The sequence below is a fragment of the Streptomyces sp. NPDC031111 genome (assembly GCF_055570675.1).
The window spans coordinates 1-55,738 of the sequence record NZ_JBVIGS010000003.1 but is presented as its reverse complement, the minus strand read 5'-3'; the positions used below and the strand labels follow the sequence as shown (position 1 = coordinate 55,738).

Here is a 55,738-nt window from a genome sequence, read left to right as displayed (position 1 = left end):
CGCCAGTGCTTCACGGTGTCCCCCTCGTCACAGCAGGTCCAGCTCGCGGGCGCGCCGCACGGCCTCGTTGCGGCGGTTGACGGACAGCTTCCGGTAGACGCTCTTCAGATGGGTCTTGACCGTGTTCACCGACACGTACAGGTCGGCCGCGATCTCCTCGGTGGACATGGTCAGCGCCAGCCGTCGCAGCACGTCGCGCTCGCGTCCGCTCAGCTCCTCGACGACGGCGGGCGGCGGCTCGTGCCGTCGCGGGGGCGGACCGGACGCCGTCGCGGCCGGTGCGAGCCAGTCGGTCGTCAGCCAGCTCAGGGAGGGCGTGCCCAGATACGGCCGGATCCACGGCCCCGCCTCGACGAAGGGGCGCCGCAGCCGCTCCCGGCGCGCCTCCACCAGCGCCCGCACCACGAGCCTGCGCGCGGCCACGGCATCTCCCGCCTGGTCCGCGGCCTGCGCCCGCACCAGCGCGGCCCGGACGGTCACCGCGGGCCCGGCGCGCCCCTCCGGGCGCACCCGGTCCAGCAGCCGTACGGCCTCGGCGGCCCGGCCGGTGGCGGCCCGGACCCGCGCGGCCCCCACCGCGCAGGCCACCTCCTCGTCGGGCACCTCCCGCAGCAGAGCGGCCGCCGCGTCCGCGCGCCCCTCGGCGAGATGGGCGTTGGCCGCGACGAGCGCCGTCTGCCCGCGCGCCCACGGCGAGAAGCCGTCGGCGGGCACGTCCGGTTCCACCGCCTTGAGCGCGGCCCTCGGATCCCCGCGCGCCAGATGCAGACGCGCGGCCGTCAGGGCCCGTCCCGCCTCCAGTACGGGGTCCCGCATCGCGGGGTGCGCCTCGGCCGACGTGTCGAGCAGGGCCTGCGCCTGCCCCAGCTCGTCGCGGTCCACGGCGACGGCGGCCAGGACGAGCCGTTCGACACCGGAGCCGGACGGCCGGGGCAGCCCGAACCGCTCCGTCTCCGCGAGGGCCTCACGGGCCCTGCGTTCCGCCCTGCCGAGCCAGCCGTCCAGATAGTCGATCAGGGCGAGCCGCCCCAGCGAGTCCTCGCGCGGGAGCGCCGTGGCCGCCTCCGGGGCGGAGTCGGCGACGGCGGACAGGGCGTCCCGCGCCTCCTCGAAGCGCCCGGCCCACAGCCGCGCGGAACCCAGATGGTCCAGCAGCAGCGCGGTCAGTTCGGGATGCCGGTCCAGCAGCTCGGCGGGGACCGCCTCCCGCAGCCTCCCGGCCGCCCGCGCCGCGTCCTCCGCCCGCTCCGGCGCCCCGGCCAGCCGGGCGGCGAGGGCCTCCAGCAGGGCGCAGCTCAGCCGGGCCGCCGCCGTGCCGTCGTCCTCCCTCAGCCCGTGCCGCGCGCGGCGCAGATGGGCCAGCCCGCCGTCGACCTCGCACCGGGCCAGACGCCCGGCCGCCCGCACCAGCTCCGGGGCCGGGCCCGTGCTCTCCCACCCCATACGGGAGAACAGCTCGGCCACCGCGTCGGAGCGCGGCCCGGTGAAGAACTGGCCGATGGCGAGGTCGTCGACGAGAGCACGGGCGGTGAACTCCCAGTCGTCGGCGGCGGCACCGTGCCCCAGCGCCTCCGCCAGGGCCCCGGACCGCCGCAGCCACTCGGCGGCCCGCCGGTGCAGCTCGGGTTCCCGACCGGGCCGTCGCATCCGCATATGCGCGCGGAGAATCTCCCCGAACAGCGGGTGCAGCCGGTACAGGCCGTGCCCGAGGTGTTCGACGAACGCGTTGTCCCTGCTCAGCCGGGCCAGAATGGCCTCGGCGTCCTCGCGCCCGGTGAGCGCGTCCGCCAGGCCGGGGGAGAAACGGTCGAGCACGCTGACCCGCAGCAGCAGCTCCTGCGTCGCGGCGTCCTGCCGCTTGAGGACCTCCGCCAGCAGGAAGTCGGCGATCGTGCTGCGGTCCGCCTCGAACTCCTCCAGATACGCCTCGGGGTCCGGGCTCTCCCCCGCCGCCAGGGCGCTCAGCCGCAGCCCGGCGGCCCACCCCCCGGTGCGCTCCACCAGGGCGCGCACGGCGGCCGGGGGCAGCCGCAGCCCGTGCAGCTCCATCAGCTCGGCCGCCTCCTGCGGGGTGAAGGCCAGCTCCGCGCCCCTGATCTCCGTCATCTCGCCCGCGGCCCGGTAGCGGTACAGGGGCAGCAGCGGTTCGGTACGGGTGACGAGGACCAGCCGCAGCCCCGGCCCGGCGTGGCGCAGCACGAACTCCAGCTGCTCGGCGATCTCCGGGGAGGTGACCCGGTCGAACTCGTCGAGCACCAGCACCACGGGCCGCTCGCGCACGCTCAGCTCGGCGGCGAGCCGGGCCTGGAGGGTGGGGCTCACCCTGCTCGGGTCGGCCGGGAAACCGATGTCGGCGGGCAGTTGGACGCCGGCGCCGCGCAGGGCGCGCAGCAGGTACGCCCAGAACACGCCTGGCCCGTCCCCGCCCGTGTCGGTGGTGAGCCAGGCGACCGGCAACCGCCTGTCCCGACGGGCCACCCAGTCCGCGACCAGCAGGGTCTTCCCCGCACCCGCCGCGCCGTTGACCATGGTCAGCGGAGTGCGCAGCCCCTGGTCGAGGTGCCTGATCAGCCGCTCCCGCCGCAGAAACGTCACCGGACGCGCGGGCACGGCGAACCGGGTCCGCAGGAACGGGTCCCCGTGCGGGTCGGCGGCGCGGGCGTCCGCCGCGGGCGGACTGTCCTCTTCGAGCTCCGTCATGGCACTCACCGCCCTGTTCGGCCGTGCTCCCTCTCAGCATCCCAGCAGAGTGCGGCCGTGGCGCGCTGTGAGCCGGTGACCTCGACTAACGTCACCGGCATGAGCACCAATCGCGCCCTCGCTGACGCCCTCGCGGACGGCACGGTCGCACTGGACGGCGGCATGTCCAACCAGCTTGCGGCGGCCGGCCACGACCTGAGCGACGAGCTGTGGTCGGCCCGGCTGCTCGCCGAGGACCCCGAGGCGGTGACGGCGGCCCACCTCGCGTACTTCGAGGCGGGCGCGGACGTGGCGATCACCGCGAGCTACCAGGCGACGTTCGAGGGCTTCGCGCGCCGCGGGATCGGCCGGGAGGACGCGGCGGGCCTGCTGGCCCTGAGCGTGGAGTGCGCCCGTACGGCGGCCCGGCGGGCCCGGACGTCCAGGCCCCTGTGGGTGGCGGCCTCGGTCGGCCCGTACGGCGCCATGCTCGCGGACGGTTCGGAGTACCGGGGCCGGTACGGGCTGAGCGTGGCGGAGCTGGAACGCTTCCACCGCCCGCGCATGGAGGTCCTGGCGGCGGCGGCCCCGGACGCACTGGCCCTGGAGACGATCCCCGACACGGACGAGGCGGAAGCCCTGCTCCGAGCCCTGCGCGGCCTGGGCGTCCCGGCCTGGCTGTCGTACTCGGCGTCCGGCGACCGCACCCGCGCCGGCCAGCCGCTGGAGGACGCCTTCGCGCTGGCGGCGCGGGCGGACGAGGTGATCGCGGTCGGTGTGAACTGCTGCACGCCCGAGGACGCGGACCACGCCGTCGCCGTCGCCGCCCGCGTCACCGGCAAACCGGTGGTGGTCTACCCCAACAGCGGCGAGACGTGGGACGCCGGGGCGCGGGCGTGGACGGGCCGGTCGACGTTCAGTGCCGGGCAGGTGAGGGGCTGGCGTGAGTCGGGGGCTCGACTGATCGGGGGGTGCTGCCGGGTGGGCCCGGAGACGATCGCGTCGGTGGCGTCGGCGCTGCGGGCTGCGTAGCGAACTCGCACCAGACCACCTTCCCGGGGTCCCGCTCCCCCACGCCCCACTTGTCCGCCAGCCCGGCGACGAGCAACAGCCCCCGCCCGCTCTCGTCGGGCGCCTCATCCGGTACGTGCGGCACACCGCCCCCGCTGTCATGCACCTCGACACGAAGACCGTCGGCATACGGCAGGAGGCGCAGCAGAAATCCACGGCCGGGCGGCACGCCATGAAGCAGCGCATTGGTCGCCAATTCACTGACGCACAACAGCACATCGTCCGTGCGCCCGCGCACACCCCAGTCCTCCAGCACCCGACGGGCGAACGCCCGAGCACCGGGTACGGAGCGACGCTCACGACGAAAGAAGCGCTCACGCGGGGAGGGTGATGTTTCATCATTCACGGGACGAGAGTGACGCTCCGTGCTCACCATGGAACAGTCCGCGCACCCGTACGGCTCGACCGTACGCGTAGGCGACGGGGAACGTACGCGCACGGGTGGGGAGTTCGACCTCATGGGCACCACGACACGGCGGAACGCCTCAGCGATGAAGATGGTGGGCGCGCTGCTGTCCCTGTACCGCCAAGCGGCCGGGCACACCCAGCGGTCGCTCGGCGAACGGTTCGTCATCAGCGAGCAGCAGATCGCGTCGATCGAACAGGGCAGACGCCCGCTGAAGCCGGACCTCGCCGAGCAACTCGACGAGTTGTTGTGCACCAAGGGCGCGTTGTCGGTCGCACTGAGCCGGATGCCGGAAATTGATCTGGTTCCGTTGTGGGCGGAGGAGTTCCTGGACAGGGAGCGGGAAGCGATCGCGATCTCGTCCTACGAGAACCAGGTGCTGCCCGGCCTGCTCCAGACGGAGGCGTACGCGTGGGCGGTGTTCCGCAGTCGCGTGCCGTTCTATGACGAGGACACCATCGCCCGAATGGCAACGGCGCGCATCGAGCGCCAGGGGATCCTGCATGGCAGGGACGCGCCCATCACCTGCTTCGTGGTCTGGGAACCGGTGGTGCGTGCGCCGATCGGCGGGCAGGAAGTCTGGGCCGAGCAACTCCGTCAGCTGCGAGCCTGCTCCGAACTGCCGGGCCTCATGCTCCAGGTCTTGCCCCTTGACCGTGCAAGTCACGCTTCGCTGGACGGCCCGTTCGTGCTGCTGGAGACTCCTGAACACCAGCGGCTCGCCTACACGGAGAACCAGCGCGGCAGCCAACTGATCGCCGATCCCGATGAGGTGGCGATCCTCACGCAGAAGTGTGCGATGCTGCGGTCACAGGCCCTCACGCCTGAGGACACGAGGGAATTGCTGGACCGTCTCCTGGGAGAGCAATGAGCAGCACCGCACTTCGGTGGTTCAAGTCGAGCTACAGCGGCAGCGAAGGCGGCAACTGCCTCGAAGTCGCCATCACCCGGACCACCATCCACATCCGCGACTCGAAGACCCCGGACGCCTCCCACCTCACCGTCACCCCGAAGGCCTGGACCGCCTTCCTGTCCGTACCGTCGGAGGACACGAGCACCGCACCGGCGTAGCAGGCACCCGCCGTCCGCCGGGATCAACCACCCGCAACCTCGGGCCCGCGCTGAAGCCAGACGTAGTCGACCGGCTGAGCCGCGTTCCAACTCTCGGCAAGGCCGACCTCGACCGGCACGAATCCGGCACCGCGATAGCACCGCAGCGCGGTCTCGTTGTCGGGGTGCACGCGCATGAAGACGTCGGAGTAGCCCGCCCGGAGAGCCTGCGCGAGCAGCCCTCGCACCAGCACACGGCCGAGCCCCTTCCCACGGACGTCGGGTGCCAGGATGATCCGGGCGAGCTCGACCTCGTCCTCCTCGGCGTCGAACCACAACTCGCCATACCCGACGACCCTCTCCCCCTCGACAAGAACGTGAGCCCGCACGTCGTCATCCCGCTGCCACTCAGCAATCGTCCGCGCGGACACGGGAAACTCCTGCCGCCCACACCACATGACGACCTCACCAACGGAAGCCGGCCACCCCGCCACCGTGACGGCATGAGCAGCGACATAAGGAAGAAGCTCCATACGCGTCGATCAATCCTCAGATCAGGGCGACCCTTCAGCACTGGCCCAATCGAACCCCATGCAGGAGGAGCGTCAAACCTTCCTCGCGGATGTGGAAGGCGTATTCGACAAGGCCCCCGGTGAGAGTTCCGGGCTGGCCCGGTTTGACGGGCGGGGGCTGGAAACGGAGCCTTCCCAGGCCCCCGTGCAAGTCCCCGACCCTACTCAAGCCAGCGCGGCCGAGGCGATGTCGGAGTAATCGGCCCACGCCGCGAATCGTTGGCGGTGGATGGCGCTCACGTTCTGCATGACCTCGCGCCGCAACGCCGTGACCAGCTTCGACTCCAGCTCCGCGTTCACGCGGCCCATCGCTCGGAGCGTATGTGCCATGGAGACCGCCTGATACGGCAGCAGCGGTGGCAACGTGCTGCCCGGATCACGCGCGTACGCGTACAGCATGCCCTCGAAGTGCGGAGTTGCCAGGTCCACCGCGCTCGCGCTGTACCAGTCGCGGACGATGGTCGCGCACAGCTTCGGCACGGTTTCCTTCGCCCCGGGCTCGGCCCCGCCGAGTCCTCTCGCGATGGCCAGCGCGCGCCCCGCACTCGCCCCAAGCAACGAACGCTGGATCGACGGCGTGAGCACGGCGTCCGTGGAGGAGAGCAGCGCGCCCCAGAACGCCCTTTCGTCCGCTGGATGGGTACCGACCATCCGGATCGCGCCGACCAGCGCGACGTGACGCTCATACCGGGGCAGCCCCGCGAACGCGGCGAGCGCCTCCGACCGGTCGGCGAAGGCTGGACGTGAGGCGAGGACGAGGTACCGCCCGATGACGGCTGGGGCGGTGAGGCCGACCGGTGACAGGGCGGCCCGACATTCCTCGCTGCCGGCGAAACCGTGTAGCTCGAAGAGGGCGTCCGAGGTGCGGCAGGCCAAGCCGATGTCCTTGCGCGAGATCGCCCGTTGGTCGGCGGAGGCCGCGGCGAGCTCTTCTCCCTGGAGGATTTCCTCCGGGGCAGAGGGCTCGAGCGCGGTCCACTTGCGGACGGACTCAACCACGTGCACGGGCGCGCGCCGCTCCTGCGCCACGGCAAGCTCACGGAGCTCGGCGCTCAGCAGCTGACGACGGAAGTCCGACGCCAGCTCTGCCGCATGACGGGCAAGGACGTCGGACAGATGCACGTACTGCCCCAACCCGCGCGCGAGGGTGGCCCGAGCCAGAATGTCCAGGTGCTCGCCCAGACACTGGCGCAACGCCGGGAGCGCTCCGCTGAGCGTCCGGGAGTTGCCGGCCGCCGAGAAGATGGCGGCGAAGTCGTCGGCGGTGAGCAGTGGCAGATCCCAAGCGAGCGTGTCGCCTCGCAGGCGGTCGCCGATGACCTCCTCGAGGTGCCTGCTCAGATCGGCCTGCCCGTGGGTGTCCGCCCACGCCAACAGGTGCACCAGGAGCCCGACGTGTCTGCTGGCGAGCGCGTCGCTGAGTTCGGGCCAGGTTTCAGCGCTCGCAAGCCGGTCCCGGAACGCCGTCGCCAGCTCCGGACGTCTCCGCTGCAGGAAGGCGTGGTAGTGGATCACCTCACCAGGTCCCCGGCGTATGCAGTGGCGCACCACCTCGGGGATCGACGCGCCGACCCGCTCCGACATGACGGCGACGAACTCGGCGTTCCGCTCCGCGATCTCGCTGGCCCGAAAGCAGCTACCCAGCTCGGACGAGCTGGCCTTGCTCAATTTCTCCGCCACGTCGGCGGCCCGCACGTTGAAGAGGATGGCGAACAGCTTCCTGCTCAACTCGTCGTCGAACCGGCGGGCGGCCAACCCGACGTTCAGCAAGGACCAGACCGGCGCGTCGTAGGACCAGGCTATGAACTCCTGCCGTACCGCCGGCTGCTTGAGCAGCGTGCTGAACAAGGCGGTGGTTCGTGGTAGCAGCTTGAGGAACTGCAAGAAGTGCATGACGTCCGGCGGTGAGGACTGCTGGACCTTGGTGGCGAGGAGCTCCTGCTCCAATGAAAGCTGGTGGTCGATGTCCGAGAGCTGCGCGACACCGAGGGAGACGAGCTGGCGTGTCGTCCGCGACAGGTTGGACAGATTGGACTCCGCGAGGATGTCCTTGCGGATGATGCCGTTCTCGACCAGGTGCGCGAGTAGCCGCGCGGCGTCGGTGCGGCGTCCGGCCTGGACGAGTCGCGAGGCGATCCCGCAGGCGACATAAGGCTCGGTGACCGCGATCTGCTTCAGCTCCGCGGAGTCGGTCGATACGCCTAGCGCGCGCAGCAGCAGCCGCGCCACAGCCGGATGCCCCAGGGTGTAGTAGCGCTCGCGGGAGTGGATGAGACCTTCCATGACGAGCTTCGACAGGCCGTCGGAGACAAGCGAGCCGGAGCTCAGACCGAACTCGTATCGTCCGGCCGTGGCCAGGCGGCGCAGGTTCTCTTCCTCGTCGGCGCTGCGGCCCGTGAGATACCGCGACCGGATGAAGGCGACGGCGTCCTGCTGGGAAAGCGTGGTCGCGCCGGCCGCCAGCCGACCGATGCTTCCGCGCATCGCGAGTGCGAACGTCACCAGGTCGGGGAACGTCTCCTTCCATCTCATGAGAGCGCCGTCCGACGGCAGGGCCAGGGCAGCATGGGCGAAGGCATCTGTCCGACGCCACACGGCAAGCAGCGACCTGTCGCTGACGGTGAGCCTTACGGTCGGCACGCGGTTGTCGTGCTCGTCGCGCCGGGAGAGCAGCAGCATGAAACCGCGACCGCAGGTGGCCAGCCAGTGATTGACGATGGTCCGTTCCAGACGTCCATCGAGGTGTGTGTTGTCGACGATGAGCAGTCTGCCTGGCTCGTCGAGGGTGGTGAGGCGCTCGAGCAGCAGAGCTGTGTCGGTGACGCTGAACGGCGCGTTGAGGCTCGCCAGGTCGACGTAGAAGGCCGCGTCGACCCGCGCGGCGTCACGTCCGATCATGGCCGCCATCGTGGTCTTTCCCGTGCCCGACTCCCCGGAGACGCGGGCGATGCGGCGCGTGCTCAGATGATCGATGACCTCGTGGAACTCGGGCAGCGGGGCGGTTGTGGCGGCGTCGTACTCGTCACGCTGCAAGGCGATGGTCGCCGGGTCGCCGTCGCCGTAGATATCGGCATCGTCGATCCGGGCGAAGGGTGCGATCGACGGGACCTGGCCACTGCTGTCCGCTTCGGCGGTGGGCAGCAACTGGGCAAGCAAGGCGTACAACACCTCGGCCGAGGCGCGGGCCGCAAACCCCTTGTGCCGATCATCATTGTTGCCGTCGGCGTGGTCCATGACGCCCTTGGCGATCAGGCAGTACGGCACCCGATGCTGGTGCGCCACCGTGGCGACAGTAGCGGCCTCCATCTCCACCGCAGCGATCTTTCGCACCCCCATGCCCTGCAACCGGACCCACAGCCCGGGATCGGCGACCACCGCGCTCCCCGACGCCATCGGGGCCGCCACCACCTCGAAAGGCAGACGCCATGGCCCGTCCACGTCGTCGTACAACCACCCCTGCACCAACTCGGCACCTTGGTCGGTCAACTCCAACCCGGTTCGGGCACGGCCGATCAATCCTCCTTGTTCCCATTGCTGCAGCCGCACCCTCCACGTGCCTTCCGGGAAATACCGGCGACGCGCGGGATGGCTCCGTGGATCCTGGTCCCGGTACAACCGTTCCAACAGCCACAGCAGCGCGTCCTCATCGTCGGCCGAGCGGTAACTGGGCAGCCCTTCGGGAGTGAAGTCCTGCACCGCGTGCAGCCAACGGTGGTCCAGCCGGAACTGCCGATTGTCACCTTTCAGCCCCGCCGGGGATTGCTTGCCCTCGTCCCATTCGTAGACCGGGTCGGCTACCACGACATCCCCGAGAGCCATGTCGTCAGGGTTACCCGCGCACACCCCGCACATAGCCAGGCATCTGGGCTGCAACAGATGGGTCAACGTGGTCACGATTGGCGCCGTTTCCCGGCTGCCCATGTGCGTCGATCGTGCCAACGCCACCGACAAGCGTCGGCCGTCCTCTCGACAGTACTCACCCCACCAGTACGGGGCCGATCCCCCCGCGCCGCGCTCCTCCCACCGCGCCACCCCAGGGTCGCCAGATACCCCGGCGAGGCCCGCGGCCTTCGCCTCTGCTAACTCCTCCTGCAACGTGGCGATGACCAAAACGTCAACCCGGTCCACCGACACCTAGAGGCCACACCTCTCCAAACAATGCGGCCCGGTACCAGGCCCGCCGAATCAGACGAGGGTGTCCCGAGTTTCGCGGAACTTCGGTGACGACCCATTCGTAACTCTATGCCGCGGTGCCAACGGGCTCCAGGGATCTGTCGATTAGTGAGGGTTTTCAGGGTGGCCTCGGATGGGTGACGACCGGACCGTAGGCAACGGACAGGGCTCCCGTGCCGTTGAAAGAGGTGTATAGGTCTCAACTCGCCAGGAGCCCTGTTGGTCCCGTACTCATGGAGTGGGTGACGATGCTCCGACCGTATGCGCGGGCGGTGCTCGCTCTGGCATACCTGCGCCGACATGACCCCCTGGCTCAACTGGCTGCGGGTTTCCGCATTTCTGTCGGCTCCGCCCACACCTACGTCACCGCTGAATGGGCTCACCGGTCCCGATGCGAGATCCTTCTGCCAGGACCGAGCACCGCCGTCACCAACCAGCAGAACAGGACGGACCACCATGGCCAGTGTTGTCGAGCTGACGTACTACCCGGTCAAGGGATGCGCCGGGACCTCCACGGACACCGCCTCGCTGACGCCCGCCGGGCTCGCGCACGATCGGAGTTTCATGGTTGTCAGTGCGGAGGGGGTGGGGCGGACGCAGCGCAGAGATCCTCGGCTGGCCCTGGTCCGGCCCAGGATCAGCGGCGACGGCGAGCGACTCACCCTCCAGGCACCGGAGTTCGAGGCTCTGGACCTGCGTGTGGACACGGCCTCCGCCCGCCGGAAAGTGGAGCTGTTCGGAACCGTGTACCAGGGCATCGACCAGGGGGACGCGGCAGCCGACTGGTTCTCGGAGGTGCTCCGCGCGCCGAGCCGGCTCGTACGCGTGCCGCCGGAGCACGACCGAGTGACCGACGGCAGGACGCCCGGCACCTCCGCCTACGCCGACAGCTGCGCCCTGCACGTCGTCTCGCGCGCCACACTCGACCTGCTCAACTGCAAACTGGCCGAACGCGGCCTCCCGCCCCTGCCGATAAACCGCTTCCGGCCCAACATCGTGGTCGACGGCTGGGACGAACCGCACACCGAGGACCGCGCGCACCGCATCCGCATCGGCGACACGGAGCTCGGATACGCCAAGCTCGCCATCCGCTGCGCGGTCACCATGGTGGAACAGGGCACGGGAGCGAAGGCGGGACCGGAGCCGCTCCGTACCCTCGCCGGCTACCGCCGCGCCACCGAGGGAGGCATCGCCTACGGGACCAAGTACGCCGTCGTCCGCACCGGCAAGCTGTCCGTCGGCGACGCCGTGAACGTGACCGTGTGGGGCGAGTCCGAGCTCTGAGAGTGGGCTACCTCGTGCCCATGTCCAGCGTCCAGTAGTGGCCCCACGGTCCGCCCTCGTGGTGGCCCAGGCCCGCCTCCTGTGTCTCGGGCCTGAGGATCGCGTTGCGGTGGCCCCAGCCGAAGCGTTCGTCGTCCTGCATCCAGAAGCGGACCGCCTCCTCCGCGGTGGGGAAGCCCACGGCCACGTTCTCCGCCCGCCAGGAGTGGTAGCCGGCCTGGTCCATGGGCTCCCCGGCCTCCCAGACCAGCCTCCCGCTGGGGCCGCGGTGCATGTTGTCGCCGGTGACGGCCCAGTCCCTCGACTGGTCCTTCAGGAAGTTGTTGTGAGCGTTCGCCGCGTCCGTCAGCTGGGGGGAAGAGGCGAATCCCGTCGCACACGCGGTCATGGTCGCGCCTGCGGAGTTGCCGTGCGGCGGGTACTTCTCCGGATGCTGTCGTGCGTCGTTGATCAAGTCGAAACTCATTCCGGGCTCCCTCCGTGGAGGGCCTGCCCACCCCGGCACAGCCGGTCGGCCGACCGGAGGAGTCGGCCCTTTCCCCTCCCCATTCTCCCGGACGGGCTCCGCCCCGGCATCTCGTACCGCGCCCCGTGTCAGGTCCGGCGGAGCGCCCCGCTGCGGCGCAGTCGGCGTACCACCGACCGAAGTTCCGGGGGCGAGGACTCGGCGGCGTCCTCGGGGGTGGCAGTGGTCCACAGGGCGAGTTCGCGGTCCCGTGGGCCGTGGGTGAGGTGCGGGGCGCCGTCGCCGAAGACCTGTACGGGGTGCGTGGCGTCCCATCTCTCCCAGCCCGGCGAACCGTCGGAGACGAACCCCACCCATGCGGCGTGCATCGCCCGCGAAAGTTCCCGCGGCGCGCCCTCGCCCGCGAGTTTGCGGGCGTCCGGCTCGTCGCCGCTGTCGAAGACGAAGCCCAGTTCCAGGGCGTGGCAGGCGCCCATTCCGGGGCGTTGGGAGGGCCAGGCGAACTCGTAGACGTACGACGGCTCCGTGCGGCCGTCGGCCAGGCGGTGCAGCGGGATGCGGAGCAGGTGGTCGGTGACCATCTGGCCGACGAGTTCGGCGGTGCCGGCGTCCGGGTGCAGGGCACGGTAGCCGCGCGGGACCTCGCTGCCGCAGCGGCAGCGGGCCATCGCGCCGGCGAGGGCGACCGCGCCCAGGCGGTCGACGCGTTCCACCAGGCCGCCGGGGACGAGCCAGAGGCGGTACTCGTCGCGGGTCCAGCCGGTCAGCAGCTCCACGCCGGGGGCCGCGCCGTCCGTGAGTGCCTCCAGGGGGTCGCGCGGGACCAGGTCGCCGTCGACGACGACGCCGAAGGCGGGGCCGCCCAGCACCGGGCTGCTGAGGCGGCCGACGTCGGCCTGGGCGCGCAGGAGTTGCTCCCGGTCGGCGTGGGCGAAGGCGTCGGCGGTGGCGGGGACGCGGAGCCGGTGCGCCATGCGGCGGACCATCCGGCGGACCTTGTCCCGCTCCGTGGTCTCGGGTGGGCCGCTCTGGAGGACGGCCCGCTGGACCAGGCCCCGGGCCTGCGGGGCGGCGATGAGCGCGCCGGTGCTGATCGCGCCGGCGGACTGGCCGGCGAGGGTGACGCGGCCGGGGTCGCCGCCGAACGCCTCGATCGACTCGTGCACCCAGCGCAGGGCGGCGAGCTGGTCGCGCAGGCCGGGATTGGCGGGGGCGTCCGGGAAGAGGCCGTAACCCTCCACGCCGAGGCGGTAGTTGACGGACACGAACACCACACCGTCACGGGCGAAGGTGTGGCCGGCGTAGACGGGGACCGCCGAGGAGCCTCTGGTCAGGGCGCCGCCGTGGAGCCAGACGAGGACCGGGAGGCGGGCGCCGGGGGCGGGGTCGGGGGTCCACACGTTGAGGTTGAGGCAGTCGTCGCCGGGGACGACGGGGTCGGAGAGGTACCGGGCGAACGCCTCCGAGTACGGGGGCTTGGGGGCCGTCGGGCCGAACGCGGCGGCCTCGCGTACGCCGTCCCAGGGCTCGGGTGGGACGGGCGGGCGGAAGCGGCGGGGGCCGAAGGGTGGTGCTGCGTACGGGATGCCCCGGAAGACCGCGACATCGTGCTCCCACCGGCCGCGTACGGCCCCGTACGGGGTTCTGACCACGGGGTTCTCTCGGTCTGCCGTCATATGCCCACCAGCCCTTCACCGCGCCGTGGCGCGTGGTGCCGCGTCGCGCACCGGCCGAACCCGCCGGAGTCACAACAGCACCACGACGCCCATCCGTATTCCCGGGTGCGTGTGAGGGTTCTTCCCGCTCCGGGGCACCGGATCTACAGTAGGAAGCGCTTTCTACGGCCGTTTTCCGGAGCTGCCTCCAGAGAGAGCCGCTTTCTATCCGGTGGAGAGGTGGGGTACCCGATGGTCCGTGCGGGGAGTGCCAACGTGACGGCCGGGCCGACGCTCGCCGTCGTGGCCCGCGAGGCGGGGGTGTCGGTGCCCACCGCGTCCAAGGTGGTCAACGGCCGCGAGGACGTGGCTCCCGAGACGCGCCGCCGGGTCACCGAGGCACTGGACCGGCTCGGGTACATCCGGCGGCCCCGGTTCGACGGCGGGCGGGCGCCGCGCCTGGTGGACCTCGTGGTCCACTCGCTGGAGACCTCCGGGTCGGGCGCGGTGCTGCACGGCGCCGGGGAGGCGGCGGACGACGCGGGTCTGGAGCTCGTCGTCTCGGCCGCCCTGACGCGGAGCCGGTCGGAGGGGCCGGAGCGGGGCTGGCTGGACAAACTCGTCCTGCGGGGCTCGTCGGGCGTGCTGTTCCACCTCGCCGAGCTGAGCGAGCCGCAGTACGCCTGGCTGAAGCAGCACCGCATCCCGTTCGTGATGATCGACCCGGTGCTCGAGCCGCCGGCGGGCGTCGTCTCGGTGGGCGCGGCGAACTGGCGGGGCGGGGCGACGGCGACCGAGCATCTGCTGGCCCTGGGGCATCAGCGGATCGCGGTCGTCGCCGGCCACCGGCACACGCTGTGCGCCGACGCGCGGATCGCCGGCTACCGCTCGGCCCTCGCAGCGGCAGGGGTGCGGCACCGGCCCGAGTACGTCCGGTACGCCGGTTCCGGTGAGGCCGCGGCCGGCCGCCGCATGCGCGAACTCCTCGATCTGCCGGAGCCGCCCACGGCCGTCTTCGTCTGCTCGGACCGGATGGCGCTGGGCGTCTACGAGGTCCTCGCCGAGCGGGGACTGCGCGTACCGGACGACATGAGCGTCGTCGGCTTCGACGACCTGCCGGAGGCACGCTGGCTGACCCCGGGCCTGACCACGGTCCGCCAGCCCCTCTCCGAGATGGCCGCGACGGCCCTGCGGCTGCTGCTGCGCATGATGGACGGCCACCGCCCGGAGAGCACCCGTACGGAACTGTCGACCCGCCTGGTGGAACGGGGCAGCACGGCACGGCCGCGCGACCCTTCCGACGGGTCGGGGGCCGCGTCGTAGCACATCGGTACGCGGTCGCGGGCCACTTCGCTCCGTAGTCAACCACCCGGGTGAAGAGGCCCGTTGCGTCACTCTGCGTGCCCCTATGCTGCGCGCGTGACCAACGACGTGACGAGCGCCGCGCCGGGTGCGTCGGCCGGTGCGAACCCCCCGGGCGACGACGGTCCGCCACGTCCCTCGTGGCTGCGGCGTGCGGCGCTGCGGGTCCGCGACGCGGCCGCGGGCGCGTGGGTGATCACCTTCCTGCTCCTGGCGGATCTGGTGACCGTCCTCGCGGCGGGTGCCGTCTGGCTGACGCTGGGCGGGGACGCCGCGGTGGTCGGGGTGACCGCGGCGGCCCTGCTGGCCTTCGCCGCCGCCATGCTGCCGCTGATCGGGCGCCGGGGCCCCGACGGGCAGCCACCGCTGTGGCCGCCGTTCGTCCTCGTGGTGATCCCGCTGGCCGTCCTGGCCGTGGGGCTTCCGGCCCTGGGCGTGCGGGCGTTCCTGGAGAGCCGCCCCGTGGACGTCACGCACCGCGTGAAGCTCGCCCCCGGCCCTCCGCTGGTGGACGGGGACACCGTCACCGCCACCGTGCCCGTCGGCGACCCGAGGCCGCGCCTCATCCTCACCTTCGGCGTGGACCCGCACGACCCGAACGCCCCGGTGTGCGTGCCCGGCACCGAGCTGACCGTGACCTCGGCGTCGGGCGCCGGGAAGGACCAGGTGCAGACGGGCGCCCCCGGCACCGAGTTCACCTTCACGGTCGGGCGCGGGACGACCGATGTCGAACTGTCCGTCCTGATCCACGCGGAACAGGGCTGCGCGGTGGACCTGTCCGTCGCCTCCGCACACCTGGACGACTAGGAAAGAGAGCCAGTGACCGCCAAGACGCATGCCCCGCGCCGCCCGTACTCGCTCCGCTCCCCCGGTCACCGGTGCGCGCGGGTCGCGGCGGCCGCCGCCCTGCTGTTCACCGTCGCGGCCTGCGGATGGACGGCGGACGGGGCGGACGAGAAGTCCTCACTCACCGGCACCGTCTACATCGGCGGCAAGACCGACCAGCCGGGGTTCAACCTCCACAGCGGACACACCGACCGCGGTTTCGAACCGGACCTGGCCGCCTACCTCGGGAAGCGGATCGGATTCACCCCGCGGTGGCACGACGTGGTGTCCGCGAAGCGGGAGCAGGAGCTCGTGGAGAAGTCGTCGACGCTGGTCATCGGCACGTACTCGATCACCCCGCGACGGGACGAGAAGGTCGACTTCGTGGGGCCCTACTTCGTCACCAAGCAGGGCTTCCTCGTGCGCGAGGACTATGACGGCATCAGGACCGAGAAAGACGTGGCGGGCAAGGTCGTCTGCACGGTCGAGGGCTCGACGTCGGCCATCGCCGCGCTGCCCGGCGGCACGACACCGCACACGGAGACCGACTACTCGACCTGTGTGCGCAAGGTCCAACAGGGCGATGTCCACGCCGTGTTCACCGACGAGGCACTGCTCCACGGGTTCGTGGAGCAGCAGAAGAAGAGCGCGACACCCGTCAAGGTGGTCCCCGATGTCTCGTTCGGCAACATCAACCGGTACGGCATCGCACTGCCGGAGGGCCGCCGGGGCGACTGCGAGAAGCTGCGGGACGCCCTGCACCACTACCTCACCGACGCGTGGGCCGGCGATGTGAAGGCCCAACTGCCCGCGCTGGTCAACGCCTACCCCGGTGACTGGGAGAACCGCTTCCGTCCCGACCCGGAGGACCTCAACACGTACTCCTCCTGCAAGGACTGAGCAAACGGGTCAACGGGTGGCGGCGGCCCAGGTGATGCCGCCGAGCAGATGGGCGCGGAAGTCCGGGTCGTCGTAGGCCTCGGCGGTGTGGCCGAGAGCGGTGTAGAAGACACGGCCCGCGCCCTGGTCCCGGCACCAGGCCAGCGGGTGGTCGTCGCCCATGCCGCCGCCCTCGTACGACGACTCGTCGGCGGAGACGAGGACCCGGACGGCGGGACGCGGGTTGGTGCGGAAGTCGTACCACTCGTCCGTGAACTCCCATACGGCGGGCAGGTGCCGGGTCGCCGGGTGGTCGTGGTCCTCGACCACGGCGCGGCCCGGCTGGAGGGCCGGGTGCCGGTCGAAGCGGGCGCCGAGCAGGTCGCCGTAGTGGGGCCAGTCGTACTCCGTGCAGGCGGCGGCGTGCACTCCGACGAATCCCCCGCCCTCCTCGACGTAGGCCGCGAGCCGCTCCCGCCCGGCCGGGGAGAGCACCTCGCCGCTGGTGGAGAGGAAGACGACGGCGGCGTACCGGTCGAGCGGCTCCTCGAAGGCGGCCGGGTCCTCGGTGGCGTCGACGGAGAAGTCCCCGAGGGTGCGCAGGGCGGTTACGGCGGCGGGGATGGAGTCGTGGCGGTAGTCGGTGGTGCGGGTGTACACGAGGAGGGCGGGGGACGTCATGCGCACGAGCCTAGGCGTCGGAAACCCGGTGTCGTGCGGGTGGGGTGGGCGTTCAGAATGTGCGGATGATCGGCAACCGGATCACCTACCGCATGGCGGACGGCGTACGCGTCCCCGGGACGTGGCGCCACGTCTTCATCCACAACTTCGACTACCACCTCACCGACCTGCTCATCTACGCGGACGGGCTCATCGACTGCTGGGGCCTGGTCACCCTGGAGGAGTTCGAGGCGAAGGTGCGCCGCGGCAAGGTCGCCCTCGAACTCCCCGAGGGCGCGGAGGCGTCCGCCTTCGACCTGGCGCGGTGGACGTTCGGCGAAGCGCGCGTCTGGCTCACCCCCGAGACGCTGGTCGCCGAGATACGGGACACGATCGACCAGCTCAACCGGCGCCCGGACTCCACGGGCCGCTGTCTGGCCGCCGTGGACGTGTTCCTGGCCGACCGCACCGAGGAGAACCGGGCCGCCGCCCGCGACGCGTACCTCGCGATCCCCGAGACGCAGCGGCACTACGCGCTGGGGGACATGGACCTCAAGGACTGGCCGTTGCAGGTGCTGGTGGCCGGCCCCGGCGGGACCGCCGACCGCAGACCGGACGAGGAGATCACGCAGGAGCAGTACGACTGGGCGCTCTCCTACTTCGCCGAGCGCGCGGAGTGGGCGGAGAAACGGCGTTCCCGCGTACCGGCCGACGGGCCCGCGACGTCCTTCGCCCCCGCGATCCACGTGTACGAGAGCTATCCGCTCAAGCCCTCCGACGATCCGGGCACCAAGGCCCTGCGCAACGAGTTCCCCGCGCCCATCGAGATCGACGGCATCACCTACCCGACCGTCACCCACGCCTACTGGGCCCTCTCCGTCGACGATCCGGCCGTGCGGGAGGCGGTCGCCGCGGCGGCCAGCACCTTCGACGCGCGGAACCTGGCCGCCGACGCCGGGCGCGGCGAGGACTGGGAACTGCGGCGGACCGCCGTCATGACCCGTCTGCTGCGGGCCAAGTTCACCCGGCACCCGGAGTTGGCCCGCGCCCTGCTCGACACGGGCGACGCGACGATCGTCTACGCCGACTCCGACTCCGCGTTCTGGGGCGACGGCGGCGGCCGGGGCCGCAACTGGACCGGGCGCCTGCTCGAACTCGTCCGGTCGGAGCTGTACGCCGAGCGGTGACGGGCGGCGGTGTCCGATTCCTTCAAGACCGGCGGTGCGGGGGCGTCCTACGGTGAGCGCATGACTGCACGATTCGATGCCATCGGACTGGTCGTCACGGACATGGCGGCCTCCGTCTCCTTCTACCGGCGGCTCGGCTTCGCCTTCCCCGACGGGGCGGAGCAGCAGGGGCACGCGGAGGCCGGGTTGCCGGGCGGGCTGCGGCTGCTGCTGGACACCGAGGAGGTCGTCCGCTCCTTCCACCCCGGGTGGCGGAAGCCGTCCGGCAGCGGACGGGCCGGCCTGGCGCTGCGCTGCGACAGTCCGGAGGAAGTGGACACGCTGTACGAGGAGTTGGTCGCCGGCGGAGCCCACGGTGAGCTCAAGCCGTGGGACGCCGTGTGGGGGCAGCGGTACGCCACCGTGCTCGACCCGGACGGCAACGGGGTGGATCTGTTCGCACCGCTAGCCGGCCAGTAGCTCACCCAGCGGAACGCCCGCCAAGTCCCGTACCTCGCGGGCGAGATGGGCCTGGTCCGCATAGCCGGTCCGGGTGGCCGTCTCCGCGAAGGGGACGTCCGCCCGGGCCAGGGCGAGGGCGCGGCGCAGACGGAGGATGCGGGCCAGGGTCTTGGGACCGTAGCCGAACGCGGCCAGCGAGCGGCGGTGCAACCGGCGGGCGCCCAGGCCCAGTTCGTCGGCGGTCGCGGCGACCGGGCGGCCCGCGTCGAGGGCGGCCACGACGCGGAGGAGCAGCGGGTCGGGCGGGGCCGTTTCCGCCGCTCTGCGCAGGGCCAGGTCCTCCAGGCCGTGCGTGGGGTCGTCCACCGCGTTGACGCGTGCGGTCAGGCGGCGGACGTCGGCCGCCGGCCACAGGTCGGACAGGGGGACGCGGCGGTCGCGCAGTTCGTGGGCGGGTACGCCCAGCAGGGCGGGCGCGGTGCCGGGGTGGAAGCGGATGCCCGCCCAGGCACTCGACGGGCCCCCGGTGAGGTGGGCGCGGGTGTCGGGGCCGGCGACCAGCAGGCGTCCCTCGTGCCAGAGCAGGTCCATGCAGCCGTCCGGCAGCACCCGGCCGGTCCCGCCGCCGGTGGGGGTGTTGGTCCACACGACCGCGCCCGTCAGCCGCGACGCCCGCTCCCTGTACACGTCGCCCAGGCTACGCCGCCCGGGTCCGCCACTCCTGAGGGCTGACGTCGTAGGCCCGTTTGAAGGCGGTGGACAGGGCGAACGCGCTGCCGTAGCCGACCTGGCGGGCGATCGCGCCGATGGTGTCGTCGGTGTCGCGGAGGCGGTCCGCGGCGAGGGCGAGGCGCCAGCCGGTGAGGTACGTCATCGGGGGTTCGCCGACGAGTTCCGTGAAGCGGCGGGCCAGGGCGGCCCGGGAGACACCGGCCTTCGCGGCGAGCTCGGCGACCGTCCACGGGTGGGCGGGGTCGTCCTGGAGGAGGCGTACGACCGGCCCGACGACGGGGTCGGCCTGCGCCCGGTACCAGGCGGGCGGCTCCGCCTCCGGGCGGGCGAACCAGGCCCGCAGCGCGGCGATGACCAGCAGGTCGAGCAGCCGGTCCAGGACGACCTCCTGACCGGGTGCCTCGCGCACGATCTCCTCCATGAGGAAGGGGGTGAGCGGGCAGTCCCAGACGTCGGCGGTGAGGGTGAGCAGCGGCGGCAGCGCGTCCAGCAGCCGGCCGCCGATCTCGCCGCGCATCTGGTAGGTGCCGATCAGCACCACCGTCTCGCCGTCCAGTCGGTCGCCCCAGGTGCGGACACCGAGGTCCATCACGCCGTTCAGCGGGCGTCCGTCGGGGTAACTGCATTCGCCGCCGGGCAGGATCACCGCCTGCGGGGCCGTGTCCGGGTCGTCGGCGCAGGTGTACGGGTCGGGGCCGCGCGCGATGGCGAGGTCGCCGGGGCGCAGGCGCAGCCGCTCGCCCCGGTCCGGGACGATCCAGGCGCCGCCGCGCACGAGGAGCATCACCGTCAGCGGGGCGCGGTCCTCCACGCGGACCGCCCACGGCGGGTCGAAACACGCGCGGATCATGAACGCGCCGCGGGCGCGGGGGCCTTCGAGCAGGCCGGTGAGTGCGTCCATGGGAGCAGCGTAGACGCGGGCTTATGGGAATGAGCCGTTCAGCGATGGTTGCCTGCGGCGCGGGGCAGTTGACTCGAAGGCATGACAGACATGGCACAGGACAGCGGGAACATGACGGTCGTGGTGACGGGCGCCCGGGGGCGTACGGGGAGCCGGGTGGCGCGGGCCGCCGAGGCTGCGGGGCTGACGGTGCGGGCGGCGTCGCGGGCCACCGGGTTCGACTGGACGGACCGGTCGACGTGGGCGGACACCCTGCGGGGTGCCGACGCGGCGTACCTCGTCCACCCGGCCGATGTCGGCGCCCCCGGTACCGCCGAGGCGGTCGGCGAGCTGGCCGGGGCGGCGGTCGGACTGGGCGTACGGCGGCTGGTGCTGCTGTCCGCGCGGGGCGAGGAGCAGGCGCTGCCCGCCGAGGAGGCGCTGCGTGCGTCGGGCGCGGACTGGACGGTCGTACGGGCCGCCTGGTTCGCGCAGAACTTCAGCGAGGGGCCGCTGGTGCCGGAGCTGGTGGCCGGGGAGCTGGTGTTCCCGGCGGGTGAGGTGGCCGAGCCGTTCGTGGACGTGCGGGACATCGCGGATGTGGTGGTGGCGGCGTTGACGGGCGGGGAGCGGTATGTGGGGCGGACGCTGTCCGTGACCGGGCCGCGGCTGCTGACCTGGGGTGGGGCGGTGGCGGAGATCGCGGCGGCGGCGGGGCGGGCGTTGACGTACCGGTCGGTGCCGGTGCGGGAGTACGGGGAGGTGCTGGTCGGGTTGGGGGTGCCGGCGGAGGAGGCGGCGTTTCTCGTCGAGCTGTTCGGGGCGCTGCTGGACGGGCGTAACGCGTGGGTGGAGGACGGGGTGCGGGAGGTGCTGGGGCGCGAGCCTCGGGACTTCGCGGGGTTTGTGGCGGAGGAGGCGGCGGCCGGTACGTGGAAGGGGTGAGCGGCTTTTCTCGCCCCCGCCGCCTCTTCCCGTTCCCGTCCCTGGGGGCTGCGCCCCCAGCCCCCCTTTCGGCCCTTCGGGCCTCGTCCTCAAACGCCGGACGGGCTGAAATCAGCCCCTCCGGCGTTTGAGGAGCGGGGTCCGGGGCGGAGCCCCGGGTCGGGACGGGAAGGGGCGGCGGGGGCGAAGAACGCTCACTTGCCCTCGTGGGGCGGGCCCTCGCCGTTTCTCGGGTGGTGGGACCGTACGTGCGTGCGCAGGCGGGATGTGACGTCCTCCGGGGGGAGGAAGCGGGACCAGCGTTCCGGGAACTCCGAGGGCATGTCGGGATCGGCCTCCCCCGCCGCGGCGGTCGTCCGCGCGACGTACTCCGCGACCTGCGCCTGCCGCAGCCGCTCGTTCGCCTCACGAGCCGCCGCCGTCGCCGCGGCCGGCCACACCCGGTCGATCGCCGCGTTGACCGCCGCGCCGACGAGCACGGCGAACGCGGACACGCCGATCCACAGCAGTACGGCGACGGGCGCGGCGAGGGAGCCGTAGATGGTGGGGCCCTCGACGGTGTTCGTCAGGTAGATGCGCAGCAGGAAACTGCCGAACACCCACATGCCGAGCGCGACCAGCGCCCCCGGCACGTCCTCGATCCACGGGGAGCGCACGGGCACGGAGACGTGGTACAGGGTGGTCAGGAAGGCCACCGACAGCAGGATCACGACCGGCCAGTAGAGGATCTGCACGACGGTCGTCGACCAGGGCACGATCTCCACGACCGCGTCCGGTCCCGCGACCATCAGCGGCAGCGCGATCGAGCCGATCAGCAGGGCCACGATGAACAGCAGGAAGGCCAGCAGCCGGGTCTTCACGATGCCCCGGACGCCGTCGAGGCCGTACATGACGGTGATGGTCTCGATGAAGACGTTCACCGCGCGGGACCCCGACCACACGGCGATCAGGAAGCCGAGGGAGATCACGTCGGGCCGGCCGCCCTTCGTGACGTCCCGCAGGATCGGCTCCGCGATCTGGCTCACGCCCCGGTCGGAGAGCACCGTGCGGGAGGCGTCGAGGAGGTTGCGCTGGAGGCTCTGGATCGTCTCGGCGCCGGTCCAGGCGTCGACGTAGCCGAGGAGGCCGATCATGCTGAGCAGCAGCGGGGGCACCGACAGCAGCGTGAAGAACGCCGCCTCGGCCGCCAGGCCCAGGATGCGGTACTCCATGCACGAGTTGACGGTGTCCTTCAGCAGCAGCCAGGCGGTCCTGCGCTTGGAGACGTTCCGGTAGAGGGCCCGGGCCCGGTGGAGGCGGCCGGAGGGCGCGTCGGGGGATTCACTTGCTGGCTGCACGACCTAAAGGTATCCGTCGTGCCTGGTCGCACTCACCCACAGGGCGAATCGACGGGTGAGGCCGGCGTACCGCGGGGTAGGTTCGGGGGCATGGCAGGCACCACGCACACCGTGACCAATCAGGCTCCCCCGCTCGTGCAGTACGACGTCTTCGGCGCCGACCGGGTCCTGGTGGAGGCGGTCGAGCGGCATCTGGACCCGGACGTGCTGGACGAGGGGCTGTCGGAGCTGTCGGGGCTGGGGCGGACCGCCGGCTCCGCGCAGGTGCAGGAGTGGGGGGCGCAGGCCAACGAGCATCCGCCGCGGCTGCGCACGCACGACCGGTACGGTCACCGGATCGACGAGGTCGACTTCCATCCCTCCTGGCACCGGCTGCTCGGCAAGGGCGTCTCGGCGGGGCTGACGGCGGCCTGGGCGCGGCCGGGCGGGCATGTGCGGCGGGCGGCGGCGTTCCTGGTGTGGACGCAGGCCGAGGCCGGCAACGGGTGCCCGCTGTCGATGACCCACGCGGCGGTGCCCGCGCTGCGGACGGATCCGGCGCTGGCGGCGGAGTGGGAGCCCCGGCTGACCTCGACCGTCTACGACCGTGGGCTGCGGCCCGCCGGGGAGAAGGCGGGCGTCCTGTTCGGGATGGGCATGACGGAGAAGCAGGGCGGCAGCGACGTACGGGCGAACACGACGGCCGCCCGGCCACTGGCGGAGGACGGCGCGTACGAGCTGACCGGGCACAAGTGGTTCTGCTCGGCGCCGATGTCGGACGCGTTCCTGGTGCTGGCGCAGGCGCCGGGAGGGCTGACGTGTTTCCTGGTGCCGCGCGTGCTGGAGGACGGCACGCGCAACGTGTTCCTGATCCAGCGGCTCAAGGACAAGCTGGGCAACCGGTCCAACGCGTCCGCCGAGGTCGAGTTCGACGGGACGTGGGCGCGCCGGGTCGGGGACGAAGGGCGCGGGGTGCGCACCATCATCGGGATGGTGGCGGCGACCCGGCTGGACTGTGTGCTTGGCTCGGCGGGGCTGATGCGGCAGGCCGTGGCGCAGGCGGTGCACCACTGCGCGCATCGTGAGGCGTTCGGCGGGAAGCTCGTCGACAAGCCGCTGATGCGCAATGTGCTGGCCGATCTGGCGCTGGAGTCGGAGGCGGCCACCACGCTGGCGCTGCGGCTGGCGGCCGCGTACGACGACGGCGGCGAGCAGGAGCGGGCGCTGCTGCGGATCGCGGTACCGGCGGCGAAGTACTGGGTGACGAAGCGGTGCGCGCCGGTCGCGGTGGAGGCGGCGGAGTGCCTGGGCGGGAACGGTTACGTGGAGGAGTCGGGGATGCCCCGGCTGGTGCGGGAGTCGCCGCTGAACTCGATCTGGGAGGGCGCGGGCAACGTCCAGGCGCTGGACGTGCTGCGGGCGCTGCGCCGGGAGCCGGCGGCGCTGGACGCGTATCTGCGGGAGGTCGGGCGGGCCCGCGGGGCCGATCACCGGCTGGACGGCGCGATCAAGAACCTGCTGACCGAACTGGCGGATCTGGAGGGCGTCGAGGGGCGGGCGCGGCGGCTGGTGGAGCGGCTGGCGCTGGTGTTGCAGGGGTCGCTGCTGGTGCGGTACGCGCCGCCGCAGGTGGCGGACGCGTTCTGCGCGGCGCGGCTGGGCGGGGACGGGGGCGCGGCCTTCGGGACGCTGCCGCACACCCTGGACCTGGCGTCGGTGGTGGAACGGGCCCGGCCGGTGTCCTGAGGGGCCCGGCGACCGGACCGGGGACGCGGACGCCGGCCCAAGGGGCGCGGGGAACTGCGCGACCGGCCACCCACGGGCCAGGAGCCGCCGACGCGGGGCGAGCCGCACCCCGTGCCGCGCACACCGCCCGGCCGCCGCCAGGCAGATCGCGGGGGTGGTGCTGCGCCGACACGGCACCACCCCCGCCGCACAGGCCCCATTACGAGCCGTGGACGCCGCTCGGGACGGCGTCGCTCAAGTTTCAACCAGCCCAGGACTCACCACCAGGGTTGCAAGGGGTTGCAACTTGATGCTGTCGGGGCCGTACTGAGCGTCAGCGCCGGGGGCAAACGGCAGTATGAGACCGACAGCTTTTCTTCCGGGAGGGGACCGGTGGCGCTCTCGCCGATGGACGTGACGCATCTGGCCGTCGTCGATACGGCGCGGGCGGCGCGCGTGCTCAGCGAGGTGCGCTCCGCCGCGCTGTCCGGGCAGCGCGCGCCCGTGGCCCCCCGTCCGGTGATCGAGCAGTCGTGGGAGCGGATGCGGCGCAGCGGCGTCGACCCGGAGCACGACTTCCGCAGTGGGCTGCTGTCCCGGGAGGAGGTGCAGCGGCGGCGGGAGTCGTCGACGCTGCGGCATGTGCTGCCGGTGCTGCGGGAGGGGCTGCTGTCGGTCGCGGACGTCGCCCACCACATCATGGTGGTGGCCGACGAGGAGGGCCGGGTGCTGTGGCGGGAGGGCAGTGCCCCGGTGCTGCGCAAGGCCGACGGGCTGGGCTTCGAGATCGGCGCGGACTGGCGGGAGGACGTCGTCGGCACCAACGGGGTGGGCACGCCGGCGGTGACGGGGCGCCCCGTGCAGGTGTTCGCCTCCGAGCACTTCGTACGGTCGCACGCCACCTGGACGTGTGCCGGGGCGCCGATCAGGGACCCCCGGGACGGGCGGCTGATCGGTGTGGTGGACGTGAGCGGGCCTCTGGAGACGATGCATCCGGCCACGCTGGCGTGGGTCGACTCGGTGGCGAAGCTCGCGGAGGCACGGCTGCGGGAGACGCACGTGCGGTCGCTGGAGCGGCTGCGGGCGGTGGCGGCGCCGGTGCTGGCCCGGCTCCAGGGGCGGGCGCTCGTCGTGGACCGGCAGGGGTGGACGGCGGCGGTGACGGGGATGCCGTACGTGGAGCGGCTGGCGCTGCCCAAGTCGGTGTCGGCGGGGATGCGGTGGCTGCCGGCGCTGGGGCGCTGCTCGCTGGAGCCGCTGGCCGGTGGCTGGCTGGTGCGGGCGGCCGACGAACCGGTGACACGTGCCGCTTCCCGGATCGTGCTGGACCTCAGGGGGCCGCGCCGCTGGTCGGTGGAGGTGTCCGGCGGTACGGGATCCTGGGCCCGCGAACTGAGCCCCCGGCACGCCGAGTTGCTGTACCTGCTGGCCGTGCACCGCGCGGGGCGCAGCGCCGCGGACCTCGCCCGGGACGTCTTCGGGGACCCGGCCCGTACGGTAACGGTCCGGGCGGAGATGTCCCGCGTCCGGCGCTACTTGGGCGCCCTCCTGGACCACCGGCCGTACCGGTTCGCGGAATCCGCGTCGGTGGAGGTCCTCCTCCCCGACGACCCCCACGACCTCTTCCCCCACTCCACGGCCCCGGCCCTGGCCCTGGCCCGGCAGCACCCGTCGCCGTAGGAACGCCGAGCCACCTGCGTCAAGGGGGCGGGGACTCGTACAGGAGTGCCCGGGGTCGCGCGTGGAGGAGCGTTGTCGCGCGTATTTGCAGGGTCTTCGTCCTCCGGGCCCGGCGGCTGTCGTAGCATCCCGGTACGGGCCACCCCATCTGCTCCACGGTCAACGCTCGGACCACCGGACGCAGTTGGCTCGCCTCGGGAGGACGTATGAAGCATCGCGGCAGACACCGCCGGCGCAGGCGGGGCAGGGCGCTGCGGGCGGCGCTGGCCGGGACCGCCCTCGCGCTCACCGCGGCCGCCACCATGATCAGCGCCTCGCAGGCCACCGACGCCGACGACCCCGGGGCCCTGAAGCCGCTCACCGCCTCCTCCGAGGCCACGCCGCTGCGGCTGGCCGAGCAGGGCGTCCCGCGCGACGCGCTCGACCGGATCTCCGAGGGGATGGGCCGGCCCGTCGGCGTGGGTGCCGTCCTCGCCGACCCGGACGGTTCCCTGCGCGACGCGGAGGAGTGCACGGCCGACGACCGGCGCGCCCTTCCGGTGGAGCCCGCCGCGACCCACGCGTACTGCTGGCCCGGTGCCGACACCGAGGGCTGGCAGTCCGGCGCGGTGACCACCTCCGGCGACGCGGACGACGACGGTCGCTGGGGCGAGCACCGGGTGATCCTCTCCGGGTGGAGCCGCAGCACCGGCTCCCCGTCCGAGGACGGTCTCGCGCGCGTCGCCTTCGTGGACGCCGGTGACCCGGACGATCTCCGCTACACCTGGGCCCTGCTGGCCGTTCCGGTGGACGGCGGCCGGGACTACCGCGGGCTGGGCTCGTCCGTGTCCGGCATGGTCTGGTACCAGGACAAGCTGCTGGTCACCGCGGGCCCGGCGGACGACAGCGCGCTGTACGTGTACGACGTGGAGCGGGTCCAGCGGGCCACCGTGGACGGTACGACGGTCGGCAGGGTGCCCGGCGGCTGGTCGGCGGCCGGAGCCCGCTATGTGCTGCCGGCCGTCGCCTCCTACCGGACGAACGGGACCGCGGCGCCCCGGCCGGACGGCATCTCCCTGGACCGCAGCACCGTGCCCGACAGCCTGGTGGCGCGCGAGGCGACGCCCGTGGACGACGACGGGCCGACCCGGCTGTGGCGGTACGGGTTCAGTACCGAGCCGGAGCGCGCGGGGCTGCTCGACACGGACCCGGTCGCGGTGTACGAGACCGAGCTGACCGATGTGCGCGGCGTGCTGTCGTACCGGTCGGGCTGGTATCTGGGCCGGACGACGGGGACACCGGACGAGCGGGGCACGCTGTGGCGGCAGGACACGGACGGGGCGCGCCCCACCCGGTGCGGGGCGGACGAGACGCACCGCTGCTGGAGCGGCCGGGCGGCCTCCTTGTCGTACTGGCAGGAGACGGGCGAGGTGTGGTCCCAGTCCGGGCGCATGCTGTTCGCGCTGCCGCTGGCCTCGGTCGACCGGTCGCTGGACTGAGGGCCGCTCAGGAGGCGCCGAGGGCCGCGGAGACGGCGGCCGGGTCCCAGTAGTAGGGCCGGATCTCCTGGATCCGGCCGTCCCGGACGGTCATCTCCTGGACGATCCTGGTGTCGAGTTCGTGGCCCGTGCGGCGGGCCACGAAGCGGACGCGGTTGGCGACCACGACGTCCTCGCCCTCGACGAAGCACCGCTGGTCGAGGAATTCCATGCTCCGCCACGCCTCGCCCATGACGGCCAGGAAGTCCTCGATCCCCTTGCGCCCGCGCCAGGTGCCCGAGTACGGCAGCCCGGGCGCCTGGTGGAGCGTCACGTCGGGGTCCAGGCAGTCCGCCACCTCGGCGAAACTGGCCTTCCCCGGGCCTCCCGCGGCGATGTAGGCCGCTTCGGCGCCGTAGAACCGCTCGAGGGTGCGGGCTGTGTCGGTCTGAGGTGCCGCCATCGTCTCTCCCAGTCGGTGCGTTGCTTCCGGCGTTCGACGCCGACGGGAGCAACGAGGGAGGGATCGTGCGGGTTACCCCGGTGCCGGTCGCACGTTCTGGTGGATTTCGAGCGTCGCCGTGGAGCGGTTGAGCGTGATGTAGTGCAGCCCCGGGGCTCCCTCGCGCAGGAGGCGCTCGGCCATGGCCGTCGCGTACTCCACTCCGATCCGGTGTCCCTCGTCCGGCCGTTCGCGGGCCCGGTCGAGCCGCCTGGCGAGTTCCAACGGGAAGGTGGCGTTGGAGAGTTCGGCGAAGCGGGTGATCTGCCGTACGTCGGTGGCCGGCATGATCTCGGGGATGATGGGCGTGTGGCAGCCGGCCCGGGTGACGCGGTCCCGCAGCCGCAGGTAGTCCTCCACGTCGAAGAACATCTGCGTGATGGCGTAGTCGGCGCCGGCCCGGCACTTGGCGACGTAGTGCCGCAGGTCGCTCTCCCAGTCCGGTGAGCGCGGGTGGCGCTCGGGGAAGGCCGCGACGCCGACGGTGAAGTCACCCAGTTCCTTGACCAGGCGTACCAGGTCCCGCGCGTAGGTCAGGCCCTGGGGGTGGGGCGTCCACGGCCCGCGGGGGTCGCCGGGCGGGTCTCCGCGCAGGGCGAGGACGTCCCGCACTCCGGCGTCGGCGTACTGGCCGATGACGTTGCGCAGTTCGCTCACCGAGTGGCCCACCGCTGTCAGGTGGGCGACCGGGCGCAGCGAGGTCTCGGAGGCGATGCGTTCGGTGACCTCGACGGTACGGCTCCGCGAGGATCCGCCGGCGCCGTAGGTGACGGAGACGAAGGTGGGGGCGAGGGCTTCGATCCGTCGGATGGTCCGCCACAGTGTCGTGGCTCCCGCCTCCGTCCTGGGCGGGAAGAACTCGAAGGAGAAGGTGGGTGTGCCCGCCTTCAGTTGCTGTCGCAGCGAGGGGGCCTCGCGGGGCGCGGGCTGCGGGCGCTGTGCGGTGAGCAGGGTCATGGCAGGTCGTCCAGGAGGGGTTCGAGGGCGGCCGCCGAGGCGGTGCCGTAGGTGTCGGCGACGCGTTGCAGCAGGTCCGCCGGGACCACCTTGTAGTCCTGGGTGCCGACGGTCTCCAGGACGAGCGTGGCGAGCGCGCATCCCAGCCGGGCCGCCTGTTCCTCGGGCAGGTGGTGGGCCGTGGCGGCCAGGAACCCGGCCCGCAGCGCGTCCCCGACGCCGGTGGGGTCGGCCGCCTCCCGCACGGGCACGGCGGGGATCTGGCATGTGTCCCCGGATTGCCGTGTGATCCGTACGCCGTCGGCTCCCCGGGTGGAGATCCAGGTGCCGATGCGGGCGAGGACCTCCTGCGCCGTCCAGCCGGTGCGTTCCAGGAGCAGCGCGGACTCGTACTCGTTGGTGAACAGGAACCGGGCTCCGTCGACGAGGGTGCGGGTCTGCTCCCGGTCGAGCCTGGCCAGTTGCTGGGAGGGGTCGGCGGCGAACGGGATACCGAGCGTGCGGCATTCCGCGGTGTGACGGAGCATGGCTTCCGGGTCGTTGGGGGCGATCAGCACCAGGTCGGGCCTTCCGGTGCGCTCGACGACGTCCGCCAGGGAGATGCGTTTCGCCTCGGCCATGGCTCCGGCGTAGAACGTGGCGATCTGGTTGTGCTCGGCGTCGGTCGTGCACATGAACCGCGCGGTGTGCGCGGTGTCGCTGATGTGCAGGGCGGTGTCGACCCCGGTGCTGTGCAGCCAGGCGGCGTAGTCGGTGAAGTCCTTGCCGACGGCTCCCACCAGGAGGGGGGTGAGGGCGAGCCGTGCCAGTCCCACCGCGATGTTGGCCGCCACGCCGCCGCGGCGCACGTCGAGGGTGTCGGCCAGGAAGGACAGGGAGACGTGGTCCAGCCGGCCGGGGAGCAGGTGGTCGGTGAACTTGCCGGGGAAGACGGCCAGGTGGTCGGTGGCGATCGAGCCGGTGATGAGGATGCGCACGTCAGGTCTCCTCGAAAGACGCGTGGTCACAGTCCCGCCGCGGCTTTGAGCTGCTGCACGCGATCGGTTCGTTCCCAGGTGAAGTCCGGTGTCTCACGGCCGAAGTGGCCGTAGGCGGCGGTCTGGGCGTAGATCGGGCGGAGCAGGTCGAGGTCACGGATGATCGAGGCGGGACGCAGGTCGAAGACGTCCCTGATGGCCTGCTCGATGCGTCCCTGGGAGACGGTGGCGGTGCCGAACGTCTCGACGAACAGGCCGACGGGCCGGGCCTTGCCGATGGCGTAGGCGACCTGGACCTCGCAGCGGGTCGCGAGGCCCGACGCGACCACGTTCTTGGCGACCCAGCGCATCGCGTACGCCGCCGAGCGGTCGACCTTGGAGGGGTCCTTGCCGGAGAAGGCGCCGCCGCCGTGGCGGGCCATGCCGCCGTAGGTGTCGATGATGATCTTGCGCCCGGTGAGGCCGGCGTCGCCCATCGGGCCGCCGATCTCGAAGCGGCCGGTGGGGTTGACCAGGAGGCGGTGGTCGTCGGTCTCGAGTTTGATGCCGTCGTCCGCGAGCTGTCCCAGTACGTGGTCCACCACGTTCGTACGGACGTCGGGGGTCAGCAGGGTGTCGATGTCGACGTCCGCCGCGTGCTGGGCGGAGACCACGATCGTGTCCAGGCGGACGGGACGGCTGCCCTGGTACTCGATGGTGACCTGGGTCTTTCCGTCGGGACGCAGATAGGGCATGGAGCCGTCGCGGCGTGCGGCGGAGAGGCGGCGGGACAGTCGGTGGGCCAGGTCGATCGGCAGGGGCATGAGGGTGGGTGTCTCGTCGGTGGCGTAGCCGAACATCAGCCCCTGATCGCCCGCGCCCTGCCGGTCGAGTGCGTCGCCGTCCGCGTTCCCGCGGGTCTCGTGGGCGGCGTCGACGCCTTGGGCGATGTCGGGCGACTGGCTGCCCAGGGAGACCGAGACCCCGCAGGAGGCCCCGTCGAAGCCCTTGTGGGAGGAGTCGTAGCCGATGGCGAGGATGGTGTCGCGCACCAGTTGGGCGACCGGTGCGTAGGCGGTGGTGGTGACTTCGCCGGCGACGTGCACCTGGCCGGTGGTGATCAGTGTCTCGACGGCGACGCGGGCGGCGGGGTCCTCGCGCAGCAGCGCGTCGAGGATGGTGTCGCTGATCTGGTCGGCGATCTTGTCGGGGTGTCCTTCGGTGACTGACTCGGAGGTGAAGAGGCGGCGTGACATCACAGCTCCAGGGCGGTGTGGAGGGTCGGCGGGGGCGGTGGGGCCGAGCGGGTCCGGGCTCGTCACCTCTCCTTCGATCCGGTCACGAGTGCCGTCAGCTCGCCCGGGTCCGAGGGCAGTTGATTGCCCCGCCAGGCCACGTGCTGGTCGGGCCGGACGAGGACGAGATCCCGCTCGTACAGGTCGCGCGCCGCTTCGAGGTCGACGTCCAGCACGGTCAGCGGCATGCCCTGGGCCTGGGCGGCGGCCTCCAGTCCCTTGCTGCCGGGGGCCCGTCCGCCGAGCCGCAGGAGGGTGAAGCCGGGCCCGAGGCGGTCGAACAGGGAGCTGCCCGGTCCGTGCCAGTCGTCCAGCCACAGGTGGGGGGCACGGCCTCCGGGCCGGCTCGAGGGGGTGTAGGTGCCCCAGGAGTCGGCGGGCGGCTCGCCGTCGGCGACGACGAGGGGGGACCCGTCGTACCGGGCACCGAGCTGGACGCCGAGCGAGTGGGTGCGCTCGCCGTAGCAGCGCAGCAGGTCGCCGACGCGGGCGCGGGCCTCGGCGCCGCGTGTGCTGTCCTCCTCCAGGAAGGCGGGGCGCTCGATGGAGCCGAGCCCCGCGTTGAGTTCCCGGGCGGCGGTGGTGTTGCGCCGGGCGATCGGCCGGCGTTCGCTCTCATAGCTGGAGAGCAGCCCGGGGCCTCCCCATCCGTGCAGCAGGGCGGCGAGTTTCCATGCCAGGTTGGCCGTGTCGTCGATGCCCGTGTTCATACCGAAACCGCCGTTCGGTGTGAACAGGTGCGCGGCGTCCCCGGCCAGCAGGACCCGGCCGATGGTGAGGCGCTGCGCGACCAGGGCCACTCCGGGCGTCCAGGGACGCCGGCCGAGCACCTCGACCGGGAGCGGCACACCGGCGGCGCGGCGGACCAGCTCCCGGATGCGGTCCGGGCCGGCGGTGTCCGGGTCGATCGAGCTGGTCAGGAGGAAGAACTCGTCCTCGCCGTTGAGCGCGATCAGATTCATGACCAGGTCGCTGTTGAGGGACCAGTAGCTCCAGGCCCGGCGCCCGGTGACGGCGTCCCGGTGGAAGGTCGGCAGCCGCAGATGGGCGGCGGTCGCGCGGCGGCCCAGCACGTCCTGGTCCAGGGCGCCGTCGCCGTCGTAGTGGACACCGAGGGTGCGGCGTACGAAGCTTCGCCCGCCGTCACAGCCCACGGCGTAGCGGGCGGTCCAGTGTTCGGCGGGGCCGTCGGCGGGTTCGGCTGTCAGTTCCACCCGGGTGGCGTTCTGGCGCAGTGCGGTGACGCGGCGGCCGAGGCGCAGGGTGATGTTCGGCCGGGTCCGGGCGTGCTCGTAGAGGAAGTTCTCCACGTACATCTGGTTGGCGCGGTGCACCGGTTCGGGGGTCTGGTCCGTGGCGGGTGCGGCCGCGGTCTGACGCATGCGCAGGCCGCGGGAGGCCAGCCGGAGCCGGGACAGTTCGGTTCCGGCGTAGCGGGTGAAGTAGACGATGTCGGCCGGGTGCCGGTCGGGCAGTCCGAGCCGGCGGACCGCGGCGGAGATGCCCAGGCGGCGGTAGTGCTCCATGGTGCGGGCGTTGTGCGTGTTGCCGCGTGGCTCGGCCGGCTGCTCCTCCTGGGCGTCGAAGACCACGCAGGGGACGCCGTACCGGTCCAGGAAGAGGGCCAGGACGATACCGACCGGTCCTCCCCCGACGATCGCCACCGGGGTGCGCGTGGAGTCAGGCACGGCGTTCCCCCGAGGCGTCGGCGGACGCGTTCCGGCGCAGGCCCAGGGCCGTTTCGAGGGCGTCCCGAAGGGCGTCCGGGGGGTCGTCGCAGCGGGTGAGCCGGCGTGCGGTCACGAAGCCGTCCGGGCGGACGAGGACCATGCCGTGCTCGTCGTGGCCGCGCAGCCGTGCCCACTGCTCGTCGACGGCCTCGGGTCCTCCCTCGGCGCCGACGGCGTGGGCGTCGATGCGGACGCCGAGGCGGGTGGAGAGGGTCTCGGCCGCCCGCAGCCACGGCGCCCCGTGAGCACCGGCGAGAAGCAGGAACGATCCGGCGGCGGTGTGCAGCTGGTGCGTGGAGACGCGCCGGCCGTGGTGGCGCAGCCAGGCGTGCGGGAGCCGGGAGCCGGGCCGTGAGGTCTGCGGGTACTCCAGCCCCAGCGGGTCGGCCGGTGGCAGGGGTGTCCCGTCGCCGGTCACCTGGCCGGCGTCGGCGTAGCTGTAGCCCATCTCCAGGCCCAGGTGCGCGGTGGTGATGCGATTGGTGTCGAAGTACTCGCGCAGCACGGCCCGCCGGGTCTCCCCGTCGGGCGTGTCCGCGAACAGGGCCGTCATCTGGGCGCGGTTCCATTCGGGACGGGCGCCCTGGACGACACCGGTCGCGGCCGTGAAGGCGATCTGGTTGAACAGTGAGTACACGGCCCGCTCCACGACGCGCCGGGCCACCGGGCGCCGCTCCGGCTCGTAGCTGTCCAGCAGCGACTCGCCCGCCTTCCGGCCCAGGACCAGCGCGAGCTTCCAGGCGAGGTTGTGCGCGTCCTGGATGCCCGTGTTCAGGCCGAGCGCGCCGGAGGGCGGGTGACGGTGGGCGGCGTCGCCGACGAGGAAGACCCGGCCCGAGCGGAACCGCTGGGCCACGGTGCCCTCGACGGGCCACCGGCTGATGCTCTCCACGTGCATGACGTGTTCGTCGGGCAGTTTGAGGGTCCGGCGGACCATCTTGACGACGGTCTCGTCGTCCAGTTCTGCCGCGCCCCGCTCGCCCGGGGGCCGGGAGAACATGAGCGTCCACTCCCTGGAGTGCCGCCCCCAGTGGTCCGGTCCCATGGGGACGACGCCGCAGTGCTCCAGGGTGCCGTCGTCGGAGAGGCTGGAGACACGGTTGACGACGGCGTCGTCGTAGGGGATGAAGGCGGAGAAGTCCGCCCGGACATGGAGGTTGATCCAGTCGAGGAAGGTCGGGGTGCCCTCCATCGGAATGCCCCGGAGACGTCCGACCGTCTTCCCGCCGTCCGCGGCGATCACGTAGGAGGCACGGACCAGGAGCGTCCTGCCGTCGGCGCGGTCGACGACGGTGGCGGTGACACCGGTGTCGTCCTCGTCGAGCGCGACCAGTTCGTGGTGGAAGAGGAGGCCGCCGGGCGCGCGTTGTTCGGCGTGGCGGCGCAGCAGCGGTTCCAGCCAGCGCTGTCCCAGGTTCGCGTGGGGCTGCGCGGACGCCCGGGCGTAGCGTTCGGCGAGGTCGCCTCCGCCGTAGGCGCTGGTCCGGTACAGCACCTTGCGGTCGTAGGGGGCGTCGCCGCCCAGGCTGGACAGCCAGACCATGGCACCGCAGTTCTCGCGGGGCGCGCCTTCGCGGTAGACGTCGTCGGCGACCTTGTGGTGGGCGAAGATCTCCATCGTCCTGGCGTTGAGGATGTGCGCCTTGGGCTGGACGGACGTCGAGGGGTGGCGTTCCACGAGGAGGGACTCCACCCCGAGGTCGGACAGGGCCAGTGAGGCGGTCAGCCCGGAGCCGCCGCCGCCCACGATCAGCACGGGGACCTCGCGGTCCGCCGCGCGTCCTTGCCGGGGTGCGGTCACTTGTCCTCCTCCGCGGGTGCCGCGACCAGCAGGCTGGTCTCGAGGGCGAGTTCGTGGACGGTCTCCAGGCGCAGGCCCGCCGCCGTCAGCAGGCCCCGGTAGCCGTCGAGGGTGCGCTCCCGGCCGCCCGCGGCCACGAGCAGGTGCAGGTCCCACAGGAGGGGCAGCAGCCGCCCGCCGTCGTCGGGGATCACCCGCTCGACGACGAGCAGCCGGGCGGTGGGGGACATCGCGGCGCGGACGCCGGCGAGCAGCCGCACACAGTCCGGGTCGTCCCAGTCCTGGAGCACCCGGGAGAGCAGGTAGACGTCGCCGCCGCCGGGCACGCTCCGGAAGATGTCGCCGCCCACCGTCTCGTAGCGGTCGGCGGCGAGGGTCCGGCCGAGCTGCTCCTCGGCGACCGGGATCACGTGCGGAAGGTCGAACAGCACGCCGCGGAGCGTGGGATGGGCGTGCAGGACGGCACCGAGCAGCGCGCCGGCGCCGCCCGCCACGTCGACGACGGTGCGGGCGGTGGAGAAGTCGTGGGCGACGGCGACGTCCTGGAAGAAGACGTTGCCGGCGTTCATGGCCCGCTGGAAGCGTGCGGCCGCCTCGGGATCGCGTGCCAGGTGCTCGCGCAGGGGGACACCGAAGGCGTGCTCGAAGCCCGACGTCCCGGTGCGCAGGGCCGTGGTGACGGCGCCCCAGGCGCGGTGGAACTCCTGCCCGTAGACCAGGGCCATGTCCCGCATGGAGCGTTCGTGGCCGGCGCGGAGCAGGTCGCCGGCCGGGGTGAGCCGGTAGCCGGTGTCCGCCGAGCCGGTGAAGGTGCCCGTGGCGGTGAGCAGACGCATCAGGCGTTCGATGCCGTCCTTGTCGCAGTCGGTGACGGCGGCCAGTGCGGCGGCCGTGGTGTGTCCGGCGTGGATGTGGTCGGGGATGCTGAGCGTGGCGGCGGCGTGGAGCGCCTGGGCGTGCCAGGCGCCGGTGAGCGCGTCCACCACGCTGCGCGCGGCGTGCCCGTCGGCCATGGGTCGGACCTTTCCGGTTGGGGGAGTTCGGCCGGGGTCGGCCTGCTGCTCACTGCTCGGCATGCGACGTGACCGCCTCCGCGTCCGTGCGGTCGTGGGCCGCGGCCGGCCCGGGCGGGGCGCTCAGCAGGGAGTGGTGCCGTTCCCGCAGGCGGCGCTTGAGCACCTTGCCGGTCGGTCCCACGGGCAGCCCGTCCCGGTCCGCGACGACGACCAGGGCGCTCAGGGGGCCGAGCCCCTTCTTTCGCAGGGCGCGGTTGCAGACGTCGAGCAGGCTCCGCGGGTCGCGGGTGACGCCGTCCCGGTAGAGGACCACGGCGGCGGGCAGCGACTTCCCGGGGCTGTCGGGGTCGTCGACGGCGATGACGGCGGCGTCCAGTGCCTGCGTCGTCAGCAGCACCGACTCCTCCAGCGGGAGGCTGTGGACGGGGCCGTCGGCGGTGTGGATCACGTCCGGGGTGCGGTCGAGGTGGTACCAGCGGCCGTCCGGTTCGCGCCGGACGACGTCCCCGGTGAGGAAGTAGCCGTTGCTGAGGGACTCCTGGCTGAGGAGGGGGTCGTCCCAGTAGCCGGGCGTCACACTGGGCGTGCGTACGCCGAGCAGTCCTGCCCGGCCGTCGGGCAGCGGCCGGCCCGACTCGTCGAGGACGGCCGCGTCCCGCACCGCCTTGACCGGCCGGCCGATCAGACGGTCGTACTCGGCGGTCTGCGGGGTGTGGGCGGTGCGGAACAGGACCATGCCCATCTCCGAGGATCCGAGCCCGTCCACGTAGCGGGAGCCCGCGACCTTCCGGCGGCCCTCACGGCGCATGCCCAGGGAGGTGAGCGGGCGGATGTGCCGTTCGTGCGAGGCGTCCCCCATGCCGTTCCAGGTGTGGATGGACTGCGCGGCGTACGGGGTGACCTTGGTGACGTCGATCTCCGCCAGGGTGAGGGGGAAGCCGAGGACGAACGTGGGGCGGAAGCGGTTGATGGCCCGGGTCACGGAGGCGCCGTTGGCGGCGTCCAGGACGAGGGTGGGGATGCCCAGGAGCAGGGCCATGCTCAGGTAGCTGATGCCCGCGGAGTGACTGTGCGGGAGCGCGGTGAGCATCCGGTCGGACCGCAGCGAGGGAAAGGTCCAGAAGCGCTCCCTCTTGCCGTCGATGAACGAGGCGTGGGTGAAGACGGGGGCCTTGGGCCGGCCCGTGGTGCCGGAGGAGTGGGAGATCATCACCAGGTCGTCGCGCCGGTGCCGGTGGGGGAATCCGGGGATGGGGCCCGACGGCCTGGCGGCGGTCTCGTCGATCCGCCGGATGTCCTCGGTCAGGATGTCCTTGGGCCGGTCGCTGCCGGGCCGGGCCCAGATGTCGGTGCTCGCCTCGAGCAGATCCGCGTCGGCGACCAGCACCGTGACCTTCGTGCGTGCGAAGTACTCGGCGGCGGTCGGCGTCGCCATCTGGGGGTTGCAGTGCACGGCCACGGCGCCGAGGCCGGTGACGGCGATGTGGTGCAGGAGACCGTGGAGCCCGTTGCGGGTGTGGATGCCGACATGCGTGTGCGGCAGTACGCCGTGGGTGCGGTACCAGTGGGCGTAACGGATCACGGTGCGCCGCATGTCGTTGAGGGACAGCCCGGGCAGGTCGCCCTCGTCCCAGGTGTCCGACGTGACGTCCGGGTGGTGGAGCAGGGGCCGGTCCCGGTCGTGGGCCACCTGCCAGGCGTGCCAGAAGAAGTTCCCGGCCCCGAGCCGACGGTCCGTGGTGAGACGGAGCCGCTGCGCGACGGACCTGTGGGTACCCAGAATGTTCATGCGCGTGCCTCTCCTGATGCGGTTACGGGGTCCGCCCCGGGGGGCTGAGGGTCTTGCGCAGCCTCCCTTCGAGCGCTCTGTTCCGGATGTCGGGAGGGAGCGCCGTGCCCGCGCGTGTGGTGCCGCGCGCCACGGCGTGGGCCAGCCGGGTGGCCAGTGCGGGGTCGGGCGTGATGTGCGACGCCGCCGGATAGCGGGTACGCAGCCGGCGGGTGAGCGCTTCCTCGTCCGGGCCGGACAGCACCCCGCAGATGCCGGCCGCGGTGGCCGCGACGAGCAGTGCGCCGGTTTCGTGGGTGATGACGGCGCAGTGGAGGGACACCCCCCGTCCGCCGTCGCGGTAGGCGGTGGGGGTCATGCCCAGGAGTCGGCGGGTCAGGGTGTAGAAGGTGCCCGTGGAGTTGAAGCCGCACTGGTAGATGGCCTCCGCGACGGTGCCCGCGCGGGACAGCGCCTGTCGCAGGTGCTCCGCGCGGCAGACGGTGGCGTAGGTCGCCGGTGTCACTCCGATCGTCCTGGCGAAGAGCCGGTGGAAGTGGAATCTGCTGAAGCCGCTGAGTGCGGCGAGGGTGTCGAGGGAGGCGGGCTGTCCCGGCTGTTCCATGACCCGGCACGCGTGCAGGGCGGCGGACTCGCCGGGGGAAGGCCCCGGTTCGTCGTCGGGACGGCAGCGCAGGCAGGGGCGGAACCCGGCGCGCCGGGCCTGGTGCGGGTCGGTGAAGAAGACGGCGTTGCCGCGCTCCGGGGTGCGTGCCGGGCAGGACGGCCTGCTGTAGACACCGGTGGTCAGCACCCCGTAGCAGAAGGTTCCGTCGGCTCCCTCGTCCCGCCGCGCCACCGCCGCCCAGCGGATCTCGTCCGGGGTGGAGGAGTCCCGCCGCTGCCGTGCGGTGGGCGGCGCGGTGCCCGCGTGCACCGGGGCGGCCCGCCGGTGCGCCCGGCTCACTTCTCCAGGCAGAACTCGTTGATCGGGTAGCCGACGTGCCGGTCCGCGGCGGGGAGGTAACCGAGCACCTTGTCCCCGGGCTTGAGTTCGGTGCTGTTCAGGACCTTGCCGCCGGGGCCCAGCACCCGCACGTGCCAGTCGTCCTGGAGGATCAGGTTCGCGGTACGGCCGTTCGGTCCGACGGCGTCGATCGAGATGAGCGGGCGGGTCTCGATCTTGACGCGGCCGACGGTCACCAGACGGGTCGTTCCGTGGATGTCCACCGCAGTGACCTTGCTGCCGGCCTTCAGCTCGCTCAGGTAGTTGGTCCGCTCGTCCTGGCCGAGGGTGTAGGAGTGGATCGCCCCGGCGTTGACGCGGAACGGCCTGGTCGGCATGTACGGCAGCGGATGCGTCTCGCTGACACAGAGGATCATGCCCTTGGAGTGCGAGCCGACGAGGATGCCCTCGTCCTCGCGGAAGTAGGTGGCGGTGTCGACGCACGCACGGTCCCCCATGCCCACGTGGGCCGTGGCCGTGATCTCCAGTTCGACCAGTTCGAGGTTCGGAACGCCGGCCTCCGCCGCCTGTCGCAGCGCGGTGGCGTCACCCACCGCGGTGGGCGCCATCAGCACGCCGTCGGAGCCGAGTTCCAGCACACCGAAGATGATCTCCGCCTCTTCCGTGTCCTTGGCGATCGTGACCAGGTTCCCCTCGGCCTTGGCCGCGGCCGCGATCACGATCTCCAGGGGGATCTTGGTCGGATCGCGGAAGTCGAGCAGACTCCACTTCTCCGTACGCGCGGACCGGCACGCGTCCTCCAGGGTGTCCGCGTCGACGATCTCGACGTAGCGTCCGAACTCGATCTCCGGGTGGCGCAGGGCGAGTTCGGCCGGCTCGCCGTGCTTGGCCGGCTCGACGACGACGATGTCGGCCGTGCCGAAGTCCTCGGGCAGCGTCTGTCCCTGCGGGAAGAGGACCTTGCGCACCGTGGGCGGCAGGCTCGCCAGGTCGGCGGGGTCGGCGGCGAGGATGCCGTCCACTCGGGCGTGGAGCGCTTCCTCCACCACCGCGTCCTTGGCCGATCCCACCGAACGTATGTCGATCCAGCTGAGCTTCACAGGACACCTGCCATTCGCGAGGAGGTCGGATGTACCAGGGAGTTGCCAGGGCCGTGGATGAGCTCGGCGAGCTGCATGACGGTGGCCCGGGGGTCGGGCGAGCCGAAGACACGGCGGCCCACGGCGAGGCCGCGGCAACCCGCCGCCATGGCCGCCGAGGCGAAGTCGGCGAGGCCGGAGGTGCCCGCGCCGCCCGCCACGATGAGGGGCAGAGGTGAGTTCTCGACGACCTCGGCCATGCGTTCGACGGGCGAGGCGAAGGCCGTCTTGACGATGTCGACACCGAGATCGGCGGCGATGTTGACGACGTGGGACAGCAGTTCGGGTGCGTGCGGATCGGTGACGCGCGGGCCCCGCGGGTAGATCATCGCGAGGAGCGGCATGCCCCACCGGTCGCAGGCGGCGGCCACGGCTCCCAGGTCGGCCAGTTGCGCCGCCTCGGTGTCGGCACCGATGTTCACGTGGACGCTCACCGCGTCGGCGCCCAGCCGGAGGGCGTCCTCGACATCACCGACGAGGACCTTGGCGTCGGCGTCGGGGGCGTGGGCCGTACTGGCGCTCAGATGGACCACCAGTCCGCAGTCGGCGAGGAGTTCGGGGGCTATCGCCCGGGCGCGTCCCTTGTGGACGACGATCCCGTCGGCGCCACCGGAGACGACCTCGTGGACCAGCTTCTCGAAGCCGCTGGCCGTGGTGATGGGGCCGTCGGAGACCGAGTGGTCGAGGGGCACGAGCAGGTATCGCCCGTCGCCGTGCCGGGACAGTCTGGCCAGGCGCAAGGATTTTCCCGAGAGGGGATTCGCTGTCATCAGTGCACTCCCTTGTGCGGCTTTGCAGGATGTGCGACAGACCGGGGCCCCAGATCGTGGGGCGGGCCCGGGGTGGGGCTCTGGGTTTCTTGCTCTGGGCTGCTTGCTCAGGGCTGCTTGCTCAGGGCTTCTTGCGGACCAGCGACACGCCGTCGCCGATCGGGAGGATCACCACGTCGACCCGCGGGTCGGCGGCGACGTGCGCGTTGAACCGGCGCATGGGCGCGCCTTCGCCCTCGGGGTCGTCCACCACGGTGGAGAACCACAGGACGTTGTCGACGAGGACCGCGCCGCCGGGTCGGATCCGGGGCACGATCTCCTCGTAGTACGCGATGTAGTTGTCCTTGTCCGCGTCGATGAACGCCAGATCCCACTCGGGGGTCGGGGGCAGTGCGCGCAGGGTGTCCAGAGCCGGACCGATCCTGACGTCGATCCGGTCCGCCACCCCCGCCTCCTTCCACGCCTCCTGGGCGATGGCGGTCCACTCCTCGTTCACGTCACAGGTGAGGAGCCGGCCGTCGTCGGGCAGCCCCTTGGCGAGAGCCAGCGCCGAATAGCCCGTGAACGTGCCGATCTCCAGAACGTCGCGGGCCGACATCAGCCGGGTCAGCAAAGTGAAAAGCATCCCCTGGGCGGTTCCGATCTGCATACGCGACCGTTCCCCGACATCAGCGGTCCGTTCAATCAGCTTTCTCTGGTTCTCATCGATCGGACTGCTGTTTTCGACGATGTAGCCGTACAACGCCTCGGATACCAGTTTCGGCCTCATGCAGGGAATCATGCCATTACCCGCACCAGAAGCGCACCAGAGCCGCTACAGACATCCGGAACACATAACTCCGGGGTATACGAAAAAAGCGGTGCGGCCCATTGAACGGGCCGCACCGCTTCATCGTGCAGGTTTTATTCCGCCCTTTTCCCCTTCACCGGGCCGGCGCGGTCAGTAGTGCCAGGAGGCCACTTCGGCGGGCAGGGGTTCCAGCTCCGCCGTCTCACTGGGCTTGCGGTGCATGTACTCGGGGTTGCAGCCCTGGTAGCCCAGCAGGCGTGCCACGGGCGCCAGCACACCGAACAGCAGGCGCTGCACCGGCCAGGCCGGCGACGTGAAGCGCAGCACGTCCTGGAACTCCAGGGTGGTGACGGCCTGCTGGAGCAGGTGCGGCATCCCCTCGGGGGTGGTCTTGCCGTCCTGGGCGAGACCGAACAGCTGGCGCAGCACCAGCTGTTCGAACCGTTCGGCCCGGCCGATCAGTTCGCAGACGTGCCGGGACTCCTCGTCCCCCGCGTTCCACCACCGGTGCTTGGCCCCGGGCGGTATCAGGATGGTCTGGCCGGGCTGTTCGAGCACGGTCTCGCGCCCGTCGACATCGAAGGCGACCCGGCCACGGACCAGCGTGAACCGCTCCTCGCTGAGGGGGTGGACGTGAGCGCCGGAGACGGCACCGCCCGGCTGGACGTACACGTCCATGATGGTCCGCTCCCCGCCGGTCTCCGCCGCGGGCGTGCGGATCACCACCCGCTCACGGCACCTCGGGTTCTCGTATACCTCTCCCGGCCGGACCGTCATGCTGGATCTCCTCTTCGTCGGGGCGGGTGCGTCGCCGCCCGCCGGTCAGAGCCGTGCACCACCGCTGGCCTCGATGACCTGACCGGTGACCCAGCGCGCCCGGTCGGAGGCGAGGAAGGCGATCACGTCCGCCACGTCCTCGGGCCGGCCCACCCGGCGCAGGGCCGCCTGCCGGGCCACGGACTCCTCGGCTTCGGGGTTTCCCCGCAGCCATCCCGCGTTGACGTCGGTGTCCAGAGTCCCGGGAGAAACCGCGTTGACCGTTATTCCGCGCGGACCCAGCTCTTGCGCCAGGGTCAGGGTCAGGGTGTTCAGCGCGCCTTTCGTCAGCCCGTAGGCAATGACTTCGGGGTAGGCGGTACGTGTCACGGCTGACGTCACATTAACGATGCGCGCCCCGTTCCGCAATCGTCCGAGTGCCTGTTGAATCAGGAAGAACGGCGCCCTTATGTTGACCGAGAACATCTGGTCGAAGTCATCGGCCTTGGTTTCTTCCAGCGTGGCACGGACGGACGTTGCCGCATTGTTCACCAGAATGTCCACGGCGCCGTCCCGACCGAATTCGGTGACGCCCCGGTCGAATGCCGACCAGAGCCGCTCGGGCCCGTCGGCCGCGGAGAGGTCGGCCCGCACGGCGAAGGCCGTGCCGCCGGCCTCGCGGATGGTGCCGACGACCTCGTCGGCCGCTCGGGCACTGGAGGAGTAGTGGACCGCCACCAAGGCCCCGTGGGCGGCCAGTCGCAGTGCCGTCGCGCGGCCGAGTCCACGACCGGCGCCGGTGACCACCGCCGTCTTCCCCTTGAGGAGGCTCATCGCGCACCCGCCGCGGAGGCACCGGCCCGGCCCAGGCGCAGCCGGACGAGGAGGGCGGACAGCAGCAGGAACGCGGACAGGGCGAGGACGCCTGCGTGGATGCCGCCGAGCATGGCGCCGGCCGCGGAGTGGTCGTCCTCGAGGGAGGAGGCTCGGGCCGCGATCACGGCGCTGATGACCGGGATGCCGAGCGTGATGGCGATCTGCATGCTCATGGTGGTCAGGCCGGTGGCCAGGCCCTGCTCGTCGTCCGGCAGTTCGGAGGTCGCGCTGACCATGTAGGAGACGAGGCTGTAGGCGTGGCCGAAGAAGCCCACGCACAGGGCGAGGACCACGACGAGCACGCCGGTCGAGGAGTCCTCACCGAGCAGGAGCAGCATGCCGTAGCCGACGCACTGGACCACGAGGGACAGCGCGAGGACGGCCGGCGCCCCGATCCTGCCCAGCAGTCGCGGCGCGATGGTGCCGCCGAGCACGGTCAGCAGTCCGGGAAGACCGATGACGACTCCCGTGGTGAGGGCCGGGAAGTCGAGCACCTTCTGCATGTACAGCGTGGTGGCGAAGGAAGTCGCCGTGGTCATCGCAATCGAGGCGAAGCCGCCGAAGTTGCCCCACCGGACCGTGTTCCGCTTCAGCACCCGGACGGGGACCAGGGGGTTGGCGGACTTGAGCTCGATGAACCAGAAGGCCACGAGGAGCACCGCCGCGGCGGCCAGCCAGACGTACACCTGCGCGTGCGCCCAGCCCTCCTCGCCGGCCGTGGTGATGCCGAAGACCAGGGCGAGCATGCCGACGGTGACCGTGGTGGCGCCGGGCAGGTCGAGCCGGCTCCGTGTGGCCGCGCGGCCCTCGGGGACGACCGCGAGCGTGCCGATCAGGACGAGGACGGCCACCGGCACGTTGATCAGGAAGGACCAGCGCCAGCTCAGGAACTCGGTCAGGGCGCCGCCCAGCACCGCGCCGGCGCTGAAACCGCCGCCGAGCAGGGCGCCGTTGAGGCCGAGCGCACGCTGTCGCAGCGGCCCCTCGGGGAAGGTGGTGGTCAGCAGCGCGAGTGCGGAGGGCACCGAGATGGCGGTGGCCACACCCTGCGCCACCCGGGCCGCCAGCAGTACCTCCGGCGACTGCGCGATCCCGCCCACCAGCGAACCGGCGGCCAGCAGGCCGATGCCGAACAGGAACACCATGCGGCGGCCGAACAGGTCGGCGATGCGCCCGAACAGCAGGGTGAAACCGGCCGCGGGCAGCGCGAATCCGGTGGTGATCCACTGGAGCGTGTCCAGCGAGAAACCGAGCGAGTCGCCGATGACCGGCAGGGAGACGGTCAGGATGGAGAAATCGGCGGCCAGCATGAACTGCGCGCCCAGCAGGACCGCGAGGGCCAGTTTCTGCCGGCCCGTCATGCGATCCGCAACGGCTGGAGCGCCGGTCCGCTCACCGGTCATCTCCCCCACGTCGGACATGGTGTCCCCTTCGGTTCGGTTGCCTGTCGGAGGTGAAACACCGGTCCGGGGAGGCCGGTTGCAGAGAATTCGGCCGCAACATCCCGAGCGCCCGGGGACGCCGGGACGGCTAGGGTCCCCGCCAGCCGCCGGTGCACGGGCGGACCGCGACCAGTCAGCAGGGGGACGACAGGCATGCGCAGACCTCAGAGCACCGGGGGACCTCACCGGCGCGGTTTCCTGACGGCGGCCGCCGGCGCCGCGGCCGTACTGGCCCCCGGGACCGCGACGGCGGCACCGGGGGCGAGGAGCGGTGCGGCGGCCGGCGCGTTGCCTCCGGAGGTCGTCACCCCGGCGGACCGCCGCTACGCGGAGCTGGTGCGCGGCTGGAACCAGCGCTGGGTCGCCTCGCCCGGGGCGGTGCATCTGGTGCACACCGCCGAGCAGGCCCTCGCGGCGGTGCGGGAGGCGCTGCGGACCGGGCGGCGCCTGTCCGTGCGCAGCGGCGGGCACTGCTACGAGGACTTCGTCTTCCATGCCGCGGCGGAGACGGTCGTCGACGTGTCGGGCATGAACCGGGTGTACTACGACCCCGAGCACCGTGCCTTCGCCGTCGAGGCGGGTGCCCGGCTGCTGGACGTCTACGAGACCCTCTATCTGAACTGGGGTGTCACGGTCCCGGCCGGCATCTGCTTCGCGGTGGGAGCCGGCGGGCATGTCAGTGGCGGCGGCTGGGGCATGCTCTGCCGTCAGTACGGCCTGGTCGTGGACCATCTGTACGGGGTGGAGCTGGTCGTGGCCGACGCCGCGGGCAGGGCCCGGCTGGTCACCGCGACCCGGGAGGCGGACGATCCGCACCGTGACCTGTGGTGGGCCCACACCGGGGGCGGCGGCGGCAACTTCGGCCTGGTCACCCGGTATCTCTTCCGCAGTCCGGGGGCCGCCGGCACCGTACCGGACGGCCTGCTGCCGGCCCCGCCGCGTGATGTCCTGCTCAGCTCCCTGTCCTGGTCGTGGGAGACGCTCGACCGCGACGACTTCACGGCACTGGTCGGCAACTACGGCCGCTGGCACGCCGAGCACCGGGCCCCCGGCGGGCCCTACGACGGGCTGTGCAGCTATCTCGTGCTCGGTCACCGTGCGGGCGGCTCGATCACCCTGACCACGCAGGCCGACGCCACGCCGGCGGACGCCGGGGCCCGCCTCGAGGCGTTCCTCGCGGCGGTCACCCAGGGGGTGCGGGCCCGTCCGACAGGAGCCGCCGGCCCGGCGGGCAAGATGGTCGCGCCGGCCGGCTTCGCCCCGGCCCGCCGGATCCCCTGGCTGCGCGCGACGCGGCTGCTGGGCACGACCAACGCGCTGGTCAACGACCCCACCCAGTGCGGTGACTTCAAGTCGGCGTATCTGAGGCAGCCGTTCAGCGCGGACCAGGCCGAGACCCTGTACCGGGGGCTGACCGAGGACGCCCGCGGGAACCCGACGGCCGGGGTCACGCTCAGTTCGTTCGGCGGGCAGGTCAACGCCGTGGCCCCCGGCGCGACGGCCTCCGTGCACCGCGACTCCGCCTTCAAGGCGCTCTGGGGGATCTTCTGGTCCGACCCCGCACGGGAGGCGGACAGCCTGGCCTGGATCCGCGAGTCCTACCGGGACGTCTTCGCGGACACCGGCGGCGTACCCGTCCCGTCCGCGGCCACGGACGGCTGCTACGTCAACTACCCGGACGCCGACCTGGGCGACCCGCGGTGGAACACCTCCTCCGTCCCCTGGTACCGGCTCTACTACGGGGACAACTATCCGCGTCTTCAGCGGGTCAAGCGGGACTGGGACCCCGGCGACGTGTTCCGGCACCGCCAGTCCGTACGACTGCCGGGCCGATGAGCGGCACTCCGCGCACCGTGCAACCCTTCTCCGAGCCGTGGTGTTCTGAACTGTGATGGACGAGATGGCCGAGCAGCTGACCGAGCGCCTGGCAGTGGATCTCGACGACGGCTTCACGGAGCTGGTTCGCATCCACGCCACGGCGGTTCGCGCGTTCCTGTTCCGGGTCTGCGGATCCGCCACCGAGGCGGACGACCTGGGACAGGACACGTTCCTGCGCGCGTACACCGCTCTGCAGAGCTACTCCCCGGAGCGCCGTCGGGCGCTGCGGCCGAGGGCCTGGCTGATGACCATCGCGGCCAATGTCTGGCGCAACCACGTCCGTACGAGTGTGCGGCGTCCCGTCGCGGCCACCGCCGCGGAGGACACGTGCCTGACATGGCCCGACGAACGGCCGGGGCCCGAGGAACGGGCGTCGACCAGTGAGGATCGCGGGCGGCTGGTCGCGGCACTGACCCAGTTACCGGAGAACCCGAGGGTCGCCGTGGTGCTGCGGCACGTGGTCGGTCTGAGCTATGCGGAGATCGCCGAGGCCCAGGGGTGTCCGGTGGGAACCGTGAAGGCGCAGGTGTCCCGGGGAATCGGTAGCCTGCGCGTGCTGCTCGAGACCAAGGACCCGCCCCCGAGGGAGGTGTTGAAGTGAGTCCGAACGACGAAGGCGTCCCGTCTTCGGAAGCCGAGGTGGAAAGCGCGCTGGCCGATCTCACGTCTCCCGCGCCGCTGGACTTCGGGCTGAGGGTGCTGCGGCGGGTGGGAATCCCCGAGGACCGTTACGACAGCTACGTGCGCCTGGAGACCGACAGCGGTGGACTGTACGTCGCGTTCAGTCCGCGGGCCGTCACCGGCGCCGTGCTGGAGGCGATGGTGGTGAGCACCGAGATGTTCGAGGAGCTCCACTGGAGCCGGACCGGACGGACGGCGATCCGCGCCACCGTGCCCCTCCCCGGACTCCGCACCGCGGTGCGGACCGGGCGTGCGGGGAAGCTGCCCATCGATCTGGGCCCGCTGCCCGCCGGGCAGCGCGCGGTCCTGGAGGCGGTCCGGAGCGTTCCGAAGGGCCAGTTGCGCCCGACGGGCTGGATCGCCAGGGAGGCCGGCGTCGACGACGGGACGGTGGTGGCCGAGGCGCTGCGGGCCAACCCCGTGATGCTGCTGGTGCCCTGCCACCGGGTGACGTACGAGGACGGCACCCCCTGCGACGCCGCGTACCTGCCCGGCACCGGGCGGGCGCTGCGTTCCGCGGAAGGCATCGACATGGGCCGGTTCACGGAGTTCGCACGGCACGGGACGCTGCTGCTGGGCAGCGACACCACTCGTATCTTCTGCCACCCGACGTGTGCGCACGCCCGCCGGATCACACCGCCCCACCAGCGGCCGTTCCACAGCGCCGCCGAGGCTCGTCGGGCCGGCTACCGCGCCTGCCTCGTCTGCCGTCCCGTGGCGGCCTGACGGCGGACGCAACGACCGATCGAGGAGTGCCATGATGTCCACCGCCACGACGTCCGCCGCCGCGCGGGTTTCGATCACCCGTCATCCCACACCGGTGGGGACGCTGACCCTCGCCGTGTCGGACGACGCCGTGCTCTACTGCGCGTTCGCCTCCCCGGAGGAGGTCCGGGCCCGGCTGACCGCGTCCCGGGGCGTCACGGTCGAGGACCCGACGGATGCCCGGGAGGCCCTTCTGACGCGTACCCGCGCCCAGTTGGACGCCTATCTCAGTGGGCGGCTGCGCGCGTTCTCCCTCCCGGTGGATCTCCGGATCGCCTCCCCGTTCGTCCGTCACACGGTCGCCGCGCTGGACGGCTTCGTGGCGTACGGCCGCACGGGCACGTACGGCGCGCTGGCGGAGCGGATGGGCCGGCCGGGCGCGGCCCGCGCGGTGGGACGCGCGCTGGGCGCGAACCCCGTGTGCGTGATCGCGCCCTGCCACCGCGTCGTCGCCTCGTCCGGCGGTGTCAGCGGCTACGCGGGCGGTGTGGCGGCCAAGCGCTATCTCCTCGATCTGGAGACCACCGCTCTCACCTGACCGACGCGCTCCGAGACCGGGACTGGGGGCCACATCCCCCGAACTCCCAGTCCCTCCGCGGGCCGGCCGTCCCGCCCGGGACGGCCGGCCCGCGGCTACGCCACGCAACCCTTCGCGCCCCGCCGGTGTTCTGTTCGGTGCAGCACGATTCCGACGACGATTGGAACGAGCAGCGCCGTGCGTGGTATCGACGACAACGTGCCCGACTGGTGGGGAGCCGGCCTCCTCACCCGACAGCCCTCCGACGCGCCATGGGCGCGGGGCAGCCACACCGTGACCTATGGCGCGCTGTGGACCGAGGTCGCCGCCCTGCGGCGGCTGCTGCACTCCTACGGCATCCGGCCGGGCTCCACCGTCGCCCTGCACGGGGTGGCGAGCTTCTCGCAGGTGTGGTCCCTGTTCGCCCTGTGGTCGCTGGGCGCCCAGGTCATGCTCATGGGGCCGGCGATACGCGGCCGGGAGCTGGGCCGGCTGCTGGATGCCTGCCGACCCCAGTTCTACGTCTCCTTCGGCACGGCCGGCACCGTACCGGACCTGTTCCACGACGAGTGCGAGGTCCTCGTCCGGCGGCTGCGGGCAGGCCGGCCCGCGACCACCGGGCACTGCCTGGTCCAGTTCACCTCCGGCAGCACCGGCTCCGTCAAGGCGATAGGCCGGGACGCCCGTTCGCTGCTCACCGAACTCGATGTGTTCCGCCGGATCGACGGCATGCCCGGACCCGGCTCACGGGTGCTGGTCGTGGGGTCGCTGGCGCATTCCTTCAACCTCGTCGGTGGGCTCCTGCACGGCATGAACGCCGGTGCCACGACCGTCTTCCCGCGCAGCACCGCCCTGCCCGCCGTGCTGCGCGCCGCGATCCGCACGCGCGCCGACACCCTCCTGGGCACGACCGCCCATGTCGCACGGCTGGCCACCGGCCGCAGGCCGCTGCCGATGCCCGGACTGCGCCGCGCGATCACCGGCGGAGCCCGGCTGGACGACAGCGTGCACACGGCGTTCGCACGCCGGTACGGGGTGCGGGTCGGGCAGGCGTACGGCACCACGGAGACCGGCGTGATCGCCGCCGACCCGACGGGCTGGTTCGGGCCGGGCACGGTGGGGATGGTCGCGCCGGGGGTGCACGTCCGCATCGTGGGTGGGGAACTCCAGGTCCGCATGGAGCGGAGTCCGTATCTTGACCTCGACACCGGGCACGACAGCCTGTTCCGGCGGGAGGCCCCCGGACGGGCCGGCTGGCTGCACACCCGTGACCGGGCCGTGTTCGATCCGGCCAACGGGGCACTGCGGATCATGGGGCGGATCGATCCCCTGGTGGACCGCGAGCTCTCCACTCCGGGCTCGGACCGCACCCTGCTGGCCGCGAGGACGGTGCGGCGGGCGCTCGTCCGGGGCGGCGGGCCCACCTCATGACGCCGCCCCGCCCCCGGGACGGGGCGGGGCGGGGCACACGCCGGCGGCCGGACGGATCAGCGCCTCGCCGCCCCGACCGGGCGGGGCCCGTCGGCCAGGTCCAGGTCCGCCGAGCTGAGGATCCGGCGCTGCAATTGCTGCACCGAGGCACCGGGCTCGATTCCCAGCTCGGACACGAGATTCAGGCGCAGCCGATTGAAGACCTCAAGGGCCCTGGCCCGGCCTCCGGATATCCCGAGAGCGCGCATGTACTGGAAATGCAGCCCCTCGTGGAGCGGATTCTCAATGACGGGCAATGCAAGATCCGAAATGGCCTCATGATATTGCCCAGCGCTTATCCGGGCCTCGGAAAGGGCTTCGATGGTGCCGATCCGCGAGTCGTGCAGCTGGCACCTCTGGGCATCCAGTAAAGGGCCCGTCACCACATCCGCGAACGCGGGGCCGCGCCATACCTTGAGGGCGCGCGAGAGCTCACTGATTCCCTGCGTCAACGAGCCCTCGTGCAGGGCCCTGCGGCCGCGCTCTGCGATCTCGGCGTAGGCCCTGTGGTCGTATCCGATCAGCGTGCCGCTGATGGCGTAGCCGCCCGGACGCGTGACCAGCAGGTCCTTCGCGACGGTCCGCTGGGACACCTTCGACGCCCGGGCCAGCACTTTCCTGACCTGGAGAACATAGGTGTGGATGTTGCGCAACGAGCTCGCCGGGGGCTCCTCGCCCCACAGCTCCCGCACCAGCGTGGTGACGGGTACCAGGCCTCCGGGATCGCTGCCCAGGACCGCGAGGACGGTTCTGGGCTTGGGAGCCAGGTCGAAATGGCCGAAATCCTCTCCCGAGGAAACGATCATAGAGCCCAGTATGCCGATCTTCATCGGATCTCCCCGTTAGTACAAACTAGTACAACCTCGCAAGCGTGCCGACGTGAGCCGCCTGGAACTTTACATCAAAAGGAAAGCAATACGACAGCCGCGATGACCGGTTGTCCAAAAATCGACCAGAGTCGAAAGCAGGGCGTCCGCCTTTTTCTCGGAACGCAACGTCCGGACCGCCCCAGGTGTTCCGGAAGTGATGAATAGAAAAACTTCCCCGGAATGCGGTGGCCCGCGCGGGGTGAACTCCCTGTGAGCAGGCATTCCGCGGCGCTCCGCTGGGCCGCCGCCCTGGGCAACGCCGACTGGTATGTCACGGGCCCGCTCATCGGGGCCCTGGCCACCGCCTGGCGCACGGACGTCACCGCCGTCACGGCGGGTGTCGCGGCCTATGCCCTCGGGTACGGCTGCGCGCTGCCGCTGTGGGGCGTCGCGGCCGATCGTCTCGGCGCCGGGCGCGTTCTGCGGCTGGGCCTGCTGCTGGCCGCGGCGGCCTCCGCGGCATCCGCCGTCTGCCCGGGGCCGGGCTGGTGGGCCGCCGTACGCATGGCCGCGGGGGCCGCCTTCGCGGCCGTCACACCCTGCGTGTCCCTCTTCTGCGAGTCCGCGGCCACGGCACGGGAACGGCACAGCGCCTTCGCCGGCATCGCGGCGATCAGCGCGGCGACCGCGGTGGCCACACCCGTGCTGGCGGCCCTGGTGGTGCGTACCGGGTCATGGCGGGCGGCCTTCGTCCTGGTCGCCGTGGTGGCCGTCGCCACCGCATGCCGTCTCGGTGCCACCACGGGCGGGCCCCCGTCCACCACGGTCGCGCGCCGTCGTCCGCGGCCTCGCGGCGGCGGCCGGGCCCGGCGCGGCGCCGCGGCGTACTGGACCGTGATCGGCGTCGGTGTCGCGGAGGGCGCGGCCCTGCTCACGCTTCCGGCGCTGCTGGCGCCGTCGCTGACCCTGTCCGGCGCGCGGGCGGCGGCCTCCTGGGCACCCGCTCTCTACGCCGCCGGGGTCTGGGCGGGCGCGGCCCTGCTCCGGCGCCACCGCCGTGCATGGCGGCCGGCGCGGCTGCTCGCGCTCGGTGGCGCGACGGCCATGGCCGGTGCCGGGCTCACGGCCGCCCTGCCCGGCACCTCCGCGCTGCTGGGCGGCGCTCTCCTCCTGGGCGCCGCCTGGGGCTGTCTCCACACCACGCTTCAGACCTGGCTGCCCCGGCTGTTGCCTCCCGGCGCACGGGCGCGCGCCGCCTCGCTGTTCGCGGCCTCGGCCATGCTCGCCAGCTCCGTGACCATCCCGATCGGGGTGTCCCTGCTGAGCCGGGGCTTCCGGGCGGCCGTGTTCGCCGGTGGCGTCCTCGCCTGTGCCGCACTGACCTGCCTGGTGGTGGTGATGGCACGCCGGTGGCGTGGCGTCTCCGCCCCGTTGTCCTGCCGAACCGGCGACCCACACATCTGGAGAAACCCGTGCCCCTCGGTCCCGCCACGCTCACCGAACAGGAAGAGCACCTCTGGCACACGTATCTCTGTGCCGGCCACCTCGTCACGGAGTATCTCGGCCGTCGCATGCAGCAGGACGCGGGCCTGCTCGTCGTCCACTTCGGGCTGCTGGCACAGCTCTCCAGGGCACCGCGCCGACGCCTGCGGATGGCGGAGCTGGCGGCGCGGGCACGGATCAGCCCGTCACGGCTCACGCACGCGATCACCCGGCTGGAGGGGCGGGGGCTGGTGCGCCGCGAGGCGTGCGCCACGGACCGGCGCGGTCAGTTGGCCGTGCTGACCGACGAGGGCGCCGCGGTGCTGGCCCGCACGGCGCCCGTCCATTCCGACGCCGTGCGCCAGGCCGTCTTCCGCTGGCTCTCCCCGCAGCAACTACAGGCGCTGGAGGAGATCATGCTGGCCGTGGCGAACGGGCTGCGCCGTGCGCAGCGGGAGGACGACCGGACGGCCCGGCCGGCCCCGGACGGGGCCTGCTGACCGGTCGCCCCGTCCTACGCCGCCTCGTGGAAGACGAGGCCCAGGGTGTGGCGTCGGCCGGAGCGGACGGTACTGACGCCGTGGCGCATGGGAGCGACCGACCAGCCGCGCCTTGAGCGGACGGGCCGGTCACGGGTGGTGAAGATCAGCGCGTGGCCCTGGGGGAGGGTGGTGGACGAGCCGCGCGACTGGGCCCGGGGACGCTGTTCGGTCATCAGGAACTCGCCACCGGTGAAGTCCGTTCCGGGTGCGTCCAGTCCGACGACGACCTGGAGCGGGAAGAGCATCTCGCCGAACACGTCACGGTGCAGGGCGTTCCAGTCGCCGGAGCCGTAGCGCAGCAGGATCTGGGCGGACCTGGTCTGTCCGGCCTCATGGCACATGCGCAGCCACTCGCCGAGGTCGTCGGGCCACACCGCGGGCTGCCCGAGCCTGCCGGCCCAGTCGCGCGCGATGGGCAGCAGGCTCGGATAGAACGCCTCCCGCAGCGCGGCGACGGTCTCGGGCAGCTCGTGCGTGAAGTAGCGGTACTGCCCGCTGCCGAAGCGGTGGCGGGCCATGTCGACGGTGGTGCGGAACCGCTCGGGTTCGTCGTACAGCGCGGTGATGGCGCGGCACTCGTCGGCGCTCAGGAGCGGGCCGGTGAGCGCGCTGCCGTGCTCGTCGAGTTCGGAGGCCAAGGCCGCCCAGGGGGCGGCCGCCACACGGTTGCTGATGCTGCCGGTCGGGCGGTCGGTCATGGTGGGGGTGTCCTTGGGGCTTGGATACGGGGCTTGGATACGGGGCTCGGATACGGGGCTCGGGTGCGGGGCTCGGATGCGGGGCTCGGATGCGGGGCTCAGATGAGGGTGGGCTGGAGGGCGCCCTCGTGGGTGAGCAGGTGGACCTTGCGCTCGACGCCCGCGGCGTAGCCGCGCATGGTGCCGTCCGTGCCGATGACGCGGTGGCAGGGCCGGACGAGCAGCAGGGGATTGGCCCCGATCGTGGCGCCGAGGGCCTGGACGCCGCCGCGGGGGATGCCGAGCCGGGCGGCGAGCGCGCCGTAGGTGGTCGTCGTGCCGTACGGGATCTCCTCCAGGGCCCGCCAGACCTCCTGCTGGGACGGCGTGCCGCTGGGGGCGAAGTCGATGTCGAACCGGGTGAGGCGCCCGGCGAAGTACGCGGTCAGCTGGCGGACGACGTCCGCGAAGGGCTCCGGGTCGTGCGCCCAGTCCGCTCGCACACGGGGAGCGTTCCGCTGTCCCGGCATGGACAGCGAGGTCAGGGCGAATCGGTCGTCGTCCCGCTCACCCACCAGCAGCAGGTCGCCCACCGGGCTCGGGGTGGTGGTCCACAGGGTCATCGTCGTCTCCTGTCGGTCATGCCTCGTCGCAGCCTTCACTCTGGCGTGCCCCCGGGGGGCGGTGCTGGCGGATTTCGGACATCGCGCTGCGGCACGGTGCTCGACGGAGGCCCGGGTCCCGGTGCCGAGGAGCGGCGCCCGGCGCTCAGCGCGCGTTGTGGAAGATGACCCCGAGGGTGTGACGACGCCCCGACTCGACGGCGTTGGTCCCGTGGCGCATCGCGTGACGGCGGTAGCCGTGCGGGCCGCGGACCGGTCGGTGCCGCACGGGGAAGATCATGCCCTGGCCCAGCCGCGGCCGGACGACGATCGCCCGCGACTGCGCGCGGGGGCGCTGTTCCACGAACACGTTCTCGCCACCGGTGAAGTCCTCCTCCGGCTCGTTGAGGAGGACGGCGACCTGGAGCGGGAAGACGAGGTCGCCGTAGACGTCCTGGTGCAGACAGGCGTGGTCGCCGGGTCCGTAGCGCAGCATCAACGGGGTGGGACGGTGCTGGCCGACGGCCGCGCACTCGGCCAGCAGGTCGTCGAGCGCGGGAGGGAAGGCGCGTTCGTTCAGTTGCGCCGCCCACTGACCGGCCATCCACGCCAGCGGTGGATAGAGCCCGTACCGCAGGGCCCGGACCAGGGGGACGGCGGCGGGATCGGCGTAGTACTTGTAGGTGCCCCGGCCGTAACCGTGGCGCTCCATGACGACGGTGGAGCGAAAGAGCTCCGGGTCGTCGAAGGCGGCGGTGAGTTCTTCGCACTGCTCCCGGTTCAGGAGCGCGGGAGTCAGCGCCACCCCGTCCCGGCACAACCGGTCGTACAACGAGGGCCAGTCCAGTCCGGCGAGCACCGGCAGCGTCCCGTCGTCGGCGGCCGGGGGCGGCCGCTCGCCGGAGGCCGGGGGAAGGTCGAACAGGGCGTCCATGGCGAGGGGCTCGTTCACGGCGGGTGTCTTTCGTGCGGCGGTGGGGGTGGTACGTGGCGGTGGGGGTGGTACGTACGGCACGCTGCCCGCGTACCGGTGCGCGTCTGCCGGCCGCCGCCATGCTGTCCCACCGACGGGGCACGCCACTGGCGGATTTCGGACCTCGCGTTCCACGGCCGTCCGATCCCTGGTCAGGCGTTCGACAGAAGCTCCTGGCGGATGGTTCCCTTTCGGACATGACGACCCTCTCCGTGACCACCTGGTCCCTGGAGCAGACCGCGCCCACCGATCTCCGTCCGGCCGCCGTGCCCGAGGGAGACGTGCGGGTGGTCCGCTCCGAGGTGCCCTCCCCCGAGTTCAGCCGTTTCCTGTACGCCTCGGTCGGCGGTGACATCCGCTGGACCGACCGGCTGGGCTGGACGTACGCGCGGTGGCGGGAGCACCTGGACCGGCCCGGGGTGGAGACATGGGTCGCCTACGACCGCGGAACGCCGGCCGGGTACGTGGAGCTGGAGGCGCAGGAGGACGGGGCCGTGGAGATCGTCTACTTCGGTCTCCTCCCCGCCTTCCGGGGGCGGCGCATCGGCGGCCACCTGCTGTCGTACGGTGCCGCCCGCGCCTGGGACCTGGCCGACCGCCGGCCGGGCCTGAAGCCGACCACGCGGGTGTGGCTGCACACGTGCAGCAAGGACGGCGAGCACGCCCTGGACAACTACCGGCGGCGGGGCTTCACCCTCTTCGACACCAAGGTCGAGGAGGAGCCCGAGGTGCCGACGCCGGGCCCGTGGCCGGGGGCCTACCCGGCCTGACCAGCGCCGACAAGACCGCTCGCGGCGCTTGTGACCAAGGACACCCTTGTCTCTCATTTCGAGACAAGGGTGTCCGCATCTTGGACGAAGCTGGACTGTGTCCAGAACGCCGTGACACGCTTCCGCCATGCCTGGAACTGGAATCGCCTTGGTGAGTCGGCGGCACGTCGACCTCGGCCGCATGTCCAGCGCCATCTGTCCGGCGCGCTGAGAGCACCCAGCACCGCCCGACACAGCCCTCTTCACCTCACTCCCCGCGCAATGACACGCACATGAATCCGTGCGCCCGTATGCGCAGGTCAGAGCCGCATTCCCGCCTGTCCCGAAGGACGTATCAACCATGGCCGCCACCCCGCAGAAGC

At 72.1% G+C, this 55,738-nt stretch carries 51 protein-coding genes and 3 pseudogenes (1 of these 54 cut by a window edge); 24 read left to right on the top strand and 30 right to left on the bottom strand.

All coding sequences use genetic code 11. The annotated features are described in order from the left end of the window. Both ACZ470_RS07480 and ACZ470_RS07475 read right to left on the bottom strand, forming a co-directional pair. Positions 1–14: the beginning of an MFS transporter gene (locus tag ACZ470_RS07480; protein WP_468425297.1), read on the bottom strand. Its footprint begins 1,609 nt before the window's first position; the window shows 14 of its 1,623 coding nt (coding positions 1–14); its start codon is at positions 12–14; its stop codon lies beyond the left edge, outside the window. 13 nt (positions 15–27) lie between these two features. After that, complete coding sequence (locus ACZ470_RS07475) at positions 28–2,700, bottom strand: winged helix-turn-helix domain-containing protein (protein ID WP_468425296.1); 2,673 nt, start codon at positions 2,698–2,700, stop codon at positions 28–30. A 99-nt stretch (positions 2,701–2,799) separates the two neighbouring features. Between ACZ470_RS07475 and mmuM the strand changes: the two genes are divergently transcribed. Next, positions 2,800–3,711, top strand: coding sequence for a homocysteine S-methyltransferase (gene mmuM / locus ACZ470_RS07470; protein ID WP_468425295.1), 912 nt, complete (start codon positions 2,800–2,802; stop codon positions 3,709–3,711). Here mmuM and ACZ470_RS07465 read toward each other — a convergent pair. Continuing rightward, a complete protein-coding gene (locus tag ACZ470_RS07465; protein ID WP_468425293.1) occupies positions 3,596–4,126 on the bottom strand; it encodes an ATP-binding protein in 531 nt (176 codons plus the stop codon). The two genes, mmuM and ACZ470_RS07465, sit on opposite strands and share 116 nt — an antisense overlap. An 82-nt stretch (positions 4,127–4,208) precedes the next feature. Between ACZ470_RS07465 and ACZ470_RS07460 the strand changes: the two genes are divergently transcribed. Together ACZ470_RS07460 and ACZ470_RS07455 are read left to right on the top strand one after the other, a co-directional pair. After that, positions 4,209–5,027, top strand: a complete 819-nt coding sequence (locus tag ACZ470_RS07460) for a helix-turn-helix domain-containing protein (RefSeq protein WP_468425291.1) — start codon at positions 4,209–4,211, stop codon at positions 5,025–5,027. Continuing rightward, complete coding sequence (locus ACZ470_RS07455) at positions 5,024–5,227, top strand: DUF397 domain-containing protein (protein ID WP_468425290.1); 204 nt, start codon at positions 5,024–5,026, stop codon at positions 5,225–5,227. Before ACZ470_RS07460 ends, ACZ470_RS07455 begins: the two co-directional genes overlap by 4 nt. 23 nt (positions 5,228–5,250) lie before the next feature. On the opposite strand, the gene ACZ470_RS07450 is transcribed toward ACZ470_RS07455, so the two are convergent. Further along, the gene (locus ACZ470_RS07450) at positions 5,251–5,739 is read right to left on the bottom strand and encodes a GNAT family N-acetyltransferase (RefSeq protein ID WP_468425288.1); all 489 of its coding nucleotides are present in this window, start codon (positions 5,737–5,739) and stop codon (positions 5,251–5,253) included. Between the two features lie 204 nt (positions 5,740–5,943). Next, entirely contained in the window at positions 5,944–9,597 is a 3,654-nt protein-coding gene (locus ACZ470_RS07445) for a phosphorylase family protein (RefSeq protein WP_468425286.1), read from the bottom strand. A 587-nt stretch (positions 9,598–10,184) separates the two neighbouring features. Here ACZ470_RS07445 and ACZ470_RS07440 point away from each other — a divergent pair. Then, a pseudogene (locus ACZ470_RS07440) lies at positions 10,185–10,322 on the top strand (transposase family protein); the annotation flags it as partial. An 85-nt stretch (positions 10,323–10,407) separates the two neighbouring features. Then, the gene (locus ACZ470_RS07435) at positions 10,408–11,235 is read left to right on the top strand and encodes an MOSC domain-containing protein (protein ID WP_468425285.1); all 828 of its coding nucleotides are present in this window, start codon (positions 10,408–10,410) and stop codon (positions 11,233–11,235) included. 7 nt (positions 11,236–11,242) lie between these two features. Here the strand turns inward: ACZ470_RS07435 and ACZ470_RS07430 are convergent, their stop codons facing one another. Continuing rightward, positions 11,243–11,701 carry a CAP domain-containing protein gene (locus ACZ470_RS07430; RefSeq protein WP_468425283.1) on the bottom strand — a complete coding sequence of 153 codons (459 nt, stop codon included), beginning with the start codon at positions 11,699–11,701 and terminating at the stop codon, positions 11,243–11,245. Positions 11,702–11,829: 128 nt separating this feature from the next. Further along, complete coding sequence (locus tag ACZ470_RS07425; protein WP_468425281.1) at positions 11,830–13,377, bottom strand: carboxylesterase/lipase family protein; 1,548 nt, start codon at positions 13,375–13,377, stop codon at positions 11,830–11,832. Positions 13,378–13,608: 231 nt separating this feature from the next. Between ACZ470_RS07425 and ACZ470_RS07420 the strand changes: the two genes are divergently transcribed. The 3 genes from ACZ470_RS07420 to ACZ470_RS07410 all read left to right on the top strand — a co-directional run bounded on the left by ACZ470_RS07420 (position 13,609) and on the right by ACZ470_RS07410 (position 16,443). Beyond that, a complete protein-coding gene (locus ACZ470_RS07420) occupies positions 13,609–14,679 on the top strand; it encodes a LacI family DNA-binding transcriptional regulator (RefSeq protein WP_468425280.1) in 1,071 nt (356 codons plus the stop codon). 96 nt (positions 14,680–14,775) lie between these two features. Further along, positions 14,776–15,525, top strand: coding sequence for a hypothetical protein (locus ACZ470_RS07415; RefSeq protein ID WP_468425278.1), 750 nt, complete (start codon positions 14,776–14,778; stop codon positions 15,523–15,525). Positions 15,526–15,537: 12 nt separating this feature from the next. Continuing rightward, on the top strand, positions 15,538–16,443 hold the full coding sequence (locus ACZ470_RS07410; protein ID WP_468425276.1) for a transporter substrate-binding domain-containing protein: 906 nt from the start codon (positions 15,538–15,540) through the stop codon (positions 16,441–16,443). A 9-nt stretch (positions 16,444–16,452) separates the two neighbouring features. Here the strand turns inward: ACZ470_RS07410 and ACZ470_RS07405 are convergent, their stop codons facing one another. Beyond that, the gene (locus ACZ470_RS07405) at positions 16,453–17,103 is read right to left on the bottom strand and encodes a ThuA domain-containing protein (protein ID WP_468425274.1); all 651 of its coding nucleotides are present in this window, start codon (positions 17,101–17,103) and stop codon (positions 16,453–16,455) included. A 65-nt stretch (positions 17,104–17,168) separates the two neighbouring features. Here ACZ470_RS07405 and ACZ470_RS07400 point away from each other — a divergent pair, with 65 nt between their 5' ends. Both ACZ470_RS07400 and ACZ470_RS07395 read left to right on the top strand, forming a co-directional pair. Continuing rightward, positions 17,169–18,269, top strand: a complete 1,101-nt coding sequence (locus ACZ470_RS07400; RefSeq protein WP_468425272.1) for an NADAR family protein — start codon at positions 17,169–17,171, stop codon at positions 18,267–18,269. Between the two features lie 60 nt (positions 18,270–18,329). Then, the gene (locus ACZ470_RS07395) at positions 18,330–18,728 is read left to right on the top strand and encodes a VOC family protein (protein WP_468425270.1); all 399 of its coding nucleotides are present in this window, start codon (positions 18,330–18,332) and stop codon (positions 18,726–18,728) included. On the opposite strand, the gene ACZ470_RS07390 is transcribed toward ACZ470_RS07395, so the two are convergent. Further along, entirely contained in the window at positions 18,714–19,397 is a 684-nt protein-coding gene (locus tag ACZ470_RS07390) for a helix-turn-helix domain-containing protein (RefSeq protein WP_468425268.1), read from the bottom strand. The genes ACZ470_RS07395 and ACZ470_RS07390 overlap by 15 nt on opposite strands. Positions 19,398–19,407: 10 nt before the next feature. Then, a complete protein-coding gene (locus tag ACZ470_RS07385; protein WP_468425266.1) occupies positions 19,408–20,343 on the bottom strand; it encodes an AraC family transcriptional regulator in 936 nt (311 codons plus the stop codon). An 81-nt stretch (positions 20,344–20,424) separates the two neighbouring features. On the opposite strand from ACZ470_RS07385, the gene ACZ470_RS07380 reads away from it, so the two are divergent. Continuing rightward, positions 20,425–21,267, top strand: coding sequence for an NAD(P)H-binding protein (locus tag ACZ470_RS07380; RefSeq protein WP_468425265.1), 843 nt, complete (start codon positions 20,425–20,427; stop codon positions 21,265–21,267). A 194-nt stretch (positions 21,268–21,461) separates the two neighbouring features. Here ACZ470_RS07380 and ACZ470_RS07375 read toward each other — a convergent pair whose 3' ends face one another. Then, positions 21,462–22,604, bottom strand: a complete 1,143-nt coding sequence (locus tag ACZ470_RS07375) for a YihY/virulence factor BrkB family protein (RefSeq protein ID WP_468425263.1) — start codon at positions 22,602–22,604, stop codon at positions 21,462–21,464. Positions 22,605–22,694: 90 nt separating this feature from the next. Between ACZ470_RS07375 and ACZ470_RS07370 the strand changes: the two genes are divergently transcribed. From ACZ470_RS07370 to ACZ470_RS07360, 3 genes are all read left to right on the top strand, one after another. Then, positions 22,695–24,329 (top strand): acyl-CoA dehydrogenase family protein, encoded by a 1,635-nt coding sequence (locus ACZ470_RS07370; RefSeq protein ID WP_468425261.1) that lies wholly within the window; start codon positions 22,695–22,697, stop codon positions 24,327–24,329. Between the two features lie 372 nt (positions 24,330–24,701). Beyond that, entirely contained in the window at positions 24,702–25,988 is a 1,287-nt protein-coding gene (locus ACZ470_RS07365; RefSeq protein ID WP_468425259.1) for a helix-turn-helix domain-containing protein, read from the top strand. Positions 25,989–26,194: 206 nt separating this feature from the next. Further along, positions 26,195–27,466 carry a hypothetical protein gene (locus ACZ470_RS07360; protein ID WP_468425257.1) on the top strand — a complete coding sequence of 424 codons (1,272 nt, stop codon included), beginning with the start codon at positions 26,195–26,197 and terminating at the stop codon, positions 27,464–27,466. 7 nt (positions 27,467–27,473) lie between these two features. On the opposite strand, the gene ACZ470_RS07355 is transcribed toward ACZ470_RS07360, so the two are convergent. The 15 genes from ACZ470_RS07355 to ACZ470_RS07285 all read right to left on the bottom strand — a co-directional run bounded on the left by ACZ470_RS07355 (position 27,474) and on the right by ACZ470_RS07285 (position 44,189). After that, a complete protein-coding gene (locus tag ACZ470_RS07355) occupies positions 27,474–27,908 on the bottom strand; it encodes a nuclear transport factor 2 family protein (RefSeq protein ID WP_468425255.1) in 435 nt (144 codons plus the stop codon). 72 nt (positions 27,909–27,980) lie between these two features. Continuing rightward, positions 27,981–28,904 (bottom strand): methylenetetrahydrofolate reductase [NAD(P)H], encoded by a 924-nt coding sequence (gene metF / locus ACZ470_RS07350; RefSeq protein ID WP_468425253.1) that lies wholly within the window; start codon positions 28,902–28,904, stop codon positions 27,981–27,983. Further along, on the bottom strand, positions 28,901–29,881 hold the full coding sequence (locus ACZ470_RS07345; RefSeq protein ID WP_468425251.1) for a carbohydrate kinase family protein: 981 nt from the start codon (positions 29,879–29,881) through the stop codon (positions 28,901–28,903). The genes metF and ACZ470_RS07345 overlap by 4 nt, the downstream gene beginning before the upstream one ends. A gap of 26 nt (positions 29,882–29,907) precedes the next feature. Then, positions 29,908–31,116: a methionine adenosyltransferase gene (gene metK / locus ACZ470_RS07340; RefSeq protein ID WP_468425249.1), complete on the bottom strand. Its 1,209-nt coding sequence runs from the start codon at positions 31,114–31,116 to the stop codon at positions 29,908–29,910. 62 nt (positions 31,117–31,178) lie between these two features. Continuing rightward, complete coding sequence (locus ACZ470_RS07335) at positions 31,179–32,843, bottom strand: FAD-dependent monooxygenase (RefSeq protein ID WP_468425248.1); 1,665 nt, start codon at positions 32,841–32,843, stop codon at positions 31,179–31,181. Next, positions 32,836–34,686, bottom strand: coding sequence for an FAD-dependent monooxygenase (locus tag ACZ470_RS07330; protein ID WP_468425246.1), 1,851 nt, complete (start codon positions 34,684–34,686; stop codon positions 32,836–32,838). Before ACZ470_RS07330 ends, ACZ470_RS07335 begins: the two co-directional genes overlap by 8 nt. Further along, the gene (locus ACZ470_RS07325; protein WP_468425245.1) at positions 34,683–35,699 is read right to left on the bottom strand and encodes a methyltransferase; all 1,017 of its coding nucleotides are present in this window, start codon (positions 35,697–35,699) and stop codon (positions 34,683–34,685) included. Before ACZ470_RS07325 ends, ACZ470_RS07330 begins: the two co-directional genes overlap by 4 nt. Positions 35,700–35,748: 49 nt before the next feature. Then, positions 35,749–37,491: a class I adenylate-forming enzyme family protein gene (locus tag ACZ470_RS07320; RefSeq protein ID WP_468425243.1), complete on the bottom strand. Its 1,743-nt coding sequence runs from the start codon at positions 37,489–37,491 to the stop codon at positions 35,749–35,751. Positions 37,492–37,513: 22 nt separating this feature from the next. Next, positions 37,514–38,437, bottom strand: a complete 924-nt coding sequence (locus ACZ470_RS07315; RefSeq protein ID WP_468425241.1) for a bifunctional transcriptional activator/DNA repair enzyme AdaA — start codon at positions 38,435–38,437, stop codon at positions 37,514–37,516. After that, complete coding sequence (locus ACZ470_RS07310) at positions 38,434–39,537, bottom strand: 3-dehydroquinate synthase II family protein (protein WP_468425240.1); 1,104 nt, start codon at positions 39,535–39,537, stop codon at positions 38,434–38,436. Before ACZ470_RS07310 ends, ACZ470_RS07315 begins: the two co-directional genes overlap by 4 nt. Continuing rightward, positions 39,534–40,346 (bottom strand): 2-amino-3,7-dideoxy-D-threo-hept-6-ulosonate synthase, encoded by an 813-nt coding sequence (locus ACZ470_RS07305; RefSeq protein WP_468425239.1) that lies wholly within the window; start codon positions 40,344–40,346, stop codon positions 39,534–39,536. Before ACZ470_RS07305 ends, ACZ470_RS07310 begins: the two co-directional genes overlap by 4 nt. A gap of 121 nt (positions 40,347–40,467) precedes the next feature. Further along, on the bottom strand, positions 40,468–41,115 hold the full coding sequence (locus ACZ470_RS07300; protein ID WP_468425237.1) for an O-methyltransferase: 648 nt from the start codon (positions 41,113–41,115) through the stop codon (positions 40,468–40,470). 171 nt (positions 41,116–41,286) lie between these two features. Then, positions 41,287–41,913: a cupin domain-containing protein gene (locus ACZ470_RS07295; RefSeq protein ID WP_468425235.1), complete on the bottom strand. Its 627-nt coding sequence runs from the start codon at positions 41,911–41,913 to the stop codon at positions 41,287–41,289. 45 nt (positions 41,914–41,958) lie between these two features. Next, a complete protein-coding gene (locus ACZ470_RS07290; protein ID WP_468425233.1) occupies positions 41,959–42,726 on the bottom strand; it encodes an SDR family oxidoreductase in 768 nt (255 codons plus the stop codon). Beyond that, positions 42,723–44,189, bottom strand: a complete 1,467-nt coding sequence (locus tag ACZ470_RS07285; RefSeq protein WP_468425232.1) for an MFS transporter — start codon at positions 44,187–44,189, stop codon at positions 42,723–42,725. Before ACZ470_RS07285 ends, ACZ470_RS07290 begins: the two co-directional genes overlap by 4 nt. Before the next feature lie 174 nt (positions 44,190–44,363). Between ACZ470_RS07285 and ACZ470_RS07280 the strand changes: the two genes are divergently transcribed. The 5 genes from ACZ470_RS07280 (at position 44,364) to ACZ470_RS07260 (ending at position 49,482) form a co-directional block, all read left to right on the top strand. Next, positions 44,364–46,046: an FAD-binding oxidoreductase gene (locus ACZ470_RS07280; protein WP_468425230.1), complete on the top strand. Its 1,683-nt coding sequence runs from the start codon at positions 44,364–44,366 to the stop codon at positions 46,044–46,046. A gap of 55 nt (positions 46,047–46,101) precedes the next feature. After that, positions 46,102–46,689, top strand: coding sequence for an RNA polymerase sigma factor (locus ACZ470_RS07275; RefSeq protein ID WP_468426270.1), 588 nt, complete (start codon positions 46,102–46,104; stop codon positions 46,687–46,689). Further along, positions 46,686–47,495, top strand: a complete 810-nt coding sequence (locus ACZ470_RS07270) for an MGMT family protein (RefSeq protein WP_468425228.1) — start codon at positions 46,686–46,688, stop codon at positions 47,493–47,495. The genes ACZ470_RS07275 and ACZ470_RS07270 overlap by 4 nt, the downstream gene beginning before the upstream one ends. A 31-nt stretch (positions 47,496–47,526) precedes the next feature. Next, the gene (locus tag ACZ470_RS07265; RefSeq protein ID WP_468425227.1) at positions 47,527–48,072 is read left to right on the top strand and encodes a methylated-DNA--[protein]-cysteine S-methyltransferase; all 546 of its coding nucleotides are present in this window, start codon (positions 47,527–47,529) and stop codon (positions 48,070–48,072) included. Positions 48,073–48,249: 177 nt separating this feature from the next. Next, positions 48,250–49,482 carry a class I adenylate-forming enzyme family protein gene (locus tag ACZ470_RS07260; protein ID WP_468425225.1) on the top strand — a complete coding sequence of 411 codons (1,233 nt, stop codon included), beginning with the start codon at positions 48,250–48,252 and terminating at the stop codon, positions 49,480–49,482. 56 nt (positions 49,483–49,538) lie between these two features. Here the strand turns inward: ACZ470_RS07260 and ACZ470_RS07255 are convergent, their stop codons facing one another. Further along, complete coding sequence (locus ACZ470_RS07255) at positions 49,539–50,351, bottom strand: AfsR/SARP family transcriptional regulator (RefSeq protein WP_468425224.1); 813 nt, start codon at positions 50,349–50,351, stop codon at positions 49,539–49,541. A 219-nt stretch (positions 50,352–50,570) separates the two neighbouring features. Here ACZ470_RS07255 and ACZ470_RS07250 point away from each other — a divergent pair. The 3 genes and pseudogenes from ACZ470_RS07250 to ACZ470_RS07240 form a co-directional block, all read left to right on the top strand. After that, a pseudogene (locus ACZ470_RS07250) lies at positions 50,571–51,587 on the top strand (MFS transporter); the annotation flags it as partial. A 314-nt stretch (positions 51,588–51,901) separates the two neighbouring features. Continuing rightward, a pseudogene (locus ACZ470_RS07245) lies at positions 51,902–52,039 on the top strand (MarR family transcriptional regulator); the annotation flags it as partial. Positions 52,040–52,102: 63 nt separating this feature from the next. Then, positions 52,103–52,312, top strand: a complete 210-nt coding sequence (locus ACZ470_RS07240) for a hypothetical protein (RefSeq protein WP_468426325.1) — start codon at positions 52,103–52,105, stop codon at positions 52,310–52,312. Positions 52,313–52,326: 14 nt separating this feature from the next. On the opposite strand, the gene ACZ470_RS07235 is transcribed toward ACZ470_RS07240, so the two are convergent. The 3 genes from ACZ470_RS07235 to ACZ470_RS07225 form a co-directional block, all read right to left on the bottom strand. Beyond that, positions 52,327–53,052: a 2OG-Fe(II) oxygenase gene (locus ACZ470_RS07235; protein WP_468425222.1), complete on the bottom strand. Its 726-nt coding sequence runs from the start codon at positions 53,050–53,052 to the stop codon at positions 52,327–52,329. A 98-nt stretch (positions 53,053–53,150) separates the two neighbouring features. Next, positions 53,151–53,654, bottom strand: a complete 504-nt coding sequence (locus tag ACZ470_RS07230; protein ID WP_468425221.1) for a methylated-DNA--[protein]-cysteine S-methyltransferase — start codon at positions 53,652–53,654, stop codon at positions 53,151–53,153. Positions 53,655–53,799: 145 nt separating this feature from the next. After that, the gene (locus tag ACZ470_RS07225; RefSeq protein ID WP_468425219.1) at positions 53,800–54,585 is read right to left on the bottom strand and encodes a 2OG-Fe(II) oxygenase; all 786 of its coding nucleotides are present in this window, start codon (positions 54,583–54,585) and stop codon (positions 53,800–53,802) included. Between the two features lie 218 nt (positions 54,586–54,803). Here ACZ470_RS07225 and ACZ470_RS07220 point away from each other — a divergent pair, with 218 nt between their 5' ends. Both ACZ470_RS07220 and ACZ470_RS07215 read left to right on the top strand, forming a co-directional pair. After that, positions 54,804–55,376 (top strand): GNAT family N-acetyltransferase, encoded by a 573-nt coding sequence (locus ACZ470_RS07220; protein WP_468425217.1) that lies wholly within the window; start codon positions 54,804–54,806, stop codon positions 55,374–55,376. A gap of 127 nt (positions 55,377–55,503) precedes the next feature. After that, positions 55,504–55,587, top strand: coding sequence for a putative leader peptide (locus tag ACZ470_RS07215; RefSeq protein WP_310887545.1), 84 nt, complete (start codon positions 55,504–55,506; stop codon positions 55,585–55,587). Positions 55,588–55,738: the final 151 nt, after the last annotated feature.

What these genes read in the sequence shown, in the direction of transcription:
- ACZ470_RS07300 (WP_468425237.1), bottom strand. Translation starts at nt 41,115, where the DNA reads ATGAGGCCGAAACTGGTATCCGAGGCGTTGTACGGCTACATCGTCGAA.
- ACZ470_RS07280 (WP_468425230.1), top strand. Translation starts at nt 44,364, where the DNA reads ATGCGCAGACCTCAGAGCACCGGGGGACCTCACCGGCGCGGTTTCCTG.
- ACZ470_RS07220 (WP_468425217.1), top strand. Translation starts at nt 54,804, where the DNA reads ATGACGACCCTCTCCGTGACCACCTGGTCCCTGGAGCAGACCGCGCCC.
- ACZ470_RS07325 (WP_468425245.1), bottom strand. Translation starts at nt 35,699, where the DNA reads ATGGCCGACGGGCACGCCGCGCGCAGCGTGGTGGACGCGCTCACCGGC.
- ACZ470_RS07320 (WP_468425243.1), bottom strand. Translation starts at nt 37,491, where the DNA reads ATGAACATTCTGGGTACCCACAGGTCCGTCGCGCAGCGGCTCCGTCTC.
- ACZ470_RS07370 (WP_468425261.1), top strand. Translation starts at nt 22,695, where the DNA reads ATGGCAGGCACCACGCACACCGTGACCAATCAGGCTCCCCCGCTCGTG.
- ACZ470_RS07420 (WP_468425280.1), top strand. Translation starts at nt 13,609, where the DNA reads ATGGTCCGTGCGGGGAGTGCCAACGTGACGGCCGGGCCGACGCTCGCC.
- ACZ470_RS07455 (WP_468425290.1), top strand. Translation starts at nt 5,024, where the DNA reads ATGAGCAGCACCGCACTTCGGTGGTTCAAGTCGAGCTACAGCGGCAGC.
- ACZ470_RS07265 (WP_468425227.1), top strand. Translation starts at nt 47,527, where the DNA reads ATGATGTCCACCGCCACGACGTCCGCCGCCGCGCGGGTTTCGATCACC.
- ACZ470_RS07305 (WP_468425239.1), bottom strand. Translation starts at nt 40,346, where the DNA reads ATGACAGCGAATCCCCTCTCGGGAAAATCCTTGCGCCTGGCCAGACTG.
- metF (WP_468425253.1), bottom strand. Translation starts at nt 28,904, where the DNA reads ATGACCCTGCTCACCGCACAGCGCCCGCAGCCCGCGCCCCGCGAGGCC.
- ACZ470_RS07355 (WP_468425255.1), bottom strand. Translation starts at nt 27,908, where the DNA reads ATGGCGGCACCTCAGACCGACACAGCCCGCACCCTCGAGCGGTTCTAC.
- ACZ470_RS07430 (WP_468425283.1), bottom strand. Translation starts at nt 11,701, where the DNA reads ATGAGTTTCGACTTGATCAACGACGCACGACAGCATCCGGAGAAGTAC.
- ACZ470_RS07425 (WP_468425281.1), bottom strand. Translation starts at nt 13,377, where the DNA reads ATGACGGCAGACCGAGAGAACCCCGTGGTCAGAACCCCGTACGGGGCC.
- ACZ470_RS07230 (WP_468425221.1), bottom strand. Translation starts at nt 53,654, where the DNA reads ATGACCCTGTGGACCACCACCCCGAGCCCGGTGGGCGACCTGCTGCTG.
- ACZ470_RS07235 (WP_468425222.1), bottom strand. Translation starts at nt 53,052, where the DNA reads ATGACCGACCGCCCGACCGGCAGCATCAGCAACCGTGTGGCGGCCGCC.
- ACZ470_RS07295 (WP_468425235.1), bottom strand. Translation starts at nt 41,913, where the DNA reads ATGACGGTCCGGCCGGGAGAGGTATACGAGAACCCGAGGTGCCGTGAG.
- ACZ470_RS07385 (WP_468425266.1), bottom strand. Translation starts at nt 20,343, where the DNA reads ATGGACGCACTCACCGGCCTGCTCGAAGGCCCCCGCGCCCGCGGCGCG.
- ACZ470_RS07395 (WP_468425270.1), top strand. Translation starts at nt 18,330, where the DNA reads ATGACTGCACGATTCGATGCCATCGGACTGGTCGTCACGGACATGGCG.
- ACZ470_RS07380 (WP_468425265.1), top strand. Translation starts at nt 20,425, where the DNA reads ATGACAGACATGGCACAGGACAGCGGGAACATGACGGTCGTGGTGACG.
- ACZ470_RS07435 (WP_468425285.1), top strand. Translation starts at nt 10,408, where the DNA reads ATGGCCAGTGTTGTCGAGCTGACGTACTACCCGGTCAAGGGATGCGCC.
- ACZ470_RS07285 (WP_468425232.1), bottom strand. Translation starts at nt 44,189, where the DNA reads ATGTCCGACGTGGGGGAGATGACCGGTGAGCGGACCGGCGCTCCAGCC.
- metK (WP_468425249.1), bottom strand. Translation starts at nt 31,116, where the DNA reads ATGTCACGCCGCCTCTTCACCTCCGAGTCAGTCACCGAAGGACACCCC.
- ACZ470_RS07445 (WP_468425286.1), bottom strand. Translation starts at nt 9,597, where the DNA reads ATGGCTCTCGGGGATGTCGTGGTAGCCGACCCGGTCTACGAATGGGAC.
- ACZ470_RS07405 (WP_468425274.1), bottom strand. Translation starts at nt 17,103, where the DNA reads ATGACGTCCCCCGCCCTCCTCGTGTACACCCGCACCACCGACTACCGC.
- ACZ470_RS07460 (WP_468425291.1), top strand. Translation starts at nt 4,209, where the DNA reads ATGGGCACCACGACACGGCGGAACGCCTCAGCGATGAAGATGGTGGGC.
- ACZ470_RS07450 (WP_468425288.1), bottom strand. Translation starts at nt 5,739, where the DNA reads ATGGAGCTTCTTCCTTATGTCGCTGCTCATGCCGTCACGGTGGCGGGG.
- mmuM (WP_468425295.1), top strand. Translation starts at nt 2,800, where the DNA reads ATGAGCACCAATCGCGCCCTCGCTGACGCCCTCGCGGACGGCACGGTC.
- ACZ470_RS07255 (WP_468425224.1), bottom strand. Translation starts at nt 50,351, where the DNA reads ATGAAGATCGGCATACTGGGCTCTATGATCGTTTCCTCGGGAGAGGAT.
- ACZ470_RS07400 (WP_468425272.1), top strand. Translation starts at nt 17,169, where the DNA reads ATGATCGGCAACCGGATCACCTACCGCATGGCGGACGGCGTACGCGTC.
- ACZ470_RS07290 (WP_468425233.1), bottom strand. Translation starts at nt 42,726, where the DNA reads ATGAGCCTCCTCAAGGGGAAGACGGCGGTGGTCACCGGCGCCGGTCGT.
- ACZ470_RS07275 (WP_468426270.1), top strand. Translation starts at nt 46,102, where the DNA reads ATGGACGAGATGGCCGAGCAGCTGACCGAGCGCCTGGCAGTGGATCTC.
- ACZ470_RS07215 (WP_310887545.1), top strand. Translation starts at nt 55,504, where the DNA reads ATGCCTGGAACTGGAATCGCCTTGGTGAGTCGGCGGCACGTCGACCTC.
- ACZ470_RS07475 (WP_468425296.1), bottom strand. Translation starts at nt 2,700, where the DNA reads ATGACGGAGCTCGAAGAGGACAGTCCGCCCGCGGCGGACGCCCGCGCC.
- ACZ470_RS07465 (WP_468425293.1), bottom strand. Translation starts at nt 4,126, where the DNA reads ATGGTGAGCACGGAGCGTCACTCTCGTCCCGTGAATGATGAAACATCA.
- ACZ470_RS07360 (WP_468425257.1), top strand. Translation starts at nt 26,195, where the DNA reads ATGAAGCATCGCGGCAGACACCGCCGGCGCAGGCGGGGCAGGGCGCTG.